At 67.8% G+C, this 57,460-nt stretch carries 43 protein-coding genes and 3 pseudogenes (2 of these 46 running past the window's edge); 19 read left to right on the top strand and 27 right to left on the bottom strand.

What is annotated here, in order from left to right; all coding sequences use genetic code 11:
* The 5 genes from ACW4E8_RS04745 to ACW4E8_RS04765 form a co-directional block, all read left to right on the top strand.
* Positions 1-1,781: the 3' portion of an Hsp70 family protein gene (locus tag ACW4E8_RS04745; protein ID WP_456803456.1), read on the top strand. It extends 67 nt beyond the left edge of the window; the window shows 1,781 of its 1,848 coding nt (coding positions 68-1,848); the start codon falls outside the window, past its left edge; the stop codon is at positions 1,779-1,781.
* Complete coding sequence (locus tag ACW4E8_RS04750) at positions 1,774-4,584, top strand: Hsp70 family protein (RefSeq protein WP_456803457.1); 2,811 nt, start codon at positions 1,774-1,776, stop codon at positions 4,582-4,584. The genes ACW4E8_RS04745 and ACW4E8_RS04750 overlap by 8 nt, the downstream gene beginning before the upstream one ends.
* A 99-nt stretch (positions 4,585-4,683) precedes the next feature.
* On the top strand, positions 4,684-5,463 hold the full coding sequence (locus ACW4E8_RS04755) for a protein-L-isoaspartate(D-aspartate) O-methyltransferase (protein ID WP_456803458.1): 780 nt from the start codon (positions 4,684-4,686) through the stop codon (positions 5,461-5,463).
* Positions 5,464-5,495: 32 nt separating this feature from the next.
* Complete coding sequence (locus tag ACW4E8_RS04760) at positions 5,496-7,946, top strand: spermidine synthase (RefSeq protein ID WP_456803459.1); 2,451 nt, start codon at positions 5,496-5,498, stop codon at positions 7,944-7,946.
* 98 nt (positions 7,947-8,044) lie between these two features.
* On the top strand, positions 8,045-8,650 hold the full coding sequence (locus ACW4E8_RS04765; protein WP_456803460.1) for a J domain-containing protein: 606 nt from the start codon (positions 8,045-8,047) through the stop codon (positions 8,648-8,650).
* 321 nt (positions 8,651-8,971) lie between these two features.
* Here ACW4E8_RS04765 and ACW4E8_RS04770 read toward each other — a convergent pair whose 3' ends face one another.
* The 3 genes from ACW4E8_RS04770 to ACW4E8_RS04780 form a co-directional block, all read right to left on the bottom strand.
* Positions 8,972-9,274, bottom strand: a complete 303-nt coding sequence (locus ACW4E8_RS04770) for a hypothetical protein (RefSeq protein WP_456803461.1) — start codon at positions 9,272-9,274, stop codon at positions 8,972-8,974.
* 62 nt (positions 9,275-9,336) lie between these two features.
* Entirely contained in the window at positions 9,337-9,789 is a 453-nt protein-coding gene (locus ACW4E8_RS04775) for a PA2169 family four-helix-bundle protein (protein ID WP_456803462.1), read from the bottom strand.
* 209 nt (positions 9,790-9,998) lie between these two features.
* The gene (locus ACW4E8_RS04780; protein WP_456803463.1) at positions 9,999-10,427 is read right to left on the bottom strand and encodes an ACT domain-containing protein; all 429 of its coding nucleotides are present in this window, start codon (positions 10,425-10,427) and stop codon (positions 9,999-10,001) included.
* Between the two features lie 206 nt (positions 10,428-10,633).
* Here ACW4E8_RS04780 and acs point away from each other — a divergent pair, with 206 nt between their 5' ends.
* The gene (gene acs, locus ACW4E8_RS04785; RefSeq protein ID WP_456803464.1) at positions 10,634-12,691 is read left to right on the top strand and encodes an acetate--CoA ligase; all 2,058 of its coding nucleotides are present in this window, start codon (positions 10,634-10,636) and stop codon (positions 12,689-12,691) included.
* Positions 12,692-12,726: 35 nt separating this feature from the next.
* Here acs and ACW4E8_RS04790 read toward each other — a convergent pair whose 3' ends face one another.
* Positions 12,727-15,456, bottom strand: a complete 2,730-nt coding sequence (locus ACW4E8_RS04790; protein WP_456803465.1) for a UPF0182 family membrane protein — start codon at positions 15,454-15,456, stop codon at positions 12,727-12,729.
* 305 nt (positions 15,457-15,761) lie between these two features.
* On the opposite strand from ACW4E8_RS04790, the gene ACW4E8_RS04795 reads away from it, so the two are divergent.
* From ACW4E8_RS04795 to ACW4E8_RS04810, 4 genes are all read left to right on the top strand, one after another.
* Complete coding sequence (locus ACW4E8_RS04795) at positions 15,762-19,178, top strand: AAA family ATPase (RefSeq protein ID WP_456803466.1); 3,417 nt, start codon at positions 15,762-15,764, stop codon at positions 19,176-19,178.
* Positions 19,179-19,365: 187 nt separating this feature from the next.
* The gene (locus ACW4E8_RS04800; RefSeq protein WP_456803467.1) at positions 19,366-19,941 is read left to right on the top strand and encodes a cysteine dioxygenase; all 576 of its coding nucleotides are present in this window, start codon (positions 19,366-19,368) and stop codon (positions 19,939-19,941) included.
* Positions 19,942-20,007: 66 nt separating this feature from the next.
* The gene (locus ACW4E8_RS04805; protein WP_456803468.1) at positions 20,008-20,466 is read left to right on the top strand and encodes an Lrp/AsnC family transcriptional regulator; all 459 of its coding nucleotides are present in this window, start codon (positions 20,008-20,010) and stop codon (positions 20,464-20,466) included.
* Between the two features lie 31 nt (positions 20,467-20,497).
* Complete coding sequence (locus tag ACW4E8_RS04810) at positions 20,498-21,052, top strand: ankyrin repeat domain-containing protein (RefSeq protein WP_456803469.1); 555 nt, start codon at positions 20,498-20,500, stop codon at positions 21,050-21,052.
* Here ACW4E8_RS04810 and ACW4E8_RS04815 read toward each other — a convergent pair.
* The 14 genes and pseudogenes from ACW4E8_RS04815 to ACW4E8_RS04880 all read right to left on the bottom strand — a co-directional run.
* Positions 21,049-21,254 (bottom strand): annotated as a pseudogene (locus ACW4E8_RS04815) (hypothetical protein); the annotation flags it as partial. The gene ACW4E8_RS04810 and the pseudogene ACW4E8_RS04815 overlap by 4 nt on opposite strands.
* A 99-nt stretch (positions 21,255-21,353) precedes the next feature.
* Positions 21,354-22,742 carry a BatD family protein gene (locus tag ACW4E8_RS04820; protein ID WP_456803470.1) on the bottom strand — a complete coding sequence of 463 codons (1,389 nt, stop codon included), beginning with the start codon at positions 22,740-22,742 and terminating at the stop codon, positions 21,354-21,356.
* Positions 22,739-24,394 carry a VWA domain-containing protein gene (locus ACW4E8_RS04825; RefSeq protein WP_456803471.1) on the bottom strand — a complete coding sequence of 552 codons (1,656 nt, stop codon included), beginning with the start codon at positions 24,392-24,394 and terminating at the stop codon, positions 22,739-22,741. The genes ACW4E8_RS04820 and ACW4E8_RS04825 overlap by 4 nt, the downstream gene beginning before the upstream one ends.
* Positions 24,394-25,431 (bottom strand): vWA domain-containing protein, encoded by a 1,038-nt coding sequence (locus ACW4E8_RS04830; protein WP_456803472.1) that lies wholly within the window; start codon positions 25,429-25,431, stop codon positions 24,394-24,396. The genes ACW4E8_RS04825 and ACW4E8_RS04830 overlap by 1 nt, the downstream gene beginning before the upstream one ends.
* Entirely contained in the window at positions 25,418-25,957 is a 540-nt protein-coding gene (locus ACW4E8_RS04835) for a DUF4381 domain-containing protein (protein WP_456803473.1), read from the bottom strand. Before ACW4E8_RS04835 ends, ACW4E8_RS04830 begins: the two co-directional genes overlap by 14 nt.
* Positions 25,954-26,976: a DUF58 domain-containing protein gene (locus ACW4E8_RS04840; protein ID WP_456803474.1), complete on the bottom strand. Its 1,023-nt coding sequence runs from the start codon at positions 26,974-26,976 to the stop codon at positions 25,954-25,956. Before ACW4E8_RS04840 ends, ACW4E8_RS04835 begins: the two co-directional genes overlap by 4 nt.
* A 20-nt stretch (positions 26,977-26,996) precedes the next feature.
* Positions 26,997-27,968, bottom strand: a complete 972-nt coding sequence (locus ACW4E8_RS04845) for an AAA family ATPase (protein ID WP_456803475.1) — start codon at positions 27,966-27,968, stop codon at positions 26,997-26,999.
* On the bottom strand, positions 27,965-30,619 hold the full coding sequence (locus ACW4E8_RS04850; protein ID WP_456803476.1) for a fused MFS/spermidine synthase: 2,655 nt from the start codon (positions 30,617-30,619) through the stop codon (positions 27,965-27,967). The genes ACW4E8_RS04845 and ACW4E8_RS04850 overlap by 4 nt, the downstream gene beginning before the upstream one ends.
* A gap of 93 nt (positions 30,620-30,712) precedes the next feature.
* Positions 30,713-32,464: an arylsulfatase gene (locus ACW4E8_RS04855; RefSeq protein WP_456803477.1), complete on the bottom strand. Its 1,752-nt coding sequence runs from the start codon at positions 32,462-32,464 to the stop codon at positions 30,713-30,715.
* A gap of 79 nt (positions 32,465-32,543) precedes the next feature.
* Positions 32,544-33,620 carry an HAD family hydrolase gene (locus ACW4E8_RS04860; RefSeq protein WP_456803478.1) on the bottom strand — a complete coding sequence of 359 codons (1,077 nt, stop codon included), beginning with the start codon at positions 33,618-33,620 and terminating at the stop codon, positions 32,544-32,546.
* A 64-nt stretch (positions 33,621-33,684) separates the two neighbouring features.
* Complete coding sequence (locus ACW4E8_RS04865) at positions 33,685-34,929, bottom strand: formylglycine-generating enzyme family protein (protein WP_456803479.1); 1,245 nt, start codon at positions 34,927-34,929, stop codon at positions 33,685-33,687.
* A 147-nt stretch (positions 34,930-35,076) separates the two neighbouring features.
* On the bottom strand, positions 35,077-35,475 hold the full coding sequence (locus tag ACW4E8_RS04870) for a hypothetical protein (RefSeq protein ID WP_456803480.1): 399 nt from the start codon (positions 35,473-35,475) through the stop codon (positions 35,077-35,079).
* 69 nt (positions 35,476-35,544) lie between these two features.
* Positions 35,545-36,708 carry a BamA/TamA family outer membrane protein gene (locus ACW4E8_RS04875; RefSeq protein WP_456803481.1) on the bottom strand — a complete coding sequence of 388 codons (1,164 nt, stop codon included), beginning with the start codon at positions 36,706-36,708 and terminating at the stop codon, positions 35,545-35,547.
* A 30-nt stretch (positions 36,709-36,738) separates the two neighbouring features.
* Entirely contained in the window at positions 36,739-37,536 is a 798-nt protein-coding gene (locus tag ACW4E8_RS04880; protein ID WP_456803482.1) for a hypothetical protein, read from the bottom strand.
* A gap of 298 nt (positions 37,537-37,834) precedes the next feature.
* Here ACW4E8_RS04880 and ACW4E8_RS04885 point away from each other — a divergent pair, with 298 nt between their 5' ends.
* Together ACW4E8_RS04885 and ACW4E8_RS04890 are read left to right on the top strand one after the other, a co-directional pair.
* On the top strand, positions 37,835-38,791 hold the full coding sequence (locus ACW4E8_RS04885; RefSeq protein WP_456803483.1) for a SphA family protein: 957 nt from the start codon (positions 37,835-37,837) through the stop codon (positions 38,789-38,791).
* Positions 38,792-38,926: 135 nt separating this feature from the next.
* Positions 38,927-39,925, top strand: coding sequence for an acyltransferase (locus ACW4E8_RS04890; protein ID WP_456803484.1), 999 nt, complete (start codon positions 38,927-38,929; stop codon positions 39,923-39,925).
* A gap of 7 nt (positions 39,926-39,932) precedes the next feature.
* On the opposite strand, the gene ACW4E8_RS04895 is transcribed toward ACW4E8_RS04890, so the two are convergent.
* Genes ACW4E8_RS04895 through ACW4E8_RS04905 form a run of 3 tightly spaced genes read right to left on the bottom strand, consistent with a single transcriptional unit; the run spans position 39,933 to position 43,318 of the window.
* Entirely contained in the window at positions 39,933-41,777 is a 1,845-nt protein-coding gene (locus ACW4E8_RS04895) for an NAD(P)-binding protein (protein ID WP_456803485.1), read from the bottom strand.
* 7 nt (positions 41,778-41,784) lie between these two features.
* A complete protein-coding gene (locus ACW4E8_RS04900) occupies positions 41,785-43,119 on the bottom strand; it encodes a c-type cytochrome (RefSeq protein WP_456803486.1) in 1,335 nt (444 codons plus the stop codon).
* A 13-nt stretch (positions 43,120-43,132) separates the two neighbouring features.
* Entirely contained in the window at positions 43,133-43,318 is a 186-nt protein-coding gene (locus tag ACW4E8_RS04905) for a DUF2970 domain-containing protein (RefSeq protein WP_010811552.1), read from the bottom strand.
* Between the two features lie 151 nt (positions 43,319-43,469).
* Here ACW4E8_RS04905 and ACW4E8_RS04910 point away from each other — a divergent pair, with 151 nt between their 5' ends.
* Positions 43,470-44,882 carry an aminotransferase-like domain-containing protein gene (locus ACW4E8_RS04910; protein ID WP_456803487.1) on the top strand — a complete coding sequence of 471 codons (1,413 nt, stop codon included), beginning with the start codon at positions 43,470-43,472 and terminating at the stop codon, positions 44,880-44,882.
* Between the two features lie 6 nt (positions 44,883-44,888).
* On the opposite strand, the gene ACW4E8_RS04915 is transcribed toward ACW4E8_RS04910, so the two are convergent.
* Positions 44,889-46,343 (bottom strand): glycine betaine ABC transporter substrate-binding protein, encoded by a 1,455-nt coding sequence (locus ACW4E8_RS04915; protein ID WP_456803778.1) that lies wholly within the window; start codon positions 46,341-46,343, stop codon positions 44,889-44,891.
* A 244-nt stretch (positions 46,344-46,587) separates the two neighbouring features.
* Here ACW4E8_RS04915 and ACW4E8_RS04920 point away from each other — a divergent pair, with 244 nt between their 5' ends.
* The 5 genes and pseudogenes from ACW4E8_RS04920 to ACW4E8_RS04940 form a co-directional block, all read left to right on the top strand.
* The gene (locus ACW4E8_RS04920) at positions 46,588-47,598 is read left to right on the top strand and encodes a LysR family transcriptional regulator (protein ID WP_456803488.1); all 1,011 of its coding nucleotides are present in this window, start codon (positions 46,588-46,590) and stop codon (positions 47,596-47,598) included.
* Positions 47,591-49,066 (top strand): FAD-dependent oxidoreductase, encoded by a 1,476-nt coding sequence (locus tag ACW4E8_RS04925; RefSeq protein ID WP_456803489.1) that lies wholly within the window; start codon positions 47,591-47,593, stop codon positions 49,064-49,066. The genes ACW4E8_RS04920 and ACW4E8_RS04925 overlap by 8 nt, the downstream gene beginning before the upstream one ends.
* Positions 49,067-49,097: 31 nt before the next feature.
* On the top strand, positions 49,098-49,634 hold the full coding sequence (locus ACW4E8_RS04930; protein WP_456803490.1) for a CMD domain protein: 537 nt from the start codon (positions 49,098-49,100) through the stop codon (positions 49,632-49,634).
* The gene (locus tag ACW4E8_RS04935; protein ID WP_456803491.1) at positions 49,631-50,227 is read left to right on the top strand and encodes a peroxidase-related enzyme; all 597 of its coding nucleotides are present in this window, start codon (positions 49,631-49,633) and stop codon (positions 50,225-50,227) included. Before ACW4E8_RS04930 ends, ACW4E8_RS04935 begins: the two co-directional genes overlap by 4 nt.
* Positions 50,228-50,229: 2 nt before the next feature.
* A pseudogene (locus tag ACW4E8_RS04940) lies at positions 50,230-50,493 on the top strand (type VI secretion system baseplate subunit TssE); the annotation flags it as partial.
* Positions 50,494-50,526: 33 nt separating this feature from the next.
* Here ACW4E8_RS04940 and ACW4E8_RS04945 read toward each other — a convergent pair.
* Positions 50,527-50,862: a cupin domain-containing protein gene (locus ACW4E8_RS04945; protein WP_456803492.1), complete on the bottom strand. Its 336-nt coding sequence runs from the start codon at positions 50,860-50,862 to the stop codon at positions 50,527-50,529.
* A gap of 33 nt (positions 50,863-50,895) precedes the next feature.
* Positions 50,896-54,284: pseudogene (locus ACW4E8_RS04950) on the bottom strand (DNA translocase FtsK 4TM domain-containing protein).
* A gap of 255 nt (positions 54,285-54,539) precedes the next feature.
* On the opposite strand from ACW4E8_RS04950, the gene ACW4E8_RS04955 reads away from it, so the two are divergent.
* Positions 54,540-55,766 (top strand): EAL domain-containing response regulator, encoded by a 1,227-nt coding sequence (locus ACW4E8_RS04955; protein ID WP_456803493.1) that lies wholly within the window; start codon positions 54,540-54,542, stop codon positions 55,764-55,766.
* Positions 55,767-55,784: 18 nt separating this feature from the next.
* Here the strand turns inward: ACW4E8_RS04955 and ACW4E8_RS04960 are convergent, their stop codons facing one another.
* The 3 genes from ACW4E8_RS04960 to ACW4E8_RS04970 form a co-directional block, all read right to left on the bottom strand.
* Positions 55,785-56,351 (bottom strand): DUF4136 domain-containing protein, encoded by a 567-nt coding sequence (locus ACW4E8_RS04960; RefSeq protein WP_456803494.1) that lies wholly within the window; start codon positions 56,349-56,351, stop codon positions 55,785-55,787.
* Positions 56,352-56,622: 271 nt separating this feature from the next.
* A complete protein-coding gene (locus tag ACW4E8_RS04965) occupies positions 56,623-57,042 on the bottom strand; it encodes a DoxX family protein (RefSeq protein ID WP_456803495.1) in 420 nt (139 codons plus the stop codon).
* A 198-nt stretch (positions 57,043-57,240) separates the two neighbouring features.
* A protein-coding gene (locus ACW4E8_RS04970; RefSeq protein WP_456803496.1) for a LysR family transcriptional regulator crosses the window boundary here: on the bottom strand, positions 57,241-57,460 show its 3' end. The gene runs 728 nt beyond the window's last position; only the last 220 of its 948 coding nucleotides appear in the window; the start codon falls outside the window, past its right edge; its stop codon occupies positions 57,241-57,243.

Genomic DNA, 57,460 nt, shown 5'->3' on the forward strand with positions numbered 1-57,460 from the left:
ACCTGGCCGCCAGCGATGGCGAGAAGACCAGCCAGCGCGTCCTGCCCATCACGCAGCTGACCGCGCCGGGGGCCATCGAAGACCTGGACCTGCTGCCCTCCTTCCTGTACCTGCCGCACGCCAGCGAACTCGCCCCGGGCGACCTGGCGCTGCCGTGGAACGCCGAGCGCGACTTCGCCGTGGGCGAGCTGGCGCGCAGCCGCGGCGCGGCCACGCCGATCCGCCTGGTATCGAGCGCGAAGAGCTGGCTTTGCCATCCCGGCGTCGATCGCCGCTCGCCGGTCCTGCCCAACGACGCACCGCCCGAGGTGACGCGCGTGTCGCCGCTGGAGGCTTCCGTGCGCTATCTCACGCATCTGCGTGAAGCCTGGGACCAGGCCCACCCCGAAGCGCCGTTTGGCGAGCAGGACGTCACCGTGACGATTCCCGCATCGTTCGACCCCGCCGCTCGGGAGCTGACGGCCGAGGCGGCCGCCGCGGCCGGGTATGCCCGCATGACCCTGCTCGAGGAACCCCAGGCCGCGCTCTATAGCTGGATCCAGAAAAGCGGCGGCCAATGGCGCAAGCAGGTAAAGGTCGGGGACATCATCCTCGTCGTCGATGTGGGTGGCGGCACCACCGACCTTTCGCTGATCGCCGTGATCGAGCGCGAAGGCAACCTTGAGCTGCATCGTATTGCGGTCGGCGACCATATCCTGCTCGGCGGCGACAATATGGACCTGGCGCTGGCCCATGTGGTGGCGCGCAAGCTGGCGGCCCAGGGCACGCAGGCCGATCCGTGGCAACTGCGCGCGCTGACCTATGCCTGCCGCGCGGCCAAGGAAACGCTGCTCACCGATCCGGATACCGATACCGTGCCGCTGGTCGTGCCTAGCCGTGGCTCCAAGCTGATCGGCGGCTCGATCCGCACGGACCTGACCCGCGCTGAGCTGACCCAGACCATCCTGGAAGGCTTCTTCCCGCAAGTCGAGGCCTCGGCCCGCCCGGTGAGCCGGGCACGCGCCGGCCTGACGCAGCTTGGCCTGCCCTATGCGCAGGATGCAGCCATCACCCGGCACCTGGCCGCATTCCTGGGCCGGCAGGTGGCGGCGCTGGCCGAAATCGAAGGCTTGCAAGGCGCACAGCCGGAAGGCGCGACCTTCCTCCACCCGACCGCCGTCCTGTTCAATGGCGGCGTGTTCAAGTCCGGCCTGCTGGCGGACCGCATCCTGCAGACGCTCAACGGCTGGCTCGCCGCGGAAGGCGCGGCCCCTGCCCGCCTGCTTGACGGCGCGGAGCTGGACCTGGCCGTGGCACGCGGCGCCGCCTATTACGGCTACGTGCGGCGCGGCAAGGGGGTGCGGATTCGTGGCGGCACCGCGCGCGCCTACTATATCGCCGTGGAATCGTCGATGCCCGCCGTGCCTGGCTTCGAACCGCCGATCCAGGCCCTGTGCGTGGCGCCGTTCGGCATGGAGGAAGGCACCGAGGCCGCGCTGCCGCCGCAGGAATTCGGCCTGGTGGTGGGCGAACCCGTGCACTTCCGCTTCTTTGGCTCGTCGGTGCGCCGCCAGGACCAGGTCGGCACCCTGCTGGACTACTGGGGGCCGGAGGAACTGCAGGAGCTGGAAGAAATCCAGGCGACCCTGCCAGCCGAAGGCCGCACCGCAGGCGAAGTGGTACCGGTCAGGCTGCATGCGCGCGTGACCGAAGCCGGCACCCTGGAACTCGAAGCCGTGCCCAGCGGCAGCGGCGAGCGCTGGAAGGTCGAGTTCGACGTGCGCGGCAGCGCCGATGCCTGAGCAAGCGGCCGGGCCGACGACGAAGCAGTACGTCGTCGGCATCGACCTCGGCACCAGCAACACCGTCGTCGCCTACGCGAAGGCCGGATCCGACGATATCCGCGTCTTCGATATCGACCAGCTGGTCAGCCCGGGCGAGGTCGCGGCCCGTCCCTTGCTGCCCTCGGTGCGCTACCATGCGGCACCGGGCGAGCTCAGCGGCGACGACCTGCAATTGCCCTGGCAATCCGCCGCCAGCGCCGCCGCGCGCCGGACCGTGTTCGGCCGCCTGGCGGCCACGCTCGGCGCGCAAGTGCCCGGCAGGCTCGTAGCCAGCGCAAAAAGCTGGCTGTCGCATGCTTCGGTCGACCGCACCGCGGCCATCCTGCCATGGGGCGGGGATGACGATCTCGACAAGATCTCGCCGGTGGTCGCCAGCGCCAGCTACCTGGGCTACGTGTGCGCGGCGTGGAACCACCGTTTTCCCGATGCCCGGCTCGAGGACCAGGACGTGGTCCTCACCGTGCCCGCCTCGTTCGACGAAGGCGCGCGTGCGCTGACGCTGGAGGCGGCGCGCCTGGCCGGGCTGCCCGCGCTGCGCCTGCTCGAAGAGCCCCAAGCCGCGCTCTACGACTGGCTGTTCCATCATCGCCAGAGCCTGGACACCGACCTGGCGCAAACCCGCCTGGTGCTGATCTGCGACGTGGGCGGCGGCACCACTGATCTCACCCTGATCCGGGTGGACATGCAGGACGGGCAGCCGCAGCTGACCCGCATCGGCGTGGGCAACCACCTGATGCTCGGCGGCGACAACATGGATCTTGGGCTGGCGCATCTGGTCGAGGCGCGCCTCGGGGCCGGAGGGGCCGCGCAGTCGCGGCTGTCGGCGGCAGGCCTGTCGCAGCTGGTCGCGCGCTGCCGCGCCGCCAAGGAACAGCTGCTCGGCGCGCAGGCGCCGGACTCGGTCGCGGTGACGCTGCTGGGCGCGGGCGCCAGGCTGATCGGCGGCGCACGCTCGGTGGAAGTGACGCGGCAGGAGGTCGAACAGCTTGTCGTCGACGGCTTCTTCCCCAAGGTGCCGGCCAGCGAAAGGCCGGGGCGCGCACGGGGCGCGATTGTCGAGTTCGGCCTGCCGTATGCGTCCGACCCGGCCGTTACCCGGCACGTTGCGGCGTTCCTGAGCCAGCACGCTGCGCAGTCGCGGGCGGCACTGGACGCACCACGGGCGCCGGCCGATGCCTTGCCCATGCCCGACACCCTGCTCCTCAACGGCGGCGTATTCCGGGCGCAGGCGCTGGCCGGCCGCATCGCCGACACGCTGGGCACGTGGCGCGGCGCGCCGCTGCAGGTCCTGCACAACGACAATCCCGACGTAGCCGTGGCTCGGGGCGCGGTCGCGTATGCCCGGGCACGTGCCGGGCAGGCCCCGCGCATCGGCGGTGGCTCGCCGCGCAGCTACTTTCTGGTTCTCGATGATGGCGCGTCGGGGCAGCAAGGGATCTGTCTGCTGCAGCGCGGCACTGAGGAAGGCCACGAGATCCACCTCAGCGACCGTACCTTCGCCTTGCGGCTCGGCCATCCGGTGCAATTCCACCTGGTGTCCTCCGTCGCCGACACGGCCTATCAGCCCGGTCAACTGACCGATCTGTCGACGGGCGACTTCGTCCGCCTGCCGCCGATCGCCACCGTCGTGCCGCCGCGCGGCGCCAGCGGCCCGCGGGAAACGCCGGTGCAGATCACCACCTCGCTGACCGAGGTCGGCACGCTCGAGGTCCACTGCATCAACATTGCGGATGCCTCGCAGCGTTGGCGCCTTGAATTCCAGTTGCGTGGCAACGACACCCGGTCGGCGGCACCGGCGCCCGATACGGCACACCCGTTCCTGCCCCAGGCCCTGGAGGCGATCGACCGCACCTTTGGCGCGCGCTCGCAGGACGTTGGCCCCAAGGAAGTCAAGCGGCTGCGTGCGCAACTGGAACAGCTGCTGGGTGCGCGCGAGCAATGGGACAGCGCCCTGCTGCGCGAGCTGTTCGGCGCATTCTGGGAGCGCGCCCGGCGCAGGCGGCGCACTGCCGACCATGAACGCCTGTGGCTGAACCTGGCCGGCTATTGCGTGCGCCCGGGGTTCGGCTACCCGCTCGACGAATGGCGCGTGGAGCAACTCTGGTCGCAGTACGACCAGGGCATCCAGTACGTCAACGAAAGCCAGAACTGGTCGGAGTGGTGGACGCTGTGGCGGCGCGCGGCAGGCGGGCTGGATGAAAGCGCGCAACTGCGCCTGCTGGAAGACATGGCCTTTTACCTGCAGCCACCCGGCAGCACCCGCTACAGGAAGCCCGCCGGGCCAGCCAGGGCCGGCTATGCCGATATGGTGCGCCTTGCCGGTTCGCTGGAGCGCATTCCCGCCGACGCCAAGATCGAACTGGCCGAATGGCTGCTGGCCCGGCTGCGCAAGCCATCCGAAAACAGCCAGGGCTGGTGGGCCGTGGGCCGCATCGGCGCGCGCCGGCCGTTCTATGGCAGCGCGCACAGCGTCGTGCCGGCCGGGACCGCCGCCCAATGGGTGGACGCGATCCTGGCCCTCGACTGGAAAAAGGTCGAGCCGGCCGCGTTCGCCGCCGTGCAGATCGCGCGCATGACCGGCGATCGCAGCCGGGACCTGCCTGACGAGATCCGGGCAACCGTGGTGCGCCGGCTGGAAGCCGCCAACGCGCCGCCAAGCTGGATTGCCATGGTGCGCGAAGTGGTGGAACTCAATACCGCAGACGAGGGACGGGTGTTTGGGGAGGCGCTGCCCCCCGGCCTCAAGCTGATTGCGGGGTAGGAGACCCAATCGGGTTGGGGCCGGGGCGCTCTGATCGCGAAGAGATTGGCAGGCGCCTCTCTTATCACTTACCTGCGCCAGCCAGACCGATGATCTACGATGACGGTAGGCTCCTTGCCTGTCCCACTCGTGAAGCCCTCAGCGCCCCGCCCATCCATTCCAATCTCGATTGCCACCATCGCGCTGGCCTTGTTCTGCTCGACCACCGCCGCCGACGACGCCCTTGCCCCACAGCGCGCCGACATGGTCAAGGAGATCGCCGAGGTCGCGGCAGAGGCCGCCGCCCAGAGCGGCAGGCATGCCATCGACGCGCGCGTCATGGCCGTGATGGGGCAAGTGCCTCGCCACGAGTTTGTGCCGGACGAGCAGAAGCCGCACGCCTATGAGAACCGGCCGCTGCCGATTGGCCATGGCCAGACCATTTCGCAGCCGTATATCGTCGCCCTGATGACCGACCTGATGATGGTCAAGCCTGGCGACACGGTGCTTGAGATCGGCACCGGCTCCGGCTACCAGGCCGCGGTGCTGACCGGGCTGGCTCGTGCGGTTTATACCATCGAGATCATCGAGCCACTGGGGCGGCAGGCCTGCGACCGCCTGAAGCGGCTGGCCTACCGGCAGGTGGCGTGCAAGGTGGGCGACGGCTACTACGGCTGGGACGAGCACGCGCCCTATGACGCCATCGTCGTCACCGCGGCGGCTAGCCACGTGCCACCGCCGCTGATCCGGCAACTGAAGCCAGGCGGCCGCATGGTGATCCCGGTGGGCGCCCAGTTCCTGACGCAGTATCTGCTGCTGGTCGAAAAGTCCGCGGACGGCGCCGTGTCCACCAGGCAGATCCTGCCGGTCAGGTTCGTGCCGCTGGTTGGCAAGCACTGAGGCGCGGCACATCAGCCCTGCCAGCTGACGCCATGCCACGCCCCCCGCTATTCGCCCTGGCCTTGCTCTCTGCCGCCGCGCTGGGCTACGAGATCCTGCTGATGCGGCTGCTTTCCATCATCCAGTGGCATCACTTCGCCTACATGATGATCAGCGTGGCACTGCTGGGCTATGGCGCGGCGGGTGCGCTGGTGGCACTGGCGCAGCGAACGCTGGTCCGCCATTTTGTCCCCGTCTTCGCGGGCGGGGCCCTGCTGTTCGGCGTCAGCGCGATGGCCTGCTTCGCCCTGGCCCAGCACGTGGCGTTCAATCCCCTGGAGATCCTGTGGGAGCCATCGCAGCCGCTGCGCCTGTTGCTGATCTACCTGCTGCTGTTCGTGCCGTTCTTTTGCGCCGCCACCAGTATCTGCCTGAGCTTTTCCCGCTTCACCGAGCAGGTTCCCCGCATCTACAGCTTCGACATCCTTGGCGCCGGGCTGGGCTGCCTGGGCATCATCGTGGCGCTGTTCGTGCTGCATCCGGTCGATGCCCTGCGGCTGGTCGGTACGGCAGGCATGGCAGCGGCGGCCCTGGCATGCGTGGAATGCCGCTGGCATCGGCCCTGGCTGCCGGCGCTGCTGCTGTTGGCGGCAATCGTGCCGGCCGGCGTGCCAGGTGACTGGATTGCGCTGCGGCCGTCCGAGTACAAGGAGCTGAGCCAGGCCCTGCGCATCGGCAATGCGCGCGTGGTGGCGCAGCGCTCCAGTCCCCTCGGCCTGGTCACGGTGGTCGAGAGCCCTTCGATCCCGTTGCGGCACGCGCCCGGGCTGAGCCTGAATGCCAGCCAGGAGCCGCCAGCACAACTGGCCGTATTTACCGATGGCGACGGGCTCAGTGCGCTCAACCGCTATGACGGCCGGCGCGAACCGCTTGCCTACCTGGGCGACCTCACCTCTGCCCTGCCTTACCACCTGTTGCGGGATCCGAAGGTGCTGGTGCTGGGCAGCGGTGCGGGGGCGGACGTCTTGCAGGCGGTCTATCACCAGGCCAGCGCGGTCGATGCCGTGGAACTGAATCCGCAGGTGATCGACCTGGTGCAGGGCCGCTTCGCTGCGTTTTCCGGCAAGCCGTACAGTGCGGCCGGCGTCCGTGTCTTTGCCGGCGAGGCGCGCGGATTCCTGGCGGCCAGCACGGCACGCTACGACCTCATCCAGGTGGCCCTGCTGGATTCATTCAGCACGTCATCGGCCGGACTGTACGCGCTCTCCGAGAGTTATCTCTATACCGTGGAGGCCTTCCAGGGCTACCTGCGCCATCTTAGGCCCGGCGGCCTGCTTGCGATCACGCGCTGGGTCACGCTGCCGCCCCGTGACATACCCAAACTCTTCGCCACCGCCGTGGCCGCCATGGAAGGCGCGGGCGTGCCCGAGCCATCCCGGCGGCTGGCGCTGGTCCGTGGCTGGAAGACGGCCACGCTGGTCGTCAAGAACGGGGAATTCAGTGCAGCGGACCTTGCCGCCCTCGCCGACTTCTGCCGCGCCCGTTCCTTCGACGTCGAATACTATCCCGGCATCCAGCCCGGCCAGGCGAATCGCTACAACGTGCTGGACCAGCCCTACTTCTTCGACGCCGCGCAGGCCCTGCTCGGCCCCGAACGCGACCGCTTCCTGTCCCGCTACAAATTCGACGTGCGGCCCGCCACCGACGACAGGCCGTACTTCTTCCATTTCTTCAAATGGCGCACGCTGCCTGAACTGCTGTCGCTCAAGGCGCAGGGCGGCCTGCCCTTGCTGGAATGGGGCTATCCGGTGCTGGTGGCCACGCTGCTGCAGGCCACCGCCCTGGCATTGCTGCTGATCGTGGTCCCGCTCTGGATCCTGCGGCGGCGCCCCCGGCCGCAGCCCGCCGCGGGGCTTGGCGGCAATGGCGCAGCCGTGCGGCGGTTGCCCGAATGGCGAGCCGGCTTCTACTTCCTGGCGGTCGGCCTCGGCTTCATGTTCGTGGAGATCGCCTTTATCCAGAAATTCATCCTGTTCCTGAGCCACCCGCTCTATGCAGTCGCGGTGGTGCTGTGCGCCTTTCTTTGCTTTGCGGGACTGGGTAGCCGATACGCCCAGCGCATGCCCGCGCGCGCTGGCGATGACCGCGGCAGGCGGCAGGCGGCGCTGGCCGTCAGCGGCATCTGCGTGGCCGCGCTGGTCTACCTGGTGGCGCTGCCGACAGTCTTCAGGCTGCTGATCGGGTTACCGGATCCGGCCAGGATAGGCGTCTCCGTGCTGCTGATCGCGCCGCTGGCGTTCCTGATGGGAATGCCATTCCCGCTCGGCCTGGCCCGGGTCGCGGCCCGCGACGAAACGCTGGTGCCCTGGGCATGGGGCATCAACGCCTGCGCCTCGGTGGTGGCGGCGGTCCTTGCCACGCTGGTCGCGATCCACGTCGGATTCACCGCGGTGGTGCTGGTGGCGCTACTCCTGTACGCTGCCGCCGCGCTTGCGTGCCCATGAACCGGGGCCGGGATCGATCTCGCATGCCATGGCTGCGGGTCACCCCGTGCTAGGATGAATGCCCGCCCAGCAGCGCCCAGCAGACGCCCAATCGGCCCATGACCACCCTCTACACGACCCTCGGCGTGCAACCGGACGCCACCCTGGACGAGATCAAGCGCGCCTACCGCCGCGCCGCGATGAAGTGGCACCCCGACCGCAACCTTGGCCGCGAGACTGAGGCGCATGCGGCATTCCAGGAAATCCGCGACGCCTACACCATTCTTTCGGATGCCGGTCAGCGCCAGATCTACGACGAGGTATTCGCGCGGGAGATGCAGCGCTGGCAGGCGGAGCGCGAGGCCCAGGAAGAGCAGGAGCGCGAGGCGCAACGCGAGAGCCAGCGCATCGCGCAGGAACACTACGAGAAAATGCTCGGTATCGCGATGCGCTTTGCCGACGACGGCCACAACCGCGACGTCATCTTCGGCGTGCTGCTTGGCCGGGACTGCGACGCGGAACTGGCGGCACGCATCGCGGACAGCATATGGGCCCTGCAGGAGTCGCGGCGGGCAAGTGCGCGGGCCGCGCACACGCCGGACACCGAGGCCGCCCAGGCGCCCGCCGGGGCGGAAGCATCAAACCCCGACGAGGCGACGCGGCCCAGGCGTCACGCCGGCGCCTTCGATTCGTTCTGGCACGGCTTGTTCGGCATCCGCTCGTAGCGGGGGAGTCTTCAAGACTGCACCCTCTGGCGCGCAAGCCGATAACAAGACCCTAGGGTCTGTTCCCATATGGAACGTGCGCGCGCAAGGGGGATACGCGGCGCAGGGCTAGGCGCCAGTCGCGCCGCTTGGTCATTCCAAGCAAGCGGCTGGCAACGACGCCATGCGCCGCGTATCCCCCTTGCCCTCCGGGTTGGCCCGAGCCGGGGCCATCTACTTTGTCGGGCGCCTTGCAAAGGGAATGACCCTTCGCGGCGACGCCCTTCGCGTAGCTGACCCCGGCTCGGGCCAACGCGCGTACGTTCCATATGGGAACAGACCCTAGATGTCGGGGGCGACCAGGAGCCCGCTTTTCACCGTGTGGATCAGCGCAAGGCGGTCTTCAACTGCCTTGCGCAGGACTTCGCGTCCCCTGAACGGATCCGTCAGGTAACTGGCGTACTGGCTTGTCCGAATCTGCACCTTGAGACGCATCGTCGTCGGTCCGCTCTCCGGCCATGTCACCAGGAACGCCGGATGGCTGTCTGCGCACTCAACGAAAGCAGCGTCAGGGGACGGGAAACAGGAGTCAGCGCCCTGGGCAAGGAACTGGAGATCCTTGTCCTTGAACTCGTAGGTTGCCATTTCTTTCTCCCATCGCGCGCAAGATCGTGGCGTGAAAGTCATCATTGCGAGCGGCCAAGCCCTCAGTGGATCTGCATACCGCGCATGGCATGAATCCGGCCATGATGCTGCATCAACGCCTCATACTGGCGCTGAAGCGCCGCGCTGGCCTCTGGTGGCAGCGGCTTCATCATGACGGACTGATACTCGCGCCTGGCGGCATCTTCCTCGTGCTCGCACATTCCCAGCACGGCGTCGTCGTTGTTCGGCGACAGCATGTGGCGGAATGCCATCCAGCGGCGGAACAGCATGCCATTCATGCTGCCCCGGTCAGTTGGCGCGCCGCCCATGGCGCTGACCAGCGACTGCAACTCCTTCACCGACGCCCGGCACGAATCCGCGGTGCTGGTCAGAATGTCGCGAATCTGCGCATCGTGCACTTCGCTGGCGCCGCTCATGCAGGCCAGTTCGCTGTCCTTGCCAGCCTCGATCAGCTGGTTCAGCGCTAAGACAGTTTGTTGCTGGTTGTTGCCCATGGAATTCTCCCAACTTGCATGCCAGCGACGCGCAGCTTCGGCGCAAATCGCCAGGACTCGCCAACGGACGGACCGCCACGGCGCAACCGGCCGTGAGGGGATCGTCGGAGACGCCATCAACATGAATCAGCCGGTTCGCGCCGGGCCCATCTGCCTGCCCGTTCAGAGGCAAGGCGTGATTCCATGATAGGAGATGGCCGAACCCCGTTTCAGCCCTTGCCCAGGATTGCCATTGCCTTGTTCGCATCGTCGAGCGAGTCCAACGACACGTACGCGACAAACTGTACCCCGATGACGGAGGCAGAGAATCCGCGCAGGTTGATTCCGCCTTCCGCAAGCTTTCGGGTCAGTTCCGCCACGATGCCGGGCCGGTCCCCGCCCATGATTCGCACCGAATGCAGGCTGTGCGTGACATTGAAGCCGACCTGGGCAGCTGCACGGATTTCCCTGTCATTCTGCAGCGGTGTCACGAACACGACACCCTTGCCGGGGTCCTCCGGCGTGCGGCGCGCAATCGCGAATTGCAGGTCCGCGCCGGCATCGCGCAAGGTCTCCAGTACCTCCGCGAGGCCGCCGGGCCGGTCCGGTATGGTTGCCGCCCACACGTCCACGCGTTCCACAAGAAGATCGTTGGTCATTGCTCATTCTCCAATGCCCCCCACTACGAATCTAGCGTATGGCGGCCGGCAGGCAAGCTCTGGGCTCGGCGGACAGCGGCAGGCCGATTTCCTGGCAACTCCCCGTGCCCGGACTTAATATGGACTAGTCGTTTCCGGCAGCTATCGCAGGATAGTGGCACCGACACTACCTGGATGGATGCCATGGAAAGTGAAGGGGAATCGTCATGTCTGAAGGCAAATCGCCACGCCATGCTGCACAGCAGGAATTGGCCGATGTGTCCGAGGCCGAAATCGCGGTCCATTGGCCCGAGGAGGACTATGTCCCGCCGGCCGGCCAGTTCATTGCGCAGGCCAATCTGACCGATCCGCACATTTTCGAGCGCTTCTCCCTCGATCGTTTCCCCGAGTGCTTCAAGGAGTTCGCAGACCTGCTGGATTGGTACAAATACTGGGAAACGACGGCGGATACCAGCAACCCGCCTTTCTGGCGCTGGTTCGTCGGCGGCAAGATCAACGCCTGCCACAATTGCGTGGATCGCCACCTCGCCGCGTACAGGAACAAGACCGCGATTCATTTCGTGCCCGAGCCGGAACATGAGGCGGTGCATCACCTCACCTACCAGGAGCTCTTTGTTCGCGTCAATGAGTTGGCCGCCCTGCTGCGCGAGTTCTGCGGCCTGAAGGCCGGCGACCGCGTCACGCTGCATATGCCGATGGTGGCCGAACTGCCCATCACCATGCTCGCATGCGCGCGCATCGGCGTGATTCATTCCCAGGTATTCAGCGGCTTCAGCGGCAAGGCCTGCGGTGAGCGCATCGCGGACTCCGAGAGCCGGCTGCTGATCACCATGGACGCCTATTACCGCGGCGGTGAATTGCTCGATCACAAGGAAAAGGCCGACATCGCCGTGGCAGAAGCCGCCAGCGCCGGTCAGCAGGTCGAGAAGGTCCTGATCTGGCAGCGCTACCCGGGCAAGTATTCCAGTGCCGCCAAACTGGTGAAGGGCCGCGATGTCATTCTCAATGACGTGCTAGCCGGGTTCCGCGGCAGGCGTGTCGAGCCCGAGCCGATGCCGGCGGAGGCGCCGCTGTTCCTGATGTACACGAGCGGCACCACGGGCCGGCCCAAGGGCTGCCAGCATTCCACCGGCGGCTATCTGTCCTACGTGGCGTGGACCTCGAAGTACATCCAGGATATCCACCCCGAGGACGTCTACTGGTGCATGGCCGATATTGGCTGGATCACCGGGCATTCCTACATCGTCTATGGCCCGCTCGCGCTTGCCGCTTCGTCTGTCGTCTATGAAGGCGTGCCGACCTGGCCCGACGCCGGCCGGCCCTGGCGTATTGCGGAAAGCCTTGGTGTCAATATCTTCCACACCTCGCCCACTGCAATCCGCGCGCTGCGGCGCAACGGGCCCGACGAGCCTGCGAAGTACAACTGCCATTTCAAGCACATGACCACGGTGGGCGAGCCGATCGAGCCCGAAGTCTGGAAGTGGTACCACCGTGAAGTCGGCAAGGGCGAGGCGGTCATCGTGGACACCTGGTGGCAAACCGAGAATGGCGGCTTCCTCTGCAGCACGCTGCCGGGCATCCACCCGATGAAGCCCGGCAGCACTGGCCCGGGGATTCCGGGCATTCATCCGGTGATCTTTGACGAGGAAGGCAAGGAGGTCCCGGCCGGCTCGGGCAAGGCGGGCAACATCTGCATCCGCAATCCCTGGCCGGGCATATTCCAGACCGTCTGGAAGGATCCGGACCGCTACGTGCGCCAGTACTATGCGCGCTATTGCAAGAATCCCGACAGCAAGGACTGGCGCGACTGGCCATATATGGCGGGCGATGGCGCAATGCAGGCCGCGGACGGCTACTTTCGCATCCTTGGCCGCATCGACGATGTGATCAACGTTTCCGGCCATCGCCTTGGCACCAAGGAGATCGAATCGGCCGCACTGCTGGTGCCAGACGTCGCCGAGGCGGCGGTGGTGCCGGTGGCCGACGAGGTCAAGGGCAAGGTGCCTGATCTCTATGTGTCGCTCAAGCCGGGACTGTCGCCTTCCACCAAGATCGCGAACAAGGTCTCGGCCGCGGTGGTGTCCCAGATTGGCGCGATTGCGCGTCCGCATCGGGTCGTGATTGTTCCCGACATGCCCAAGACACGCTCGGGCAAGATCATGCGCCGCGTGCTGGCGGCGATCTCCAACCACCAGGAGCCTGGCGACGTGTCCACGCTTGCCAATCCGGAGGTCGTCGAGAAGATCAAGGAGCTGGCGACATAGGACGGCACTCCTCCCGGCGGCTCCCGGCAGGCCGCTCACTTCCGCTCATCGGCACCCCCGGCCCCGAGCGCCTCAAGCAGCGGCCGCAAGGCATCGAGTTCCGCGCCGAAGCCGCTCCAGTCCCCCGCCTTCAAGCGCTCGACGGCGCGGTCATAGTGTGCGAGTGCCTCGCGGGCGCGGGCGTTCGCTGCGCCCTGCGCCGGTATCGCCGCCGGGGCGGATTCCTTGAAGAGGGCCGCAAGGGCTGCGCCCAGGGTGTCCTCCATGACCACGCGATCGCCATAGGCGGCGATCACCCGCTTGAGTTCGGGCAACTGGCCGGACTCCGCACGCAGGTAGAGCGGCGAGACATAGAGGATGGAGTTCTCGATGGGCACGACCTGCAGATGGCCGCGGATGACGCGTGAGCCCATCTGGTTCCACAGGGAAATCTGCTGCGAGATCTCGGTATTCTGCTGGATGCGCGCCTCGATCTGGAACGGCCCGTAGACCAGTTTTTCCTTGGGAAAGGTGTAGGCGACGAGCTTGCCGTAGTTGGGGGGATCGGAGCGCGCCGCCAGCCAGGCGATCATGTTCTCGCGCTGGCTGGGCACCATCGGCAGCATGAGGACGAACTCGGCGCGCGGTTCCCCTGGCAGCCGCAGGATCATGTAGTAGGGCATCATCCGCGCGGCGGGCATGTTTCCTGCGCTCATGCCAGACAGCTGGCGTGGGAACTCCCAGAGATCCTCGCGGTTATAGAAGACTTCCGCCGCTTCCATGTGGTAGGCGCGGTAGATCTGCGCCTGGATCAGGAAAAGGTCTTCAGGGTAGCGGATATGCCGCTGCAGGTCCTGCGGCATGGCTCCCAGCGGCCTGAACATGCCCGGGAAGATGCGCTGGTACACCTGCAGGATCGGATCGGCCGGGTCGCTGATGTAGAAGTCGACCGTGCCGTTGTACGCATCGATCACGACCTTGACTGCGTTGCGGATGTAGTTGTGGCCGCCGCCGGTGCCGGGCTGCGAATAAGGGAACCAGCGGCTGGTGGTGTAGGCGTCCTGGATCCAGTAAAGGCGCCCGTCGCTCACGACCACATAGGGGTCATGGTCGAGGCTGAGGAACGGGGCGATCGTGCGCACGCGGTCCCGGATGTTGCGATGGAGCAGGATGCGGCTTTGCTGCGTGATGTAGCCGCTCAGCAGGATATTGGGATCGCCGAGCTGCCAGGCGAACAGGGCCCGGCGCCCCATGCCGCCGATTTCGATACCGTCGCGCCCGCTGTAGGCCGCATAGACGTTGTCCTTGCCCTTGGGGTAGTCGAACTCGGGCACGCTGCCTTTGACGATGACATAGCCTTTGCCGCCTTCACCGAAGTAGAGGCGCGGCTCCTGGATGACCGGGCCGCCGTTGGAGAGCGGGGGAATGCCATGCAGATAGAGCGAGGGCAGGCCTTCGGCGGATTTCTCGGTGACCGGCGACATCACGACGCCATTGCCATGGGTGAACAAGAGATGCAGGTTCACCCAGGTCTGGGCATTGGCCGGGATCAGCGCCGGCTCCAGCTCCCGCGCCGACAGCATGACCTGCTGGTAGCCTGCGCTGAGCTGGTAGCGGTCGATGTCCGTCGCGAGGAACTTGTAATAGGTCCTGATCTCCTGCAACTGCGCATAGGTATCGCGCAGCGGCTGCAGGTCCCACAGGCGGATGTTGTCGATGGTCGGGCGATTGGCCTGGAGCGAGGCGAGATTCAGGCTCTGTTCGACCGGAAACGGCTTTACCTCGATCTGCGTCACGCCATAGGCCTCGCGCGTCAGCGCAATATTGTGTTCCAGATACGGCGTCTCCAGCTGCAGCTCGTTTGGCTTGACGTAGAAACGCTGGAACAGTGCCGGCCAGATCGTGCCGAGCAGGATTGCGCTGCCGACCACCAGGAGTACCGCGGCCGCAGGCACCCGATAGTCCCGCCAGCGCATATTGGCCCATGAAGCGGCGGCAGCCGCGGCAGCCAGGCCGAATTGCAGCCACAGGACCGGCAGCCCGACATGGACATCGGTATAGCTCGCGCCGACCACGACGCCGTTGTCGCCGTAGAGCAGCATGAAGCGGTCGAGCCAGTAGGACCACGCCTGCAGCGCGAAGAACAAGCCGAGCAATGCCGATCCATGTGTAGCGGCCGCCGGTGAAAGCCCGCGCGGCGGCCGGATCAGCGCGATGTCGCCGCGCAAGCCGTAGACCACGCCGGCAACCACTGCGCAGCAGCACAGCAGCAGGAGCAGCCAGTTCCTGAGTGCAAGATACGCCGGCAGCGAGAATACGTAGAAACCGATGTCCTTGCCGAAGATCGGATCGGTCTTGCCGAAAGGCACCTGATGGATATAGCGCAGCGCAATGGCCCAGCTCGACAGTTCACCGACGGCCATGAGCAGCCCCACGAGGACGGCGGCGCCGGCAATGGCGGCCCGCCAGGGGAGGCGCGTCCCAATCTCGCCGACCGGGTTGCCCAGGACCTCCGGCGTCCAGGCCTGCGCCTGCCTCGCGTAGTGGTGCGCCAGCCAGCCCGATGCCCAGAGCGCGCCTGCCGAAACGGCGAATACGGCAAGGAACAGAAGCGCCTGGGTGAAGAAGATCGTGCGGAAAACCCCGGCGTAGCCAACCGAGGCAAACCACAGCCAGTCAACAATGAGACCGGTGACGCGGCCGACAGCGATCAGCGCGACGATGACGGCCACAACCCAGGTCGCAAGGCGTCTCACGCGCGTGGCGTCCCTCGCTGGCGAGCGCATCGATCATGCTCCTTTGCCGCACCGTCGTCCGAGCTGCTGCGCAGCCATGCATGGATCCAGGGCAAATTGTGCAGCCTGAATCATTGTAGGCGAGGCAATCAGGAGTGCGTGCGGCTGCTCGCGCGGTGGCACAGTCGGATTCGGGTTGACCTGGTCGTCGGCTGCCCTATACAAGTGCTGATTGAGACACGTTGCAGCACAGCGAAGGGCTCAGCCTTCGGGTCGTCATCGGGCCATAGGAGGCCGCATCGTTTGATAAGATTTAATCGTTGAGTCTTGCAAGCCCCGGAAGGGGGACAAGCCCTATGCGCTGCGCAAGCTGCGGGTTCGAGAATCCGGCAGGCGCCAAGTTCTGCGAGGAATGTGGCGGCAAGCTTGTGCGTGTCTGCCCGGCCTGCGGGCAAGAGGCGAGCGCGAGCGCCAAGTTCTGCAGCGAATGCGGCGCGCCGCTGACCCCGTTAAGCGCGACGCCCCCGATCACGACACTTGCGCCCAGCGCCCCCGTCGACTACACACCTTCCTATCTGGCCGAGCGCATCCGGGCGGCGCAGGCGGACATGGAAGCCCGCGGCGCGGCGGACGGCGAGCGCAAGACGGTTACCGCGCTGTTCGCCGACATGGCCGGCTCGACCGCGCTGATCCACGACCTCGATCCCGAAGACGCGCGCCGCCTGATCGACCCGGTGCTGGCGCTGATGATGGAGGCCGTGCATCACTATGAAGGTTATGTGGCCAGGTCGATGGGCGATGGCATCCTGGCGCTGTTCGGCGCGCCGATCGCGAACGAAGACCATCCGCAGCGGGCCTTGCTGGCGGCGCTGCGCATGCAGGAGGCCATGCGCCGTTACGCCGACGGGGTGCGTCTGGCCCAGGGGATCGCGCTGCAGATCCGCGTTGGCATCAACTCCGGCGAAGTGGTGGTGCGCGCGATCCGCACCGAGGATTTGCACACCGACTACGACCCGGTGGGCAACTCGATCCACATTGCTTCGCGCATGGAGGGCATCGCGGTGCCCGGCTCGATCGTCGCGAGCGAACACACTCACAACCTGACCGAAGGCTATTTCGCGTTCAAGGCGCTCGGCGCGACGCCGATCAGGGGGCTGCCCGAGCCGCTCGCGGTCTTCGAAGTCCTCGGCCTCGGCCCGCTGCGCACCCGGCTGCAGGTGTCGGCCAGCCGCGGGCTGGCGCGCTTTGTCGGCCGCGCTCGCGAGCTCGAGCAGCTGCGCGAAGCGCGGGCGCGGGCGCAAGCCGGACACGGCCAGATCGTCGGCGTGGTCGGCGAGCCGGGGGTCGGCAAGTCGCGGCTATGCCTCGAGTTCAAGCAGCTCGCGCCGCGTGATTGCCTGGTGCTGGAAACCTTCTCGGTTTCACACGGCAAGGCCTATCCGTATCTGCCGCTGATCGAGCTGCTGCGGAACTACTGCGAGATCACGGCGCAGGACGATGAGCGCCGGCGGCGCGAGAAGCTCACCGGCAAGGTCCTGACCCTGGATCGCGCGCTGGAAGACGCCCTGCCTTACCTGTTCCACCTGCTTGGGGCCGCCGAGCCGAACTCGGTGCTGGCGCAGATGGACGCCCAGGTCCGCCGGCAGCGTACTTTCGAGACGATCAAGCGGCTGCTGGTGCGCGAGAGTCTGGCCCAGCCGCTGGAGCTGATCGTCGAGGATCTGCAGTGGCTCGACAGTGAGACCGAGGCCTTCCTTGGTTTTCTCGGCGAGAGCGTGGCCAGCGCCCGCATCCTGCTGCTGGTCAATTACCGGCCCGAGTACCGGCACGACTGGGGTCGCAAGAGCTACTACACGCAGCTGCGGCTGGATCCTCTGGACGAAGCCGACGCCCGGGAACTGCTGCGAACCTTGCTGGGCGACACCGCCGGACTCGCACCGCTCGAGCACCTGATCCTGGGACAGACCGAAGGCAACCCCTTCTTCATCGAGGAAGTGGTGCAGACGCTGATCGAGGAGCACGTGCTGCGCGGCGAGCGCGGTCATTACCGTCTCGAGCAGATCCCGACCATGCTGCACATCCCGACCACCGTGCAGGGGGTGCTCGCCGCCCGCATCGACCGCCTGCAGCCGGCCGAGAAAGCGCTGCTGCAGACCCTGGCGGTGATCGGCAAGGTATTTCCCTGGAGCCTGCTCGCGCGCGTCGTCGAGCAGCCCGAGGACACAACTAAAAACCTGCTGACGCGGCTGCAAGCCGGGGAATTCATCTACGAGCAGCCGGCGTTTCCGGAGGTGGAGTACAGCTTCAAGCATGCGCTGACCCAGGAAGTGACCTACGGCTCACTGCTGAGCGAGCGGCGCCGTGCGCTGCATGAGCGCACCGCCCAGGCGATCGAGGCCCTGTTTGACGCCCGGCTCGAGGAGCACTGCAGCGAGCTGGCGCATCATTTCAGCCGCAGCGGCAACGCGCCGAAGGCGGTGGAATACCTGCATTGCGCCGGGCGGCAGGCGGCGCAGCGCTCTGCCAATGCCGAAGCGATCGCCCACCTGACCAAGGCCCTCGCTTTGCTCAAGACTTTGCCTGATGGTCCCGAACGCGCACGGCAGGAACTCGCACTGCAGATCACGCTCGGTCCGGCCTGGATGGCCACCCATGGACTCGCTGCCCCGGAAGTCGAGGCGATTTACACCCGAGCGCTGGCGCTGTGTCGACAACTCGGAGAAGCGATTCAGCTCTTCCCCGCCTTGATGGGGCTGCGCACGTCCCTCATAGTCCGCGGGGAGCTGTCAACCGCACACGAGTTGGGGAAGCAACTCCTGACGCTGGCCCAAAAGGCGCAGGACCCTGCGTTGCTGGTACAAGCCCATCGGGCGGTGGGAGTCAGCTTGCTCGCTCTCGGCGAACTGGGCGCTGCCCGCACGCAGCTGGAGCAGGCCCTAGTCCTCTATGACTCTGGGCAGTGCCAGTCGCCGGCCTTCTTCCTGGAGCCTGGTGTGCTGGCGCTGGCCTGCTTGGCCCTGGACCTGTGGCTGCTCGGCTATCCGGATCAAGCCCTCGCGCGCAGCCAGGAGATGCTCGCGCTGGCTCAGACCTTGTCCCACCCTCCTGACTCGGCCAATGCCTTGACCTTCGCCGCCATGCTTCGCCTGTACCGCGGCGAGACGCAGCCGATGCATGAACTGGTTGAAGCACTTCTCGCCCTCGCGACCGAGCACGGCTTCCCGTTCTGGCTAACTTCCGGAACCATCCTCTCGGGCTGGGCGCTGGTCGCGCAGGGACGCACAGTGGAAGGCATCGAGAAAATGCAGCAGGGCTTGAGCGCCTACCGAGCCACCGGGGCAGGGATTTGGCAGACACATTTCCTGGCGCTGCTGGCCGAAGCCTATGGGAAAGCGGGACAGGCCGAGGCAGGGCTGCAGATGCTGGCCGAGGCGCTGGCCGTGGCAGACCGAACGCACGAGCGCCTGTATGAGGCGGAGCTGTATCGGCTCAAGGGGGAACTGACGCTGCTGCAGCCAAGCTGCGCGGGCGCGGCGGGCGCCGGCCGGGACGAGGCCGAGGCCTGCTTCCAGCAGGCGATTGCGATCGCGCGCCGCCAGGGCGCCCGATCGCTGGAGCTGCGCGCGGTGATGTCCTTAAGCCGGCTGTGGAGGCAGCAGGGCAAGGGGGCCGAGGCCCGCGAGATGCTGGCCGAGAGTTATGGCCGGTTCAACGAAGGCTTCGACACCGTGGCCCTGCAGGAGGCCAAGGCGCTGCTCGCCGAGCTCGACTGAAGTGTGCACCATGGGGGAGCCCCCCAACCACCTGCCCCGGCCCGATTCGAGCATATGATTCTCATGATCAGCTCATTACTAGAATAGAATTACAATCCCCGGCGACATTGAACGACAATTCGCATGCCTGTGCTCCGGCCCGCAAATATCATGGACATGTACCCAGAACAAGACCAAGGTGCCCGCCATGCCGACCGGATCCCCCCTGACTGCCGCAGCTCCGGCAGCGTTTCCGCATACCGCCCCGCCAGCCGCGCTGCTCGACCAGCTGGCGTTCGACCTCGAGGCCACCTTCGCCCACAGCGCGCGCATGGTGGCCGGCCACATCGCCGTGCACCTGCCAGACACCGACACGCTGCTTGCAACACTGCCGCCAGGTGCCCTGCTCGGCAAGCCGGATACCTATGCCCGCCACCTGGTCCATGCCGACCCGCTGGAGCGCTTCTCGGCGATGGTGCTGGTCTGGCGCCCGGGCCAGACCAGCCCCGTGCACGGCCATCGCACCTGGTGTGCCTACCGCGTGCTGCGCGGCACGCTGAGCGAGCAGCACTACCGGTGGGATCCCGCCAGCCGGCAGGCGCGCCATGCCAACTCCGTCTTGCGCACGGCCGGCGATACCTTCAGCGTGCCGGCCGGGCTGCAGCATATCCATGCGCTGGGCAATGCCAGCGACGATATCGCCGTGTCCCTGCACCTCTACGGCGTGCACCGCGACCACATTGCCACCGGCGTGAACCTGCTGGTGCCGACCGCCGACGTCTAGCATCGGCCGCGCGTAGCCGCGCTGCGTGCGGGCGCCGGTCCACCCTCACCTGACCCGCTACGCGCCATGGACCGCTACGACAAACAGATTCTCGCCATCCTGCAGGAAGACGCCACCGTGCCGGTGGCAGAGATCGGCGAACGCGTCGGCCTGACCTCGACGCCATGCTGGCGCCGGATCCAGCGGCTGGAAGAGGCCGGCCTGATCCGCAAACGCGTGGCACTGCTCGACGCCGACAAGCTCAATGCCGGGGTCACGGTCTTTGTCTCGGTCCGCACCAGCCAGCACAACGTGAAATGGCTGGTGCAGTTCCACGGGCTGGTGGCATCGATCCCGGAAGTGACCGAGTTCTACCGCATGGCCGGCGATACCGACTACCTGCTGCGCGTGGTAGTGCCGGATATTGCCGCCTACGACCGCGTCTACAAGAAGCTGATCCAGGGCGCCGAGCTGGCCGACGTCAGTTCCAGCTTTGCGATGGAGCAGATCAAGTACACCACGGCGCTGCCGCTCGATTATGCGTAGGCCGGCACCGGCCCTTCATCCGGGCAAGCCCATGAACCCAGACATCGAGCGCTGCGAGGCGTACCGGCAGTTCGAAAAGATCCATGCCGCCTTCCGTGCCGGCGATATCGAAGCGCTGCGAGCAGCGGTTGATGATCCGGCCTGCATTCCCAACGGGCCCATGCCCCCAGGGATTGGCGCTTGCCTGGAATACGCGATCTACCATAGTCCGCTGCCGCTGATCCGCGCCTTGCTCGAAAGCGGGGCAGATCCCCGGCCGGAGGATCACGCTGGCTTTCCGCCGCTGATTGCGGCGCTGTCATGCAGTCTCGCCCGGCCTGGCGCCACTACGCGAACGGATGTGATCGAGGTGCTCCGGCTGCTGCTGGACTTTGGTGCCGATCCCGGGCAGCGCGGCATCAACGACTACACCGCGCTGCACATGGCGGTGAGCATACGCAACCTGCCTGCGGTGGAGTTGCTGCTTGCGGCTGGTGCGGATGCGGCTTCCCGGACGCGCATCGACGAATGCGAAACCCCGCGCGAGATGGCCGAAGCAATGGGACTATCCGCGATTGCACGGCTGCTCGCCGCACATGGCAACTAAGTGAACTTGAACGCCAGCGAAACAATGATCGACCCCAGCACCGGCAGCAGCACGTTGGCAATGGCATACGTAATGATGTAGCCAGCAATGGCACGGAGCTCTGGCTGGCGGCCAGGATGGCGCTGATCGCCGGGGTGCTCACGTGTTGCCCGGCAATCGCGCCAACCAGCAGCGGGCCCACGCGTGCCTTGCCGATGAAATAGCCCAGGCCCACGGTGATGACGAGCACCATCAACGGGTTGCCTGCAAACAGATCAACGGAGCATTTCATAGGGGGCGTCGCTTGCGGGGGGCATGATTGTCAGGGATTGAGCGGAGGCAGTGCGGGCATGGCTTGCCGGTGCCGGCGCACCGGTGCCTTGGCGGCATGGCGGCGCAGGGCCTGGGCCAACGGCGTGCCATTCCAGGCGGCCTGGGCAGGCATCGCGCCGTAGAGGTGGCGTTGCAGGTCGGTCACGGCATCGGCAAGGGCTGCATCGCCGACTGATTCTGCCCACGCTGCGGGGGTGGTGCCGTGGGCGGCGCGCGTCCACGCGCCCAGCGCCTGGCTGGCCGCGGCGGCATTGCCCGCCTGGCAGGCTTGCAGCGTTGCCGCCAGCTGTGCGTCGGCACCTTCGGCGCGGGCGCACTTGTGCTCGGCCAGCCGCTGGCGCAGCCGGGCCAGCGCCGGCCGCATACGCCACCACAACAGCCCGGCTGCCAGTACAGCCAGCAGCCCCACTGCGCCCCACAGCAACGTCCGCCATGGCAAGCCGCCCTCGCCCGGCAGTGCGCCGGCAGACGGACCGCCCGGGGCCAGCGCGCTGCCTGCGCGCGCGGCAGCCACTATCACCCTGACCGCGGGCGCTTCGGACTGTGCCGGCTTGCGTGTGGCCGGATCGACCCAATCCACGGTCACCGCCGGCAGCGTGTAGGTGCCGGTCCGCTCGAACACATAGGTGATGGCGTCCACGCGCGTGCCGCCCGGCCCGGGCGCGCCCTGGGCGTGGTCGGACAGCCGCGGATCGGCGCTGAAGACACGCACCCCGCGCGGCGCCGCGGCGTGCGGCGGGTGGATCATCATGGCCTGTGTCTGCGGCGCAAAGGTGGTGACGGTGCGCACCAGTGCATCGCCCGCGTGCAGCCGCACCGTGCCTTTGTCGGAGGCGTGGTCCAGTGCCTGCGTCACGGCAAGCCGAGCCACCGGCAGCAAGGGCCGCCCTGCCCCGGCGCCGGCCTTGACCGTGCCGCCGGCGCCCGCGCGGATCCGCGTGGGCGGCAAGGTGACACTGCCTTCGCGCGGTGCGCCGTCGTCGCCCGCATAAGTGAAGCGCACGGTCGCGGATGGCAGCTCGAAGTCGCCGTCCTGCTCGGCGGTAAAGGCATAGGTCTTGCGGATACCGGCGTAGGCAACGCCATCGATGGTTTCGATCGAGTTCAGCGCACGTTGGTCAGGCAGGGTGACGACGGCGCCCGGCACCTGGAGCACCGGGAAGGCCGGCGCCGACATGAAGAAGTTGGGCGCCAGGATGGTGACATCGATGCTGACCTGCTGGCCGACCAGCACCGGTTGCTTGGCGCCCACTTCCACGCGCACGATGGGCCCGGCGGCGGCGCGCGCCAGCAAGGGCAGCAGCAGCGCCGCCATCAGCAAGACCAGCGGCGCAAGCTGCCGCAGCCACGCGCGCTGACACACGGCGCGGCCGCTCATCGCTGCCCCTGCTGCGGCGCGGCCTGCCCACGCTGCAGCGCGAACTTGCGCTGCAGCAGGTCGGTCGGCGTGGTCTGGATCGCGCGCATCCACATCTCGGCGTCCTGCGTCAGGCCGATATGCATGGACTGGCCGCCCTGCTCCGGCGGCTTCGCGGCGTCGTACTTGATTTCATCCGGCGGCACGTCGGGAGGCTCTTCCTGGTCGTCGGGGTCTGGCTTGTCTTTCGGCTTCTGCTGCGCCAGCAGCTTTTCCATCAGCGCCAGGTTGGCCGTGGCGGCGGGCCATTGCGGCTGGCGCCTGAGCGCCTGGCGGTAGCGCGCGGCGGCCTGCTGGTACTGGCCCTGCCGCGCCAGCGCATTGCCCTGGTTGTAGTCGGCCTGCGGTGAATCGACCAGCGCAAAGCTCTGCACCGCCTGCGCGTACTGGCCGGCGCGATATTGAGCGATGCCACGCCACATCGCATCGTCGAAGAGCGTCGCGGCGCGCGCGAAGTCACCCTGCTCGAAGGCGCGGCGGCCTTGCTGGTCATGCGTCAGCCACAGGTCGGCAAAGCGCCACGGCCGTGCAGCATCGGCCTGCTGCGCACGCAAGCCCGGCTGCGGCGCGGCGAGCGCAAGCGCCAGCAGCAAGCCGGCGGTCCAGCGCACGGTCCAGCCCTTGCGGAACCACAGCATGGCCAGAAGCGTGATCGGCAGCACCAGCCACCAGCCTTCATCCTTCCAGCGCGTGCGGTCGCCGGCCTGCATCTGTTCGAGGTGCGACTGCACATGGCGCTGCACCCATGCCACGTCATCGTCGCTGCCGGGCGTGAAGGTGGCGACCGGCACGCCGCTGTCGTCGCCGAAGCGCTTGAACGCCGCCACATCCAGCCGCGCGAATACGCGTGCGCCGTCCTGCTCGACAAAGCCGCCCCCGGCACCCTCGGCATTACGCAGCGGCCCGCCCTGCTCCGTGCCGATGGCCAGCACCACCGGCTGGCTGCGGCCGCTGTCCGCCTGCGCGCGGAAGGCCCTGGCGGCGGCGGGGTCCACGCCGTCGGTCAGGAACAGGATGGTGCCGGGCACCGGCTCATGCGCCAGGTCGGCGTCGATGGTGCGCAGCGCCTGTGCCATGTCACGCCCCGGCACCGGCATGATGCGGGTCTGCAGCGCATCGACAAAGGTCTGCAGCAGGTTGGTGTCGTCCGTCAGCGGCAGCACCAGGTGGGTGGAGCCGGCATAGGCATAGATCGCCGTGCGGCCGCCGTCGCGGCGCGCCAGCAGGGCCTTGATCTTGAGCTTGACGCGCTCCAGCCGCGTGGGGGTGACGTCTACCGCGTCCATGGTGCGCGACAGGTCCACGGCGATCGCCAGCGGCGCCTTGTCGTCAAGGAACGGCGGCCGCTCCTGCCGCCAGCTCGGCCCTGCCAGGGCGATGGCGCCGAGTGCCAGCAGCAGCGCGGTCAGGTGCACCGGGCGCAGCGCCACGCGGCGGCGTTCGCCAATCACCAGCGCGTCGAGCAGGTGCGGCGCGATGGTCTGGCGCCAGCGCCGCCGCACGTCGCCGCGGCGCCGCACCGCCCACACCAGCAGCGCGGCCGGCACCAGCACCAGCAGCCACCACGGGCGCAGGAAATGGAAGTGCGCAAGCGTATCGAGCAGGGCCTGCATCAGCGCCCCTCCCCGCCGGCATTCGCCATCTCGTCAGCCCCTTCAGCCGTGCGACGCGGGCGCGACAGCCACGCCGAGTAGCTGAACATCAGCAACTGGTACACCAGCACCAGCGCCAGCGCTGCCCCCAGCGGCCACATGAACAGCTCGCGCCGCGGCCGCCATGACAACGTCTTCTGGTTGTGCGGCGTGATCCGGTCCAGCGTCGCGTAGATGGTCTCCAGCCCGGCCTGGTCGGTACCGAAGAAGTAGCGCCCGCCGGTCTGCGCGGCCAGCCGCTGCAGCACGCCGAGATCGACCTTCTCTTCGCCCGACGCGTTGGGGTCGCCGATGCCGATGGCATGCACCACCACCTTGCGCTCCCTAGCGATCCCCCCTGCGCGCTCGGGCGGCATCCGGCTGGCAGTGTCGTTGCCGTCGGTCAGCACGATCAGCACTTTCTCGGACGCTTCGCTGTGCTCGAACATCTTGATGCCGAGCCCGATGGCATCGCCCAGCGCCGTGCTCGGCCCGGCCATGCCCGGCAGCAGGCCGGTGATCAGTGTCTGCACCAGCTGGTGATCCAGCGTGAACGGTGCCAGCGGGTACGGCGCGTCGCCAAACACGATCAGGCCGATGCGGTCGCCGGGGCGCCTGGCGACAAAACCGCTCACCACCTGCCGCACCGCCTGCACGCGCGGGATCAGCGTGCCGGACGGGTCGCGGAAGTCGCGCGTGTCCATCGACTGCGACAGGTCCAGCGCGATCAGCAGGTCGCGCGCCGGCTGCACCTTCTGGATCGGCGCTTCCAGGAACTGCGGCCGGGCCAGCGCCGTCACCACCAGCGCCCACGCCAGCGGCGCCAGCACCCATTGCAGGCGGTTGCGGCGCGGCACCACGGCCCCGGTAGCCGGTGTCAGGCCAGCGGCGCTGGCCACCTCGCCAAAGAACGGCAGGCGCACCGACGGGCTTTCCTCGCGGTACGGCGGCAGCCACCACCACAGCAGCAACGGCAGCGGCAGCAGCACGAAGAGCCAGGGGTATTCAAACTGGTACATGGTGCTCCGCAATCCAGCGCCGGCACGCGCCTGCCACCGCCTGCACCTGCGTCTCGGGCCATTGCGCCAGCACCGCGTCGTCGCGGTACGCGGCATCCTGCACCAGCGCCGCCAGCAGCGGCGCGGCATCCTGTGCGCGCCCGGCATGTGCCTGCAGGAATTCGGCCCAGCCGGCGCCGGCCAGGCTGGCAACCTGGGCGCGCGGCCACGCGGCCAGCGCCGTGCGCTTGAGCAGCGCCGCCATCTGCCGCAGCGCGGCGACGCGGTGCGCGGGGTCAACGCTCAGCGGCAGTCCTGCCAGTTCGGCCAGCGCCTCGCGCCGGTAGCGGTTGGCGCGGTAGCGCCGCCACGCGCGCCAGCCGGCCCACGCCAGGGCCAGCAGCAGCAAGGCGCCCGCGATCGGCCAGCCAATGGTCTGCGGCGCCCAGGATGGTGGCGGCGGCACGGCCACGTCCGCCAGCTTCGCCAGCGTCGTGACGTCCGTGCTGTCTGCAAGGCCCGGTGCGGTGCTGTGCGTGAGGCTCATCGCGCCGCGCCTGCGCGTTGCCGCACCGGCGTCTGCTGCAGCGGGCGGCCCAGCAGCCGGCGCAGTTGCAGCGCCGTTTCCTCGGCCGCCGACAGCGGCAGCAGCGGCACGCCGATGGCGTGGTGCCAGTCCAGCAGCGCCTTGCCGTGCGTATCGACAAACTCCGCAATGCTGCGTCGCGTGGCCGCGTGGCCGAAGCCCAGTTCCACCTGCAGTTCGCCGTCGCTGACCACCAGCTGGCCGGACTCCGGCAACTCGCTCAGGAAGGGATCGTGGACCAGGATGGTCAGCACGTCGTTGCGCGCGGCCATTTCCAGCATCAGGTCGCGGGTGCGGTCATCATGGCCGTCGAAATCGCTGATGACGATGACCAGGCAGTCGTGGCGCGCCATGCGCGCGGCGCGCTCCAGCGCCGCGTTCAGCTGCCCCGCGGCACGCCGCGCCGGCGCATCGGCGCGCAAGGCCTGGTTGAAGCGCGCGATGCCGCCCAGCAGCTGTTGCACGGCTTCGCGGCTGCGGCGCGGGGTGAACTCCTCGGTCTTCGCATCGCCGAACACTACGCCGCCGACGCGGTCGCCTTCGGCCAGCACGCGCCAGGCCGCCAGCGCTGCCGCCTCAGCCGCGCTGACCGACTTCATCGCGCGCCGGCTGCCGAAGAACATATTGATGCGCTGGTCCACCACCAGCAGCACGGGACGGTCCTTTTCCTCGGTGTAGACGCGCACGTGCGGCTTGCCGGTGCGCGCGGTCACGCGCCAGTCCATGCTGCGGATATCGTCGCCGGGCAGGTACAGGCGCAGTTCCTCGAACGTCAGCCCGCGCCCGCGCACCTTGGAGGCGTGGCGGCCGGCCAGCACGCTGTGCACCGGCTGGCGCGGCAGGAAGTGGAAGTCGCGCGCGGCCACTTCCAGCGCGGCCAGCGCCGCCGCGTCCACGCTGACGCCGGCGACGGCTCCGGAAGTCGGCGCCTGCGCCGCTGACGGCGCGGCGCGGGCCATGGCGCGGAACGGCAGACGCATCGGCTAGCCCTCGCCCGCCGTCAAGCCACCGCCACCCGCTGCACCAGGCGGTCGATCGCGGCATCGGCACCGATGCCGGCCGCATGCGCCTCGTACGACAGGATCAGCCGGTGGCGGAAGACGTCGTGCACCACGGCCTGCACATCATCGGGCGTGACGAAATCGCGCCCGTGCAGCCAGGCGTGCGCGCGTGCCACCTTGTCCAGCCCGATCGAGCCGCGCGGGCTCACGCCGATCTGGATCCACTTGTCGAGGTCGTCGTCCACAGGCTTGGGGGCGCGCGTGGCTTGCACCAGCGTCACGATGTAGCGCTCCACCGCATCGCTGACATGGATGCCATGGATCTCCGCCCGCGCGGTGAAGATCGCTTCGGGCGCCAGCTGCACCGGCTGCGCGCCGCCGCCGGCGCCGCCAGCCTCTTCCTCACGGGCCAGCTTGACGATGTCGGCCTCGGCATCCGCCTCCGGATAGCCCACGCTGACATGCATCAGGAAGCGGTCCATCTGGGCCTCAGGGAGCGGATAGGTGCCCTCCTGTTCGATCGGGTTCTGCGTCGCCATCACCAGGAACAGCGGCTCCAGCTTGTGCGTGGTGCCGCCGACGGTGACCTGGCGCTCTTCCATCGCTTCAAGCAACGCCGCCTGCACCTTGGCCGGCGAGCGGTTGACCTCGTCCGCCAGCACCAGGTTGGCGAACACCGGGCCGGCCTGGAAGCGGAACTCGCCCTTGCCGCCTTCGGTGAAGTACACCTCTGAACCCGTGATGTCAGCGGGCAGCAGGTCCGGCGTGAACTGGATCCGCGACAGCCGCGCATCCAGGTTGCGCGCCAGCATCTTGATGGCCCGCGTCTTAGCCAGCCCGGGCAGCCCTTCCACCAGCAGGTGGCCATCGGCCAGCAGGCCCAGCAGCAGGCGTTCGATCATGCGCTGCTGCCCCACAATCGACTCGCCCATGCGCTGCTGCAGGGCCAGGACGTCGTCGCGTGCGCTCATGGCGTGTTCCTTGGTTCAGCTGGTGCGCGGCGGGCCGGGCGAGCTGACTGGCCGCCGACGAACCAGGCGTAGTACGGATTGTCGGGATCGGCGCGCATGGCCTGCGTGATATGGCTGGCCCAGGCTTCGCGGTCGCCGCGGTAGGCATCGAGCCCGGCGCGGTAGAAGGTGTGGAGCACTTCCCGCTCGCGGCGCAGGTCGCGCCAGAACGCTTCATCGGCGCCGGCCAGCGGCGGCTCGCTTTGCAGCGACAGCAGCTTGGACAGGGTTTCCGGGAAGGCGTCGCGGCGGACCCAGCCGGCGTACTCGATGCGCGGGCGGTCGTCGGTCACGGCCGGCGCATCTGCCGCATACCAGTCCAGGCCGGCGCGGTCGGTGACCCAGGTCGCCATCAGCGCCGCCGGCGAGCGCACGCCCACGGCCTGCAGGGCGGCAGCAACCTCCGGCTGTTCAAAGCGCGTGCGGATGCGCGCGGCATCCAGCGCCAGCGGCGACAGCGAACCCACCAGCATCATCTCGTGCAGCTCGGTGGTCCACAGCATGGCGTGGGGGAACACGTCCAGGAAGCTGCGCACCAGCATGCGGGTGTCTTCGTCGTTCTGCGTCGGCAGCGGCAGCCACTGCGCCACCAGCCCGCCGGGTTGCAGCCGCGCGGCCGCGAGGCGGTAGAAATCGGTCGAATACAGGTTCACCACGCCGGCCGCCGACGGAGGCGGCGGTTCCAGGGTGATCAGGTCGTACTGCTGCGTGCTTTGCAGCAGTTCACGGCGGCCATCGCGCAGGCGGATGTCCATGCGCTTGTCGGTAGCCACGCCGAAATTGCCGTCGAACTTGGGTACGGCGCGCGCCACCGGCGGCAGCAGCTCCGCCACCACGCGGTGTTCCAGCCCAGGCCAGGCCAGCGTGGCGCCTGCCGTGATGCCGGTGCCAAGACCGATCACCAGGGTGGACTTCGGCGTGCCGTTATGGACGATCAGGGGCAGCAGCGCCTGCAGCCGCATATAGCGCTGCGAGGTCATGGCATCGCCTGAATTGGAGACGCCCTGGATATAGAGGCGCCGGAAGCGGTTGCTGGACGAGGTCTGCTCCACCACCGCCACGGTCGCGCCACGGCCCTCCTCATAGAACACCAGTTCTCCGCCGCGCGCCCGCGCCAGCAGCGTGGCGAGCCGGTCCGCGGGGGCCAGCGCGGCGGCAATCACCGCCAGCACGCCGACCATCGGCACCGCCCAGCGCGCTACGCGGCCCACGCCGCTACCCAGCGCCACTGCCACCACGCCGACCACGGCGGCCGTCACTGCCAGCAGCGACAGCGTCTGCACCAGCCCCAGGTACGGCACCAGCACAAAGCCGGCCAGCGCCGTGCCGGCGATGCCACCCAGCGTATTGAGTGCCACCACGCTGCCCACGCCGGCGCCGACGTGTCGGCTATCGACGCTCACGCGCAGCACGAAGGGGAACGCCGCGCCCAGCAGCAGCGTGGGCACGAACACGACCGACAGCGCCGCCAGCGCAAAGCTGGCACAGGCCGCCACCAGCGGGCTGGACGTCAGCCCCTGCACCCATGCAGACAGGCTGCCCTGCGCACGCAGCAGCCATTCGCCCAGCAGCACGAATTCAAGCAATGCCACCAGCCCCGCCCCCGCCACCAGCAGGCCGAAGGCGCCCCAGGGGTCGCGCACCCGGTCGGCATGGCGCGCGGCCAGCGCGCTGCCGATTGCCAGCCCCGCCAGATAGGTCGCCAGCACCACGGTAAAGGCGAAGGTGCGCGTGCTGAGGAACTGCACGATGGCCTGCGACCAGACCACCTCGTAGCCGAGGGCAATGCCGCCGGCTGCGGCATACAGCACCAGCGCCAGCCAGCCGTTAGCCGCATCACCGCCGATAACGGCGCCTTGCCCGGCAGTGGCGGCAACCGGTTCGGCCTCAACTCGCGTACGTGCCGCCAGAAGCCAGGCCACCAGCGCCGCGGCGCCATTGAGCACGCCCGCCGCCACCGCACTGCCCAGGATGCCCAGCAGCGGCACCAGCACGAATCCGGCCAGCAGCGTGCCGGCGATTGCGCCGGCGGTATTGGCGGCATACAGCCGCCCGCCATGCACGCCCACCCGGCCGGCGCCAGGCGTCAACACGCGCATCAGCACCGGCAACGTGCCGCCCATGGCGGCTGCAGGCAGGATCACCAGCACAAAGGGCAATGCCCACGCCAGCCATCCGGTGCGCTGCTCCAGCCAGGCGAACGGCGCTGCCGCATGCGCCAGCGCCACGGTGGCGCCGATGCCAAGCACCAGGACGCCGATTTCGAGCCACGCGTACAAGCGCAGCGGATTGCCGTGGCGGTCGGCCACGCGGCCGAACAGCCAGCCGCCCAGGGCCAGCCCGGCAAAGAAGGCGCTCACCGCGGTGGTGACCGCGTGCACATCGACGCCCACCACCAGCGACAGCTGGCGGATCCAGACGATTTGGTAAACCAGTCCGGCCGTACCGGACACAAACAGTAAAACGGCCGCCCAGAGCCACGTCTGGTCGGCCGCATCGCCCCGCTGCGCCACGGCGGATGCGGAATATTCGGTCTTCGCGGAGCGCACCCGGCGCCCGCCTTTGCCACCATTACCGCCATTGCCGCCCGGGGCGGCATGAGATTCGATCATGAACTGGACCGTTGGCGCGAAGGCCCGCGCGTACGCGGGCCTTCGCCGGTTTCAACTGCCGTCACAGGCGGACGGCGCTGATGACTGCCTGCCTTACTTCTTCTTCATCGCTTCTTCAATCTTCTTGTCGACCTGCTTGCGCACCTGGTCGATGCTGAAGCTCGCCGGATGCTGGCTCGGCGGATAGTTGACAAAGGTCTCCAGGAAGACGGTGGCCTTCAGGGTTGCGATGCCGGTCAGGTAGACATTCTTGGCCATCCAGTCGTCGTATTGATCGGACACAATATCGGCTCGCTCATACGGGTCCATGCGCAAGTTGTAGATCTTTGGCACGCGCAGGCAGGTGAATGGCTCGCGCCAGACCTGGAAGCCGCCTGGCTTGCGCTGCTCGCAGAATACGGCCTTCCAGTCGCCGAAACGCATGGCCACCAAGTCGCCGTCGTCATTGAAGTAGTAGAACTCGTCGCGCGCGCCCTTGTTGGCCTGGCCGGTCAGGTACCCCAGCTGGTTGTAGCCGTCGAGGTGCACCTTGGCGCTCTTGCTGCCAAGCGATGCGCCCTTGAGCAGCCGGCCCTTGACATCGCTATCGCCGGCAGCGGCCAGCAGCGTCGGGAACCAGTCCAGACCGGAGAACATCTCGTTGCTGACGGTGCCGGGCTTGATCTTGCCCGGCCAGCGGATCATTGCCGGAACGCGGAACGCGCCTTCCCAGTTGGTGTCCTTCTCGCTGCGGAACGGCGTGGTTGCCGCGTCGGGCCAGGACCACTGGTTGGGGCCGTTATCGGTGGTGTAGATCACGATGGTGTTATCCGCGACCTTCAGGTCATCGAGCGTCTTGAGCAGCTTGCCGACGTCGCCGTCGTGCTCGAGCATGCCATCGGCGTACTCGTTGCCGGGCATCCCGCTCTGGCCTTGCATCGACGGACGCACGTGGGTGTAGGCGTGCATGCGCGTCGTGTTCATCCACACGAAGAACGGCTTGTCGGCCTGGACCTGCTTGGTGATGAACTTCTGTGCCGCGTCGGTGGTCTCGTCGTCGATGGTCTCCATGCGCTTGGTGGTCAGCGGGCCGGTGTCCTCGATCTTGCCGTCGGCCGTCGAGTGCAGCACGCCGCGCGGCGAGAAGTTCTTCACATACGGGTCGTTCTTGTCCTTCGGCCAGTACGGGCGCTGCGGCTCTTCCTCGGCGTTCAGGTGGTAGAGGTTGCCGAAGAACTCGTCGAAGCCGTGCTTGGTCGGCAGGTACTCGTCGCGGTCGCCCAGGTGGTTCTTGCCGAACTGGCCGGTGGCATAGCCAAGCGGCTTGAGGGCTTCGGCGATGGTCACGTCACGAGCCTGCAGGCCGACAGGCGCGCCCGGTGCGCCCACCTTGGAAAGACCGGTGCGCAGCGGCGTCTGGCCAGTGATGAACGACGAGCGGCCCGCCGTGCAGCTGTTCTCGGCGTAATAGTCGGTAAACATCATCCCTTCGCGGGCGATGCGGTCGATGTTCGGCGTGCGGTAGCCCATCACGCCCATGCTATAGGCGCTGATGTTGGTCTGGCCGATGTCATCGCCGAAGATCACCAGGATGTTGGGCTTCTTACCCGACGTGCTGACGGCCGCGGGTGCAGGAGCGGCCCCGGGCGCGACCGGCAGATTGGACTGCGCCGGCGGCTGTGCCGGCGTCGCGGACGTGTCCGGCGCCGCTGCCGGGGCCGGGGCCGGGGTCGCCGGCTGTTGCGCGGCAGGCGCCTGTTGCTTGGGCTCGTCTGCCTTCTTGCAGCCGGCGATCGCCGCAATGGCAATCGCCATCGCAGCCATGGCAAAGCGCGCGCCGCGCCTTGCCTGGGTGGACTCTGTCATTCGTTGCATTGCTGCTCCCGGTAGTCAAACTGCTTCAACCTGCGTCCGGCACGCGTGGCATGCCGGCTTCCTTTTCTGCCTACTTCGCACCAGCCGTGGGGTAAACCTGCTGCCAGTCCTGCTTCATGCTGACCACCGTCCAGCCCTTGGCGCGGGCAGCGTCCAGTGCCTTGTCGAGCTTGCCCACCTTCGACTGGCGGTCATAGGCGAACTCGCGCTCGGCATCGTCGTGATGCACCAGCACGCCCATGCGCGGACCGTCGTCGCCGGTGGTGTACTCCAGCATCTGCAGGTCGCCGTCGGAGTTGCCCACGGCAAGGATCGGCCGGCGGCCGATATGGCGGTAGATGCCGACCGGCTTGCCCGGTCCGTCATCCACGAATTCCAGCTTGGGGTCGCGCACCAGCACCGGCTTGCCGTCGCGCACCAGGTAGCGCACGGTCTGCGAGGAGCCGATCACCTGCTCGGGCGGAATGCCGTAGACGGCCTGGCTCCACGGCCGCATGAACTCGATGGTGCCGCCGGAGACGATGTAGGTCTTGAAGCCGTTGGCGCGCAGGTAGGACAGCAGTTCCAGCTGCGGTTGATAGACCAGCTCGGTATAGGGCCGGTTGAACTTGGGATGCCGCGATTTCGCCAGCCAGTCGCGGATGGTGCGGTCGTACTCGTCCGTGGTCATGCCGCTGTTGGCCGTGACAACCAGCGCGCCCAGCTGCTTCTCGTTGCGCATCAGGCCCTGCATGTCGTTGGCCATCAGCGCCTTGAAGGCGGGGTTGTTGCGCCACTCCGGGTGTTGCGGCGCCGCGGCGCGGATCTGGTCGAGCAGGAAGAAGAACTGGAAGTACAGCGGCTGCTCGCTCCATAGCGTGCCGTCGTTGTCGAACACTGCGACGCGCTCCTCCGGCGGCACGAACGTCGGCGAGCCCTTGCGTGTCACGTCGGCAACGAACTTCAGCAGTGCCTGCCGTGCCGCACCGTCGCGCCACGACGCCAAAGCCTGCGCGGACGGCTGCGCCGCCTGCGTGGCAGTGGCCTGAGACTCGGGCCCCGTGGCGGGCGTCGAACAGCCCGCAAGCGCAAGGCCGGCCAGCACCAGCGCGGCGATGGCCTTGCGCGAGGGGCCGGCGAGGAATCCGCGGGTGGCAGCCATGTCCATATTGCTCACTCCTGTCGCGTGTTGTCGTAGTCGTTGCTGTGCTTTGGGTCGCGCGGGCGCAGCGCTATCGAGCCGCCGGCCCGGGCTGGCCAGCCAAGGCCACCGGCGCCTGCCGTTGCCGCTCCGCCCAGCGGCCCTCGTCCATCACCAGCCGGAAACCGAGGTGCGACATGCTGTTGTACGGATCAGTCCCGCGCCGCGCGCTGGGGCGGTAACTGAGGCAGAAATCCTCGTTGCAGAGGAAGGAGCCGCCCCGCGTGACGCGCTTGGGCGCGTTCACCGGGACGCCGGGCTCGGCCGGATCCCATGAGGCCATGGGGCCGACCGGGTTTTCGATCGGCTGCGCCTTGCCGGCCTCGCGCCGGAACTGGTCGGCCCGATACCAGTCCGCCACCCACTGCCAGGCATTGCCGGTCATGTCGGCCAGGCCATAGCCGTTGGGCGGGAAAGTGCCGACCGGGCTGGTGCCCAGCGCACCGCCCGCCTTGGGGCTGACCACCGGGAACGGCTGGTTCTGCTGGCCCTGCCAGACATTGGCCATCTGCTTGCCATCGGGGGCGAACTGCTCGCCCCAGGCGTAGGTGGCCTGCTCCAGCCCGCCGCGCGCGGCAAACTCCCATTCCGCCTCGGAGGGCAACCGCTTACCGGCCCACTTGGCGTAGGCCTGCGCGTCTTCATACGAGACCTGGACCACGGGGTGGTTGTCCTTGCCTTCGATCGAGCTGCCGGGGCCGGTCGGATGGCGCCAGTCCGCACCGGGCACATAGCGCCACCAGCGCGAGTAATCCTGCAGCGGCACCGGCCGCGGCGTGCCCACGAATACCATGCCGCCGGCGACCATGGCGCTGTCGGGCGGGCGCGGCGTGCCGGGCGGCAGCTGGACCCGCAGGGTTTCCCAGTCGGGCGCGCGCTCCGCGGTGGACACGTAGCCGGTGGTTTCGACAAACTTGCGGAATTCGGCGTTGGTGACGTGGTGCTGATCCATCCAGAAGGCGTGCACATGCACTTTGTGTGCCGGCTTCTCATTGGCCTGGGCCATCTTGCTGTCGCTGCCCATCAGGAATTCGCCGCCGGGCACGCGCACCATGCCTGCCGGCCCGCTCTTGCCATCGCCAACGACGATGGCGGGCGCGGTTGGCGTCCGCCCCTTCATGTACCAGTAGCTGGCGCCGAGGCCTGCTGCGACCCCGAGACCCAGCAGCACCAGGATCAGTGCCTTCTGCCCGCTGCGCCGTCCCGCGGCAAGCGCAACGGAGCCAGAACGCCCCGCGCCCGCGCCGGGATTGCTGCCTTCACGTCGTCCGCTCATTCACTCCGCCTCTTTGTATACAAAAATCATGCTGATTCAGCGCAAACCATGATCTCAGATGGCTACGGCTATCAGAAGTCAGCTTTTTCTCCTTCCGGTGCCAAGTGAATTAAGTTTTTCTTTCGCGCACTGCCGCTGGCGCCCTGCTCATCGCTGGATATCTGCCCCTGGCACCATCATCGTCAGGGGCGCCGCCGGATCTTCCGCACCCTCATTGAGGATGCCGTAGTCCGCCGGAAACAGCGCCGCCAGCGGTGGCGGATATTGAAAGGCGTGCAGCGGCTCCAGGTTTTCGCCAGCGTCGATCACGAACACCTCGATCAAGCGGCTGCGGCCGCCGTTCTCCTGGCCTGCCACATAGTAGTGAATGCGGTTTCGCCAGACGAAGTGCCCGCCGAAGTAAGGCTTGGCGACATCCGGCAACCCGGCCAGATGCGTTTCGCAGAGCAGAACTGCTTCGCGCAGATAGTTCCGGCTTACCGCTTCATCGGGGGCGGACAGCCTGGCCATCATGCCCCGCCTGTCCTTGATCTTCTTGGCTGCCATAGCGTAGCGAGCAGGTTGAGCGCGTGGGCGCCAGGACAGCCTACCGGCACATGGAGCGGTTCCGGCAACTCAGTGCCATGCGCTCCCCACCTGGATATAGAAGGCGTTCTGGCCTTTGCTGTGGGCCACGTCCAGACCGATCGAGACACCAAGCTTGCGCGCAATCATGTAGCGAAAGCCCGCACCGACGCTGTAGATGGTCGAGGCATCCGAAAAGTCATGCCAGCGCCCGTAAGCCTTGCCGACACCGGTGAAACCCAGCAGCGACCAGCGCGGCGTCACGTCCCAGCGCAGCTCCATTTCGGCGGCCAGCGCATTGCGGTCCTGGTAGCGCCCCTTCTGCACGCCGCGCAAGTCCACGAACGGCTGCGCGTAGAACGGCACGTCGCCGCTGGAGAATTGCGTATCGGCGCGCAGCCCCAGGATCACGGTGCGGGCCACCGGCAACCAGGTGAAACCGCGCGCGTTGTACATATTGAATGACTGCGTGCTGCCGAAGCCGCCGCGCGCGAACTGCGCCTCCAGCTCGGCATAGCTGCCGCGGCTGGGGTAGAAGATGTTGTCGCGCGAGTCGTAGTCGACCACCAGCCCGGCCTTGCCGATGCGCTGGGTCTTGTCGAAGCTGCCGAGTTCGCCCGCATCGCCAAACTTGAAGGTTGCGGTCGAATCGAAATACACGTAGCGCGGCCCCACGTACCAACGCGTATCGGCAACCCGCACGAGCAGCTGCTGCACCAAAGCCACGCCTCTCAGTTCGTAGGCACGGGGCTTGTTCAGCAAGCCGAAGTAGTCCAGGTTCGCATCGACCTTGGCGATGGCCCCAAGATAACGGTAGCGGTCGCCGTCCCAGGTGTGGAAGTGCGCCACGCCGGCGCCCCAGGTGCCGTTTTCGGTATACGCACCGCCGATGGCGGAAATGTTCGGCGGTGCGGGCCCTTTCCCACTGGCCTTGGCACTGGCCGCCGCATCCGCCATGGATTCCGAGAAGAACATCAGCCCCAGCCCGCCGCCGTAGCCAACGGCCGGTTCCGTGATAACGACCGGCACCGGCAGCGCGCCCTTGTGATTGAGCAGGAAGTCGCTCATGTCCAGCTTGCCGTCCTCAGGATCGAAGAACGACAGCGGTTTCTTTTCAGCCGGCGCTTCGGCCTGGCCGAAGGCGGCGCCGCACCAGAGCGAGGCCAGTGCACCGAGCAGCGATGCAATGCGCTGGCTTGCCTGGGAGCGGGTCATCAGCAAGTTATGAAAGGTCCTTTCTAATGGCTACAGCGGGAACTGGATATTCAACCCCATGAACACCTGGAATTTGGGCACGCCGACTCCCTCGTGCCCCACCGTCCATTGCGGCTCGGCAAACACGTTGTAGGTTTCCTTGCCGATTTTCCAGATCTTGCCCGCGCCGATACCGAGGGGGATGTAATAATTCCCACGCTTCAGGTCGAAATTCCAGGTTGCGGTGCTGCGCAGGTACCAGCCTTCCGGCAGGTTATAGATCACGAACGGCTGCGCGGTCAGGTTGTCCTGGGTCGGACGATCGCTTTCCCCGGCAAAGGAATGCTGCCAGGTCACGAGCCCGCCGATCATGCCCCATTTCTGCGGGGAGATGGCCACGCCGGCCAGGCCGGCTTGCCATTTCCCGGTGCCGGTCTGGTCGCGCGATGCCGTTGGGATGGTCAACTGGGGCCCGATGCCCCATTCCATCCCCATCCCCTTGAGCAGGACCAGGTTGAACAGGTTCAGGTCGCCCAGCCCGGTCTTGCTTCCATCCGGCGCCACGTTCGGCGTGGTGACGACGGGCATCGTAAACCGGACGATCTGCGGCAACCCGAACAGCTTGTGTGGAATGGTGCCGCGCAACAAGACGCTGTTTCCGTCCTCGTCGCCGAGTCCGTAATATCGCCCCACATACTGGTCCTGCAGATTCAGGGTAATGGTCGGGCTCAGCGGATTGTTTGACGAATTCATGTCATCTGTCGATGGCCCGGCCGCACTGGCAAGCACCGGCAATATTGCCGCCACGCTGCCCGCAGCAAGCCTTAATCCCTGCATGACTGAATTCATTTGAAATCGTTGTCCTGAAGAAATTGGTAACACCCGCCATTGAATATGGCGTTTCCATCATCGCCGACCGCCTCAGGGCTTGTGAAGTAAATATTTGCGATGCCGTGATGAAGATTTTCGTCTGTTTGCGCACTGGCAGTGACGGGGGTCTTTGCTGGTAGTATGCAATGTCGCAAAAATATGAGGGTGAGGCATTACCTCACCGTGTCATTTACTGCAGCTGGCGCGGTCAGGCATGCGCCAGAGGCCGGCATTCCGGCAAGCGCCTGGCCGGCCTTGCACTTCATGTTCCGTGAATATGTCAAAGACCATCGCAAACCGGCTGGCCATTGCTGCTCCCTTCCTCTTTGCCTGTGCAGGTGCCCACGCGACTGAAGGCGCCCTGGGGCGACCCGTGACCGGCACCAGCGTGCTCCCCAATGTGGGGATCGTGTCGCCGGAACCCGCGCTCATCGTGAACGTCGGCGAGATCTACCTGGATGGCTCGATCAGCGGCAGCCGCAGCGTGCCCATCGCCGGCAAGGCAGCGCTGGGCGTGGACGGCAAGGTCGCGTTCACCCTGGCGACAGTGATGAAGGTCTGGGACACCGACACCGGCGCCTGGAACTTTGCCTCCAGCTTCACGCTGCCCTATGTCTGGACCAAGGTGACCGCCAACGTCAGCGTGGGCGGGCTGGGGGGCAAGACGCAGGACACCGCGTCGAACCTGTTCGACATTACCTTCGCGCCGATCATCGCGGGCTACCATTTCTCGAAGACCGAGCATGTGGCGCTGAGCCTGAACGTGTGGGCGCCGACCGGCAAGTACGATCCCAACGCACTGGCCAACCCCAGCCTGAACAACTGGACGTTTATTCCGCAGGTGGCCTACACCAAGCTGTTTCCCGAACACGGGCTTGAGTTCGATGCCGTGGCCGGGATCCAGTTCTACACCCGCAACAACGCCACCGATTACCAGAACGCGCCGCTGTTCACGCTCGACACCATGCTGCTCAAGCGCTTTTCCAACGGCGCCGGCATCGGGCTGATCGCCGGCACGACGCAGCAGTTGGGCGACGACAGCGGCCCGCTGGCCGACCGCCTGAACGGCTTCCGCGGCCATGACTGGGCGGTGGGTCCGATCGTCACCTACGATACCAAGATCGGCGCCAAGAGCCTGCTGTCGCTGGGCCTGCGCTGGGTGCCGACCGTCTCCAGCAAGAACCGCCTGAAGAGCACGAACACGTTCATGGGGACGGCGACCGTCGTGTTCTGAGGGCTGCGCGTTCCCTGGCGGCAAGGCAGAATGCGTCCCATGCACCCCTTCGGGCAAGTTGAAGTACGCACGCTATAGTGCCTGCCTTGATCACGCGCAAGCCCTCAACCTTTGCAAGCCTGCAAACTCGCATCCATGACCTCAGTTCCCTCCCCTTCAACCGGTGCCACCGGCACCAATGCCTCAACCAGCCAGCCCCCCCCACCTCTGTCTCGCCGCCGTCCGGCTCCGGTGCCGCGGGGCCGCTTTGGCTGGCTGACCGGCATTCTCAGCTGGACACTGCTGATTGCCAGCACGCTGTTCTGGTGCGCGCTGCTGTTTCCGCTGGCGCTGCTGAAGCTAGTGCTGCCGTTTGCCGCCGTCAGGCGGCGCATCGATCCGATGCTCAACGGCATCGCCACGGCCTGGATCTCCGGCAACGCCGGCTGGTTCGCGTGGATCCAGCGTGAGCCGTGGGACATCCAGGGCAATGAAGGACTGCGCTATGCCGACTGGTACCTGGTGAACTGCAACCACCAGTCGTGGGCAGATATCTTCGTGCTGCAGCGCTCGCTGAACCGGCGCATCCCGCTGCTGAAGTTTTTCCTGAAGCATCAGCTGATCTATGTGCCGGTGATCGGGCTGGCGTGGTGGGCGCTGGACTTTCCGTTCATGAAGCGCCACGGCAAGGCGCAGTTGCGGCGCAATCCGGCATTGCGGCGCCAGGACCAGGAAACGGCCAAGCGCGCCTGCGCGAAGTTTTCGCTGGTGCCGACCAGCGTGATGGTGTTTGCCGAAGGTACCCGCTTTACCGAGGCCAAGCGCGCGGCCCAGGACTCACCGTACCGCCATCTGCTCAAGCCCAAGGCCGGCGGGCTGGCGGTGGCGCTGAATGCCATGGGCACCAGGTTCCGATCGATGATCGATGTCACCATCGTGTATCCGGAAGGTGCGCCCGGCTTCTGGGACCTGGCCTGCGGGCGCGCGGGCCCGGTGCTGGTGCGCATGCGGCAGCTGCCGGTGCCGCCGGCCTTCTGCGAGGCCGACTACGGCAGCGACAAGGCGTTCCGGACGGAATTCCACCATTGGCTGGCACGCCAGTGGGAAGCCAAGGACGCGGAGATCGATGCGCTGACGCCGCCGCGCGAAGGCTGAAGCTCTGCTACCCGGGCAGCCGCTCGACTGCCCGCTTCCCCTGTCCCACCGCCGCGGTCAGCGAAGGGCTGCCGGCATTGTCGCTGTTCGCGATGCTGATACTGCCCACGCCGGCCAGCCCGGGCCACACCGCGTCGGGCGCCACGTTTTCACCCGCCAGGCTGTCGGGCATATAGCTGTAGCCGTGTGCCCAGCGGTTGACGGTGATGCCGCGGATCACGTCCTTCGAAGCAAACCCCTTGTGCCCGAGCATGCGGTCGAGCTGCGCGCGGATGTCGCGTTCCAGCGTGTCGAACGGCGTGCCCAGCAGCAAGGCGCGTCCCGCGCGGAAGCGGTCGCGCGCCTGCATGCCGCTGTCAGGCACGGTCGGCACATAGAGCATATGCAGCACAGCCGGATCGGAGGGCTGCCTGCCCGCCGGCGGCTCCAGCCACAGGTCGGTATAGGCCATGGCCGGCGCGTGGATGCGGCGCGTGCGCAGCGCGGCAAACGCCTGCCAGTGGTCGAGCGCCACCTTGGTGTAGACCAGCGGCGCCTTGGCCTCGTTGTGCAGCACCTCTTTCTGCTTCGCCGGCAGCGACGGCAGCAGGTACGGGATCATCATGTTGTAGCCGGCCAGCACCACATGGCGTGCCTCAACGCGATGCAGGTTGCCACTGAACCCGTAGGTCACGCGCGTGATATTGCCGTCGGGCTCGACCGCGATCGCGGTGCTGTTCAGGCGCAGGCGCACCGGCTGCCCGTCGCGGTCCAGGCGGCTGTAGTCGAACGCGGCCGATACCACATCGGCCGGCCGGGCGATCGACGCCACGCCCGGGATCAGGCTCTGCACCAGCAGCCGGGCCAGCGAGGCATTGCCATCCGGAAACCACAGGCGCGAAGCCGGCGACTTGCCAAGCCGCGCATTGGCCGCCGGCGCGGGCATGTTGGCGCCGGCCGGCAGGCCGATGGCAATGGCGTCGGCAACGCAAATCCCATCGGCGTCCAGCGCATAGGCATCATTGCTGCGGCTGCGCAGGAAACGCTGCCCGGCCAGGCCGATGCCGGCCTTGTCACGCAGAAAGGTGGCGTAACGCATGGAGCGCAGCGCTGCCGTGCGCTCGGCGCCCGACAGCGCCGGCAGGTAATCGGTGGTGCCGGCGGCCAGCCGCGCCAGCGCGGCGCGGTCCGCCGCAGGCAAAGGCGTGTTGTCCAGGAAGCGCGACAGGGCAGCCGCATCCGGGCCACCGGCCTGCTGCCCGCTGCGAACATCGATCAACTCGCCGAACGGATCGCCCGCCACCCATTGGTCGCGCCCGAAATGCTCGGCATCGAAGAACACGGCGCGGCCCATGCCGAGCGCGGCATAGGGATCCGCAGGCACAGTGCCAGGCGGGCGCGTGGCATCGAGCCCGATCCCTGCCAGCAGTTCGCGCACCGCGGCGTCGCTGCCAGCGCCTGCCGGCATCTCTGCACTGCCGCCATAGGTCACCAGCCGCTTGCCGCGCACCGTGAACTCATTGCGCTTGGCATGGCCGCCGAAGTCGTCGTGATTGTCCAGGATCAGGATGCGGCGGTTGGCGCCGAAGCGCCGCCGGTAGAACCAGGCCGCCGCCAGCCCGCTGAGGCCGCCGCCGACCACCACCAGGTCGAACGCCTCGCGTGCCAGCACCACGGGATATTTCGCGCCCTCGCGCGCTAGGCTGTGCGCCAGCGTGTAGGTGCCGGCATGGTTGCCGCGCAGGCCGGTCAGCGCGGGCGGGTACGCCACGCCTGCCCCACCCTGCTGCGCGTGCAGCAACTGCACGGGCGCAAGCCCGGCGGCAATGGTCAGGGCGGTGCCGTTGAGGAAGTCTCTGCGCGTAATCGTCATCGGGTGCTCATCGGGATGCGTCGCCTGCCGCGGCCGGGCGCTGCGCGGCCAGCGCCTTGCGCCGTGCCGCCACGGCGGCTTCCGGCACCGGCGCGGCGCGGTTGCCCCAGCTGCCGCGGATAAAGGTCAGCACATTGGCCAGTTCCTGGTCGTCCAGCGTCCAGCCATAGCCGGGCATGTGGTAGTCCGCCGGCGCGGTGCCCACGCGCGCGGTCACGGCGCCGTCGAGCAACAGGCTCACCAGCGAGGCCGGATCGGGATCAGCCACGGTCGGGTTGCCGGCCAGCGGCGGGAACACGCGGGCAAAGCCCTTGCCGTCAGCGCCATGGCAAGGCATGCAGAACACCGCGTACTGGCGCGCACCGGGCACATCGAAGCGGCCCTGCCGCAGTTGCTGCGCGGTGGCGGCATCGTGCCGGAACGGCTTGTCCTCGCCGCGCGCACCGGGCAGGGATTTCAGGTAGGCGGCCACGGCATCGAGGTCGGGCGCGCTCATGTACTGGGTGGCGGTGGAGATCACCGTGGACATCGGCCCGAACGAGGTCGCGTGCCCGTTGCGCCCTGTGCGCAGGAACTCGGCAATATCCGCGCGCGACCACGCGCCCAGGCCGGTGACCTGGTCGCCGGTCAGGTTGGTAGCGGACCAGCCCTCCACGCTCGCCCCAGACAGGAAATGGCGGCTGCGCTCGTCCAGCCCCTTCTCGGCGAACAGGTTGCCGCGCGGCGTATGGCAGGCGCCGCAGTGCGCCACCGCCTGCACCAGGTAGGCACCGCGGTTCCAGGCTGCGCCGCGCGCGGGGTCGGTGCGGACCGGGTCGTCATCGACGAACAGGACGTTCCACGCGGCCAGCAGGCTGCGCATGCTGAACGGCCAACGCATCTGCGGCGCGGGGTTGCGCTGGGTGACCGGTGCCACCTCGGCACGCAGGTAGGCGTACAGCGCCGCCACGTCCTCGGCGCGCATGCGCGCGTACGAGGGATATGGCATCGCCGGATAGAGCCGTTTGCCGTCGCGCGCCACGCCATGCCGCAAGGCGCGGTCGAACTCGGCCAGCGTATAGGCGCCGATGCCGCTGCCGGCGTCGGGCGTGATATTGGTCGAATGGATCGTGCCGACCGCCGTGCGAATCGGCAGGCCGCCGGCGAATGGCTTGCCGCCTTCGCTGGTATGGCAGGCGGCGCAGTTGGCGATGCGCGCCAGGTAGCGGCCGCGTTCGATCTGTTGCGTGTCGGTGGCGGCCAGCGCCATGCCCACGGGCAACAGCACCGCCAGCGTCAGGCAGGCCAGCTTGCGCAGCGCGCGGGATGTGGCGATACCAAGTCCTTGGGGCAGGAGAAGCATGGGAGCAGTCAGGTCAGGCAGCCGATACAGCCCAGTTTGCCGCCAGCACCAGGCACACCACCAGCCCGGCGGCCACGGCCACGCCGGTCAGGATCAGCGGCACCGGGCGCAAGGTGTCCAGGTCGCGCTGGTGCTCCTGCCCCTGGCGCAGGCCAAAGAAGCCCCACAGCACGGTCCGCAACAGCCTCAACGGGTTCATGGCATCTCCTTGCACAACGCCTTTGTGTACGAGAGCCGATTATGGGCCGTCCGCGCCAGCCATAACAGCATCAGATAACAGGAAAATTTACGTATCAGTTTGCCTGCCCGGGAGATAATGCGCTCACCCGCCCCGCCCCCGCCAACCCGCCATGAAACGCTACGAAGCCCTCGCCGAGACCCTGGCCGCCGATATCCGCAACGGCAGCCTGCCGCCGGGCACGCGCCTGCCGTCGATCCGCAAGACCGTAGCCCAGTATGGTGTCAGCCCCTCGACCGCCTTCCAGGCCTACTACCGGCTGGAAGAGCGCGGGCTGGTGCGGGCGCGCGAGCGCTCCGGCTACTACGTGGCGGGACCGGCGCGGCGCGAGCTGCCCCAGCCGCAGGCGCGGCCGTCGCGCCAGGTGTCGACGCAGGTCGACATCTCCAAGCTGGTCTTCGCCGTGCTGGAAGGCGCGCGTGACCGCGAGCTGGTGCAGTTCGGCTCGGCCTTTCCCTCGCCCGAGCTGTTTCCGTGGGAGCGGCTGGGCAAGTCGCTGGCGCGCGCCGGCCGCGCGCTCGACCCGTGGTACTCGGTCAACGACCTGCCGCCGGGCAATACCGCGCTGCGCCGCCAGATCGCGCTGCGCTACCTGGGCGCCGGCGCCCCGCAGCCGGCCGAGGACCTGATCGTCACCAACGGCGCGCTCGAGGCGCTCAACCTGTGCCTGATGGCGGTGACGCAGCCGGGCGACGTGGTGGCGATCGAATCGCCCGGCTTCTATGCCTCGCTGCAGGCGCTGGAGCGGCTGCGGCTCAAGGCCGTGGAGATCCCGGTCGACCCCGCCGAAGGCATCGACCTGGGCGCGCTCGACACCGCACTGTCACGGCACCCGGTCAAGGCGTGCTGGTTCATGACGCAGTTCCAGAATCCGCTCGGCGCCAGCATGTCGGAGGACAAGAAGAAAGCGCTGGTGGCCTTGCTGGCGCGCCACCAGGTGCCGCTGATCGAGGACGATGTCTATGGCGAGCTCTACTTCGGCAACCGCTGCCCGCTGCCGGCCAAGGCCTTCGATACGCAGGGGCTGGTGATGCACTGCAGTTCGTTCTCGAAGACGCTGGCGCCGGGCTTCCGCATCGGCTGGGTGGCGCCGGGCCGCTTTGGCGAGGCCATCCAGCGGCTCAAGCTGATGACCACGCTGTCGGCCGGCGTGCCCACGCAGGTGGCGTTGGCCGAATACCTGCAGCACGGTGGCTACGACAAGCACCTGCGCAAGCTGCGCCACATGCTGGAGACGCAGCAGGGCCGCATGATCGATGCCATCGGCCAGCATTTTCCGGAAGATGTGCGCGTGTCTCGGCCGGAGGGCGGGTATTTCCTGTGGGTCGAGTTTGCGCCCGGCTTCGATGCATTGGCATTGCACCATGCCGCACTGGAGGCAGGCATCGGCATGGCGCCGGGTCCGATCTTCTCTGCGCGGCAGGGATACCGCAACTGCATCCGGCTCAACTACGGGCACCTGTGGAGCGACGAGGCCGAGGCCGCCGTTGCGACTCTCGGCCGTCTCATCGCGCAGCAAGGCTAAAGCCACCTAGCGTGCCTCGCGATGGCGGCGCAGGGCCCACTCCAGCGTCTCGAACGCAGCCTGCACCACCAGTGCCAGCACCGCCGCCGGGATCGCGCCAGCGAGCAGCAGCGCGGTGTCGTTGAGCGCCAGCCCGGTGGCAATGCGCTCGCCAAAGCCACCCGCCCCGACAAAGGCTGCGATGGTCGCCGTGCCCACGCTGATGATGGCCGCGGTCTTGATGCCCGCCAGCAGCACCGGCAAGGCCAGCGGCAGCTCCACGTAGCGCAGCACCTGGCCACCGCGCAGCCCGAGCGCCCGCGCCGCGTCGCGCATACCCTGCGGCACCTGCTCAAGCCCGGTCGCGGTATTGCGCACGATCGGCAGCAAGGCATAGAGAAACAGCGCCACCATGGCCGGCCAGACGCCGATGCGGCCCAGCAGCGGGATCAGCATCGCCAGCAAGGCCAGCGACGGCACCGTCTGCAGCACGTTGACCACGCCCAGCACAGCCTGTCCGGTGCGGCGCCGCCGCGCCGCCAGCATCCCGAGTGGCACGCCGACCAGCGTGGCCGCACCGACTGCCCCCGCCACCAGGCCGACATGGCGCCGCGCCAGGCGAGTGGTGTCGGGCCCGAACAGTGCAGCAGCCAGCCGGCCACGCGGTTCGGCACCGTCATTTGTTGCCTTTTGCCCTGCAGTGCCGGCCAGGAACGCGCGCGCGATCGCGTCGAATGACTGGCCATCGATCTCCGCCGCGGCATTCATGGCGATCATGTCGTCGGCGCTGACGCGCCCGGCCAGCCGCTCCAACGCTTGCCAGGCCTGCGGGAAGCGCTGCGGCACGTCGAGGCGGTAGACCACCACCGCGTCGTAACGCGGGAAGTAATGGCGGTCGTCCTCCAGCACGTGCAGCTTGTACTTGCGGATCTTGGCGTCGGTGGAATAGATGTCGATGGCATCGACCTGCCCCGCGGCCAATGCCTCGTAGGCAACGCCATGGTCCAGCCCGACCGGGCGCTGCGGCAGCCCATAGCGGCTGGCCAGCCCCGGCCAGCCGTCGGCGCGCCCCAGGAACTCGTGGGACAGGCCGAGCCTGAGCTGCGGCTGCGCGGCGAGGTCACTCAACCGGCGCAACGCGCCGGCGCGGGCATCGGACACAGCCAGCGCATAGGTGTTCTCGAAACCAAACGGAATTGCCGCGCCCAGCCCCATCGGCGCCAGCGCCCGCTGGATGGCATCGAGGCCGGCTCCGGGGGGCAGTTTCAGGATCTCGGCGGCGAGCGTGCCGGTGTAGTCGGGATAGAGGTCGATGCTGCCGGCCTTCAGCGCCTCGAAGACGATCGCGGTATTGCCCAGCCCTGGCTGGTGTTGCGCGGCGCCGGGCGGCCCCGCGGCCTGGGTCAGCAGTTCGCCAAGGATGTACGACTCGGTGAAGCGCTTGGAGCCGACGCGCAGCGGATCTGCCGCGCGCGCCGGCATGGCACCCGCGAGTGCAGCAGCCAGCACCCACGCCACTGCCTGCCACAGCGTGCGCCCTGTTCTCCCGATCTCCCGACTGCCACGGATCCAAGCCAAAACGTCTGTCCCGATATGGGGCCGGTGTGCGCCCGGCATCGCTACATCATAGCTGCCGCATGTCCTTATCCCGAAATAGTATTTGCTATTTGCATGATGAAGGCATCAGAATCCGGATTACACATACACCCTCCGAGATCCCGCCCCGATGGAAATCCGGCAACTCGAAGCCTTCGCCGCAGTCGTCACCACCGGCAGCGTCACCGCCGCCGGTCGTCTGCTCGGCCGCTCGCAGCCGGCCATCACGCGGCTGATCCAGGAGCTGGAGGCCGAGCTGGGCTTTGCCCTGTTCACCCGCAGCGGCCCGCGCGTCAGCCCGACCGAGCAAGGCTTCCTGCTCTATGACGAAGTCGAGCAGACGCTGGCCGGCATGCAGCAGATCCGCACACGCGCCGCGGCGCTGGCGCGCGGCGATGGCCGGCCCTTGCGCATTGCCGCGACCCCGGCGCTGGCTGCCGGCCTGCTGCCGCCCGCGCTGGCGCTGGCCTTTGAGCGCGGGCTGTGCGCGCCGGAACGCGTGGCGGTGCAGAGTGTGTCGCCCGAACAGGTGGTGCACGCGGTGCTGACCGGCGCCGCCGACATCGGCCTGAACAGCCTGCCGCTCGAACACCGCGGTGTGACCGTGCACTGGATCGGCCAGTCCGCGTGCGTCGCAGCCGTGCGTGCCGACGACGCACTGGCCGCGCAGCCTGCCATCGCGCTGCAGGACTGCCGCGGGCGCCGCATCGTCACCATGCAGAACCCGTACCGGCTGCGCCGCCGCGTCGACCGGGCACTGGCTGGCGCCGGCGTGCCCGCAGCGGGCGTGATCGACACCAATACCTCGATCAGCGCGCTGACCCTGGTGCGCGCCGGGCTGGGCATCGCCGTGCTGGAACCGGTGACCGCCCGCGGCCTGCCGCTGGCCGATATCGCCGTGCGACCCATCGATGCCGATATTCCTTTCTACTTCGGCGTGATCACGCCACAGGCCCGCCCGGCCAGCACGGCGGTGCTGGGGCTGGTGCAGGCCGTGGCCGACGCCGCCGCCGGGCTGCTGCCCGACCTGGTGCGGCGCGATCCCGCCGAACACGGCGCGCTGCTGCAATCGCTCTATGGCGATGCCAGCGACGACGCTGACACGCTCACACAAGATGCCGGACTTCCAAGCCATGACTGACCTATCCGCCCCCGCCCTTACCCCCGCCGCCGGCCTGGCCGCGCTTGAAGCGCGCCTGCGCCAGGACCTGTCCTGGCTGGAACTGCCCGCCAAGGCCTGGACCATGCCGCGCAGCCACGATGGCCAGGACGTGCTCGATGTCGCTGTCATCGGCGGCGGGATGGCGGGACTCGCGGCCTGCGCCACGCTGACGCACCTGGGCATCCGCGTGCGCGCCTTTGACCGCGCCCCGGTGGGCTTCGAAGGCCCGTGGGCCACCACCGCGCGCATGGAGACGCTGCGCTCGCCCAAACAGCTGACCGGTCCCGCGCTGGGCCTGCCGGCCCTGACCTTCCGCGCCTGGTTCGAGGCGCAGTTCGGCGAGGCTGCCTGGCAGGCGCTGGACAAGATTCCGCGCCTGCAATGGATGGACTACCTGCGCTGGTACCGCCAGGTGCTGGCGCTGGATATCCGCAACGAGCACCAGGTCGATGCCATCGTGCCGCGCCCGGACGGACTGGTGGCGCTGTCGATGCAGACCCCGGACGGCCCGCAGACCGTGCTGGCGCGCCGCGTGGTGCTGGCCACCGGCCGTGACGGCCTGGGCGGTGCCTACGTGCCGCCGGTCGCGGACACGCTGCCGCGCCACCTGTGGGCGCATTCGTCGGACGAGATGGACTACGCCGCGCTGCGCGGCAAGCGCGTGGGCGTGGTCGGCGCAGGCGCCTCGGGCATGGACAGCGCCGCGACCGCGCTGGAGGCGGGCGCCGCCAGCGTCGAAATGCTGATCCGCCGCCCGGACATTCCGCGCGTCAACAAGAGCAAGGGCGCCGGCAATCCGGGCCTGGCCTTCGGCCACTACGGGCTGTCCGATGCCTGGAAATGGCGGCTGCGCCATTACATCAACACCCAGCAGGTGCCGCCGCCGCGCGGCAGCACGCTGCGCGTGTCGCGCCATGCCAATGCGTACTTCAACCTGGGGGCCGCGCTGGAATCGATCGACGCGCAGGGCGACGTGCTGCATCTGCAAACACCGCAAGGCAAGTTCGAACTGGACTTCCTGCTCTTCTCCACAGGCTTCCGCATCGCGCTGGAAACACGGCCGGAGTTCGCCGCCTTCGCCCCGCATATCCGCTTCTGGCGCGACCGCCATGCGCCACCCGCAGGCCAGGAAGACCGCGAGCTGTCCGACTCGCCCGATCTTGGCGACGGCTTCGAATTCCAGGAGAAGACGCCCGGCGCCTGCCCCGGCGTAACGCGCATCCACTGCTTCTGCTATCCGGCGGCGCTGTCGCACGGCACCGTGTCCGGCGACATCCCGGCGATCAGCGACGGCGCACGCCGGCTTGGCCAGGGCATTGCCGCGCTGCTGTACCAGGAAGACGTTGAGTTGCACTACGCCGCGCTGCAGGCCTATGCCGAGCCTGAAGTCTTCGGCGACGAATGGGTGCCGGCCCCGCCGCCGGCACTACGCACCGCCAAGGCCTGAATCCCACCCCGACCTGAACCAAGAGAGTCCGATGACCCAGCCCCCGACTGCCACGGTCGACCTGATCGACCAGCTCACCGGCCTCGCGCCGGGTAGCGCCACGCACGCGCTGCGCCACCAGCGCGGCAAGGTCGTGGCCGCCACGCAAGGCAGCTACGACGCCCTGTTCGACCCCGCCCTGCCTGGCCTGTCGCTGGAAGAGCGCCTGCTGGTTGCGCTGTACGCGGCACGCCTGACGCCGTCGACTGCGCTGGCGGCACACTATCGCGCGCGCCTTGAGCAAGCCGGCGCAGATGCCAGCCATGTCCGCGCCGCGGCTGAAGGCCAGCCGGAAGATATTGCCGACACGCGCCTGCGCGCCATGCTGGACTTCACCCGCAAGCTGATCAAAAAGCCCGTCGAAGGCGACAAGGCCGCGCTGCAGGCCCTGCCCGCAGCCGGCCTGAGCACCCCGGCAGTGGTCACGCTGGCGCAACTGATCGCCTTCCTGTCGTACCAGGTCCGGCTGGTGGCCGGCCTGGATGCTCTGAAAGCACTGAACGACAACGCCGCAGGAGCCCAGGCATGAGCGAGATCATCAAATCCCACGGCTTCACCAATGAAGTCCTCGACTGGAAGGCGTGGCTGGACGTGGTCGAACTCGACCAGGCCACGCCCGAGCAGGTCGCCGTACTCGAAGAGAGCCACCCCAAGGCCAAGGTCCAGGATTACTACCGCCTCCTGGTACACCAGCCCGAAATCCTGCGCCAGCGCTCCACCGCCTTCAACGCCATCATGTATGCCCCCGGCGGCATGCCCCGCGCGGAACGCGAGCTGTCCACCACGGTGGTGTCGCGCATCAATGGCTGCGTCTACTGCGCATCGGTCCATGCGCAGCGCTTCGAACAACTGGCCAAGCGCAACGATGTGATCCGCCAGGTGTTCGACAATCCCCATACCGCCGGCACGACTCCCCGCGAGCAGGCAATCGCGAAGTTCTCGATCGAACTGACTGAGCGGCCCGCCGAAGTCACTGCTGAGCAGCTCAAGCCGTTGCGGGAAGCGGGCATCACGGATGCGGAAATCCTGGACCTGATCCACTCGGTCGCCATCTTTGCGTGGGCGAACCGGCTGATGCTGAACCTGGGCGAGCCGGTGTTTCCGGAGCATTCCGAGGAGTAAGCCTGGGCGATCTGTCGAGGATCTACCGCCACCTGCCAGCGTCAGCGCATACGCTCAAGCGCGAGATCGAGACCACGCTGCTGCGCTTTGAGCCCCGGCTGCGCGCCATCGACCTGACCATCGAAGAAACCGAGCCCGGCATGCTGCTCAGCTTTACCATGAGCTGCCAGCTGCATCGGGCCGGGCTGGTGCGGTTCGGCACCCACTTCACGCCGGATGGCAGGACCCGGCTCAAGCTGCTGAAGGCTGAACGCGACCGGGATTGAGCACCAGGCGCCAGCCGCAAGCCGCGCGGGCGCTCAGCCAGCGCTGTGATGCACCGCCAGCCAGACACTGGGCTGGGTAGCATCAGTCCAGGCCACCCGGTGGCGGCAGTGGGCGGGAAGGTGCAGCCAGTCACCCGGCTTCATGGGATGCTGGCCGGACTGCCCTTCGATCTCGATGGCCGCGCTGCCGCTTAGCAGTAGCACCCATTCCGCCTCTGCACTGTCATACCAGAAGCCGTCGGGACTGGCCTGCCCGTTCGAGACGATGCGCTCGATCCGCAACCCGGGCCGTTCCAGCAGCGGCTGGAAGCGTTCCTGCGCCGCGCCGGCCGGCACATCCGCCAGCAGGTTTCCGTGTTCAGGCTGCATGCTGCCTCCGGGAAGTCGTGGTTGCGGGGCCTGTCAGTTGCCCGGCCCCGGCGCCAGTACGTCGCGCGCGCCGTTGCGGCCCATCGGCGACACCAGTCCGGCCACCTCCATCTGCTCGATCAGGCGTGCCGCGCGGTTATAGCCGATGCGCAACTGGCGCTGCACGGCGGAGATCGAGGCGCGGCGGCTGGTCAGCACAAAGCTGGCGGCTTCGTCGTAGAGCGGGTCGGCCTCGCCGTCGCCGCCGCTGTCGCCGAACAGGTCGGTGCTACCGGCCTCGGCCGGGTCGCCGGCAAGGACGGCTTCATCGTAGTCCGGCTCGCCGAATTGCTTCCAGTGTTCCACCACGCGGTGCACTTCGTCGTCAGCAACAAAGGCGCCATGGACCCGCTGCGGATAGCCGGTGCCAGGCGGCAGGAACAGCATGTCGCCCTGGCCGAGCAGGCTCTCGGCGCCCATCTGGTCGAGGATGGTGCGCGAATCGATCTTGGACGAGACCTGGAACGCCACGCGCGTCGGGATATTGGCCTTGATCAGGCCGGTGATCACGTCCACCGAGGGGCGCTGCGTGGCCAGGATCAGGTGGATGCCGGCGGCGCGCGCCTTCTGTGCCAGGCGCGCGATCAGTTCTTCGATCTTCTTGCCGGCGACCATCATCAGGTCGGCCAGTTCGTCGATCACCACCACGATCATCGGCAGGCGCGACAGCGGCTCGGGCGCGTCCGGCGTCAGCGAGAACGGGTTCGGCACTTTCCGCTCGGCGGCCTCCGCGGCGCGGATCTTCTGGTTGTAGCCGGCCAGGTTGCGCACGCCCAGCGCGGACATCAGCTTGTAGCGCTTTTCCATCTCGCCGACGCACCAGTTGAGCGCGTGCGCGGCCTGCTTCATGTCGGTGACCACCGGCGCCAGCAGGTGCGGGATGCCCTCGTAGACTGACAGTTCCAGCATCTTGGGGTCGATCATGATCAGGCGCACGTCTTCGGGCGTGGCCTTGTACAGCATCGACAGGATCATGGCATTGACCGCCACCGACTTGCCCGAGCCGGTGGTGCCGGCCACCAGCAGGTGCGGCGCGCGGGCCAGGTCGGTCACCACCGGATTGCCGGTGATGTCCTTGCCCATGGCCAGCACCAGCCGCGAATGATGCGCCTGGAACGAGGCCGCGTTGACGATCTCCGACAGCCGGATCATCTGCCGGCGCGCATTGGGCAGCTCCAGCCCCATGCAGGTCTTGCCGGGAATGGTCTCGACCACGCGGATCGAGGTCACGCCCAGCGCGCGCGCCAGATCCTTCATCAGCCCGACCACCTGGGCGCCGCGCACGCCCATGGCGGGCTCGACCTCGAAGCGGGTGATCACCGGGCCGGCACCGGCGCCGACCACGGCGACTGGCACCTTGAACTCGGCCAGCCGCTGGGCGATCAGCTCGCCGGTTTCACGCAGGCGTTCTTCCGACACCTGTTCGGCGCTGTCGACCCCGGTCTCCAGCAGTTCGGCCGGTGGCAGGCGGTAGTCGACGACGGGGCGCGGAGGCGGCGGCGCAACCGGCACCGGCACGGGCGCCGGCTGGGCGGCAGCCAGCGGCACGGTGCGGCCGACCACGGCGGGCAGCACGATACGCGGCTTGGCGGCCGGGACCGGAGCTTGATTCAGTTCAGGCGCCTCAGCGGGCTCAGGGACTTCCGGGGTTTCAATTGCTTCAGGCGGTTCTGCTGCCTCAGCAGGCTCGGCCGCATCCGGTTCCGCCTCCTCGGCGATCAGGCCGTTGCCGTCCATCAACCCGTCCGTTTCGTTGTCCTCCGCGGGTGCCCGGGCGCTGGCATCAAGAGCGCTGCCCTCTTCCATCGCGGAGCTTGCCACGGCCTGGGCTACGGCCTCGGCACCGGTGACATCCAATTCGGGCGCGGCTGCTGCCAGCGCTTCGGGTTCCCCAATGACAACGACGTGATCTCCGCTCTCGGCTTCGGCTTCGGCTTCGGCTTCGGCTTCGGCTTCGGCTTCGGCTTCGGCTTCGGCTTCGGCTTCGGCTTCGGCTTCGGCTTCGGCTTCGGCTTCGGCTTNGCTTCGGCTTCGGCTTCGGCTTCGGCTTCGGCTTCGGCTTCGGCTTCGGCTTCGGCTTCGGCTTCGGCTTCGGCTTCGGCTTCGGCTTCGGCTTCGGCTGGCAGGGTGACGGTAGCCAGTGCGTGCGGTTCTGCGTCGACGGCCATGTCCGGCGCCGAATCCGGCACAGCCGCGTCCAATTGTTGCAGTTCCGGCGCAGCCGCTTGCGGTACCACTGACTTGCCTGCCAGCGCCTGCAACTCGGCCAGCAGGTCAAGGGCTTCCTGCCGGATCGCGGCAAGCGTGGTTTCGTCGGCTTCGGCCGGCACGGATTCCGGCGCGATGTCGCCAACGATATCGGTGTCTGCAGACACCGGTTCCATGGCAGGTGCGTCGGGCGGTGCCACGACTTCAGGTTCCGGGCTGGCAACCGGCTGCGCGGGAGCGGCCACGGCTTGCGTGGCACCAGTGGGCGCCAGCGCTACGGCGGCGGCTTCGGCCGGCGCTGATACGGCGGCAGGTACCGCGACGGAAACAGCGGCCGAGGCGGCGCCCTTGCGGGAAGCCTCAGGCAGCGTCGTAATCGCCGAACGCACCAGGGGCTGCGGTTGGCGGAACGGGCTGCTGACCACCGTGCCACGCAGAGGCTGTGCCGGCCGCGGCGCTGGAGCCGGTGAAGGGGCTGCCGTCGTGGCCGGCCTGCGTGCCGCCGGCTGGGCAGGACGCGGTGCCGGTGCCGGTGCGGCGGGTGCGGGCGGCGCGGTGCGCGCCGGCTTGACCGCGCCCGGCGACTCGGCATGGTGCAGCCAGATCTCGCCAGGCTGCGGCGGGGATTCACGCGTACGGCGCGGCGGTTGCCAGGCGGGCTGGCGGCGCGCCGAGACCGCTTCAAAGCTGCGATGGCGCGTGGCGGGCGCAGTCCAGCCGGGGTTGCCTGCCGCCGGCGCATCCCGGCGCTCCGCCTCGCGCATCGGCTGGGTGGCCGCAAAGGAAACCGGCGGCTCTTCCGGCGCCGCGTCAGGCGCGGCGGCGCGTCGCGGCTTGCGCGAGAACAGGCTGCGCCAGGTTTCGCCGAACACCATCGGCGCGGCCAGCGCCAGCACGCCCAGCATCAACAGCAAGGCACCGGTCCAGCCGAACAGGTTGCCCATCATGCCGGCCAGCGCGCGGCCGGCCGAACCGCCGGCGCTCGATTCCGGATCAGTGCCACTGGTCAGCGCTTCCAGGCAGGCGCTCGCGCACAGCACGGCGAGCGTGCCGAGCCAGACGCGCAATGAGCCCGGGCCTGCCAGCCGGCGCTCGCCGGCGAGCCAGCGCGTCACCAGCCGCCAGACCAGCGGCACTATCCAGAAAGTCGAGAATCCGAACCAGCCAAAACCCATTATCGAAATGCCATGTTCAAAACTACGGGCAGCGATTGTAGCGGTTATGGCAGGCGGCGATTGAATCGGAAAGCGCAAATATTCGTAACGCAGCGCGTTTCCGGGGCGATTGCGCAACGATCCCTGTGCGATTCCGCATGCCAGCGACGCCAGACTTTGCACCATCCGGTGGTTGGCGCAGCGGCGCCGCGCTACCATGCGGCAACCCCCCGATCGAATTGCACTCCAGGCGGCCCGCCGCCTCCCCCCTCCCCCATGCCGATCCGCTACGCCAGCCTGCGCGTTCTTGTCGTTGAAGACCATCCGTTCCAGCGGGTCGCGGCCGAGGGGCTGCTGCGGCATCTGGGGGTGCAGACCCTGGTTTCCGCTGAAAGCGGCACGCAGGCGGCCGAGATCCTTGCACGCGAACCGTTCGACATCGTGCTCTGCGACATCGAAATGCCTGGCGGCAACGGCCCCGAGCTGATTGCCGAGCTGCACCGGCGCGGGCAGCGTGCCTTTGCCGGGGCGGCACCGGTGTGGGTCTGGGTGACGGCGCTGGCGGAGGACATCCTGGATTCAAACCGTGGCCTGGCGCACGCCGCCGGCATCCCGCGCGTGCACGCGCTGCGCAAGCCGCTGTCGCGCGATGCGGTGGAAGAGATCCTGGCCGATGCGCTGGTGCGCCAGCCTGCCGGCGAATCCGCCCCGCCGGCGTGGTCACCCGACGACGCAGAACTGATCGCCGCCACCCAGTCGGGCACAGACCTGCTGGTCATGCTGCAGCCCCAGCACGACATTGCCAGCGGCCGGCTGGCCGGCGCCGAGGCCCTGGTGCGCTGGCGCCATCCCGAACACGGCCTGGTACAGCCCGACATCTTTATCCCACGGCTCGAAGCGCTGGGTGCGGCCGACCCGGTGTTCTTCTTTGTGTCCCGCCAGTGCCTGGCAGCGCAGCAGCGGCTGCGCGCGGCGGGCATCCACATTGCGCTGGGCATCAATGCGTCGGCGCAAACCCTGTGCCGGCCCCGCGTGCTGGAGGCGTTTGATGCCATGGTGGCCGCCAGCGGCGTGCCGCGGCAGGCGCTGACGGTGGAGTTGACCGAAGGCTATCCGGTGCCCGATACGCTGGCCCTGTCGGTCGCGATGAACCGCTTGCGGCTGCTGGGCTACGGCGTGGCGATCGACGATTTCGGCGTTGGCATCGCCACGCTCAAGCTGCTGGCGGACCTGCCTTTCACGCAGCTGAAGCTCGACCGGTCGTTCGTTGTCGATGTCGACGGGCATGGCCAGCGTGGCGCGATCTGCCGCAACATGATCAACCTGGCGCGCGAGCTGGGCCTGGAGTGTGTGGCCGAAGGCGTCGAGACTGACGCGCAGCGGGCAGCGCTGCTGGCGCTGCACTGCCCGCTGGGCCAGGGCTACCTGTGGTCCGCGCCCAAGCCGGCCGAGGTCTTCGTCGCGGATGCCATCGACCGGGCGGCGGCAACGCCGCCGGCGTGACATGGCCCGGAGCCGGCGCTACTGCCCGGCCCGGTACGGATACTTGGCAAAGATCTGCGTCACGGTCTTGTCGATGCGCTGCTGGGCGCTGGCCTTGTCCCTGGTGTCCACGCTGCCCACCGCCACGCCTTCCCAGACCAGCTTCATCTGGCGCCGGTCGACCAGGTCGATGTTGACCGTGCCTTCGGTGTAGGTATAGACGTCGTTATAGAAGCCGTAGCCCGGCCACGGCGCATACAGCCCGCCGCGATAACCGTAATAGCCCATCATCGGCGTCGGCCCCGGGCTGACCTGGACCTTCTCCTGCAACCGGGCGTTGAAGTTGACCAGCAAGTCCGGCGACTGCGCAGCATAGCGGTAGCCGCGTGCGGTCAGTTCCCGCTGCACGGCGGACTTGAAGTACTGGGTGGTCAGGCTTTCATAGCCCTGGCGGTCGGTGCCAAGATGCTCGACGAAGCCGAAGCTGCGATAGACGCTGAAATCCGTGCTGCGGTTGTAGTCGGTCTTGATGTCGGGCACGCTGGCGCAGCCTGACAGGACCAGCGCCGCGGCCACGACCGGAAAGAGCTGCCGGAAGGGTTTCACGATACATCTCCATGAGTCCACGGCAGCGCGCACATGCACTCATGCAGCCACGCGCAAGCGCCACCGGCGCCGGAACGCCGGCGCACCGTACGCCATCTGACCCGATGGGCTAGTGCCCTGTTCCGCAAATACCTTGCCATGAAATCGCCCAGTTGGCCGCCATGCGTCGTTGCTCGTCGTTGCCATAGCTACGGCTATGGCGCCTCCTCGCGCCTAGCCTGACGACCAACTGGACGATTTCATTTTGGCAAGCCATCTGCGGAACAGGACACTAGTTCATCTTGCCATTGATGCCGCCCACGCTGAACCGGCCCGCCCCCAGCAGGGCCACCGCTAGCGCCGCGCCCAGGAACATCCCCTGCAACTCAAGCGCCCAGCCGCCGGTATCGGCCAGCATGCCGAGCTGCTTGGTATGCACCAGCGCCACCGCAAACAGCATGTTGATCGCAGCGAGCAGCGCCGCCAGGCGGCTCCACAGGCCGATGATCAGCAGGATCGGGGCTATGACTTCCCCAATGTAGACGCCGTAGGTCAGCCATGCCGGCAACCCGGCGTCGGCGACCACCTTCGCCACAAAGCCCATGCCGGACGCACCGGTCAGCTTGGCGATGCCGTGCATCAGGATCAGCACGCCAAGCACGATGCGCAGCAGCGCCTTGCCCAAGTCCTGGGAACCCTGAGAGCCACCCATGGCCGTTCTCCTTGCCGTTGTCTGTCGAGTTGGTTGTCGAAGCCAAGCGCCTTTACCCTCACGCGCGAGGTTCGCCCCCTGTACCTTAGTGCGAGGCGGCGTGAAGGTAAAGCCGCAAATACGAGACTGCCTTCTGGCCGGGATGCGACCGGCACACCACCTCGCCGATCCCGCCACGCCGCATCCGGGAGGCTTGCGCTACACCACCCGGTGCATCGCCGGCTGCCGCGGCTCAAGCATGCCGGCCTTGTATGCGCATTCGGGCAGGACCTCGCCAAGGAAGTCGAGAAAGCGCCGGGTGGCAGGCGTCACGCCCTTGCGCGAGGGGAAAACCGCATGCAGCGTGCCGACCGGCATGTCGTACTGCGGCAACACCAGTTCCAGCTCGCCGCTTTCCAGCGCATCGCGGCAATACATC

The organism is Cupriavidus sp. CP313 (genome assembly GCF_054072015.1).

What these genes read in the sequence shown, in the direction of transcription:
- ACW4E8_RS04820 (WP_456803470.1), bottom strand. Translation starts at nt 22,742, where the DNA reads ATGAGCGGCCGCGCCGTGTGTCAGCGCGCGTGGCTGCGGCAGCTTGCG.
- ACW4E8_RS04805 (WP_456803468.1), top strand. Translation starts at nt 20,008, where the DNA reads ATGGACCGCTACGACAAACAGATTCTCGCCATCCTGCAGGAAGACGCC.
- ACW4E8_RS04830 (WP_456803472.1), bottom strand. Translation starts at nt 25,431, where the DNA reads ATGTACCAGTTTGAATACCCCTGGCTCTTCGTGCTGCTGCCGCTGCCG.
- ACW4E8_RS04750 (WP_456803457.1), top strand. Translation starts at nt 1,774, where the DNA reads ATGCCTGAGCAAGCGGCCGGGCCGACGACGAAGCAGTACGTCGTCGGC.
- ACW4E8_RS04825 (WP_456803471.1), bottom strand. Translation starts at nt 24,394, where the DNA reads ATGCAGGCCCTGCTCGATACGCTTGCGCACTTCCATTTCCTGCGCCCG.
- ACW4E8_RS04845 (WP_456803475.1), bottom strand. Translation starts at nt 27,968, where the DNA reads ATGAGCGCACGCGACGACGTCCTGGCCCTGCAGCAGCGCATGGGCGAG.
- ACW4E8_RS04775 (WP_456803462.1), bottom strand. Translation starts at nt 9,789, where the DNA reads ATGGGCAACAACCAGCAACAAACTGTCTTAGCGCTGAACCAGCTGATC.
- ACW4E8_RS04900 (WP_456803486.1), bottom strand. Translation starts at nt 43,119, where the DNA reads ATGCTTCTCCTGCCCCAAGGACTTGGTATCGCCACATCCCGCGCGCTG.
- ACW4E8_RS04910 (WP_456803487.1), top strand. Translation starts at nt 43,470, where the DNA reads ATGAAACGCTACGAAGCCCTCGCCGAGACCCTGGCCGCCGATATCCGC.
- ACW4E8_RS04905 (WP_010811552.1), bottom strand. Translation starts at nt 43,318, where the DNA reads ATGAACCCGTTGAGGCTGTTGCGGACCGTGCTGTGGGGCTTCTTTGGC.
- ACW4E8_RS04855 (WP_456803477.1), bottom strand. Translation starts at nt 32,464, where the DNA reads ATGACAGAGTCCACCCAGGCAAGGCGCGGCGCGCGCTTTGCCATGGCT.
- ACW4E8_RS04755 (WP_456803458.1), top strand. Translation starts at nt 4,684, where the DNA reads ATGACGGTAGGCTCCTTGCCTGTCCCACTCGTGAAGCCCTCAGCGCCC.
- ACW4E8_RS04955 (WP_456803493.1), top strand. Translation starts at nt 54,540, where the DNA reads ATGCCGATCCGCTACGCCAGCCTGCGCGTTCTTGTCGTTGAAGACCAT.
- ACW4E8_RS04890 (WP_456803484.1), top strand. Translation starts at nt 38,927, where the DNA reads ATGACCTCAGTTCCCTCCCCTTCAACCGGTGCCACCGGCACCAATGCC.
- ACW4E8_RS04810 (WP_456803469.1), top strand. Translation starts at nt 20,498, where the DNA reads ATGAACCCAGACATCGAGCGCTGCGAGGCGTACCGGCAGTTCGAAAAG.
- ACW4E8_RS04965 (WP_456803495.1), bottom strand. Translation starts at nt 57,042, where the DNA reads ATGGGTGGCTCTCAGGGTTCCCAGGACTTGGGCAAGGCGCTGCTGCGC.
- ACW4E8_RS04840 (WP_456803474.1), bottom strand. Translation starts at nt 26,976, where the DNA reads ATGCGTCTGCCGTTCCGCGCCATGGCCCGCGCCGCGCCGTCAGCGGCG.
- ACW4E8_RS04920 (WP_456803488.1), top strand. Translation starts at nt 46,588, where the DNA reads ATGGAAATCCGGCAACTCGAAGCCTTCGCCGCAGTCGTCACCACCGGC.
- ACW4E8_RS04930 (WP_456803490.1), top strand. Translation starts at nt 49,098, where the DNA reads ATGACCCAGCCCCCGACTGCCACGGTCGACCTGATCGACCAGCTCACC.
- ACW4E8_RS04780 (WP_456803463.1), bottom strand. Translation starts at nt 10,427, where the DNA reads ATGACCAACGATCTTCTTGTGGAACGCGTGGACGTGTGGGCGGCAACC.
- ACW4E8_RS04865 (WP_456803479.1), bottom strand. Translation starts at nt 34,929, where the DNA reads ATGAGCGGACGACGTGAAGGCAGCAATCCCGGCGCGGGCGCGGGGCGT.
- ACW4E8_RS04870 (WP_456803480.1), bottom strand. Translation starts at nt 35,475, where the DNA reads ATGGCAGCCAAGAAGATCAAGGACAGGCGGGGCATGATGGCCAGGCTG.
- ACW4E8_RS04760 (WP_456803459.1), top strand. Translation starts at nt 5,496, where the DNA reads ATGCCACGCCCCCCGCTATTCGCCCTGGCCTTGCTCTCTGCCGCCGCG.
- ACW4E8_RS04860 (WP_456803478.1), bottom strand. Translation starts at nt 33,620, where the DNA reads ATGGACATGGCTGCCACCCGCGGATTCCTCGCCGGCCCCTCGCGCAAG.
- ACW4E8_RS04935 (WP_456803491.1), top strand. Translation starts at nt 49,631, where the DNA reads ATGAGCGAGATCATCAAATCCCACGGCTTCACCAATGAAGTCCTCGAC.
- ACW4E8_RS04895 (WP_456803485.1), bottom strand. Translation starts at nt 41,777, where the DNA reads ATGACGATTACGCGCAGAGACTTCCTCAACGGCACCGCCCTGACCATT.
- ACW4E8_RS04880 (WP_456803482.1), bottom strand. Translation starts at nt 37,536, where the DNA reads ATGAATTCAGTCATGCAGGGATTAAGGCTTGCTGCGGGCAGCGTGGCG.
- ACW4E8_RS04925 (WP_456803489.1), top strand. Translation starts at nt 47,591, where the DNA reads ATGACTGACCTATCCGCCCCCGCCCTTACCCCCGCCGCCGGCCTGGCC.
- ACW4E8_RS04790 (WP_456803465.1), bottom strand. Translation starts at nt 15,456, where the DNA reads ATGCGCTCGCCAGCGAGGGACGCCACGCGCGTGAGACGCCTTGCGACC.
- ACW4E8_RS04795 (WP_456803466.1), top strand. Translation starts at nt 15,762, where the DNA reads ATGCGCTGCGCAAGCTGCGGGTTCGAGAATCCGGCAGGCGCCAAGTTC.
- ACW4E8_RS04945 (WP_456803492.1), bottom strand. Translation starts at nt 50,862, where the DNA reads ATGCAGCCTGAACACGGAAACCTGCTGGCGGATGTGCCGGCCGGCGCG.
- ACW4E8_RS04885 (WP_456803483.1), top strand. Translation starts at nt 37,835, where the DNA reads ATGTCAAAGACCATCGCAAACCGGCTGGCCATTGCTGCTCCCTTCCTC.
- ACW4E8_RS04770 (WP_456803461.1), bottom strand. Translation starts at nt 9,274, where the DNA reads ATGGCAACCTACGAGTTCAAGGACAAGGATCTCCAGTTCCTTGCCCAG.
- ACW4E8_RS04765 (WP_456803460.1), top strand. Translation starts at nt 8,045, where the DNA reads ATGACCACCCTCTACACGACCCTCGGCGTGCAACCGGACGCCACCCTG.
- ACW4E8_RS04835 (WP_456803473.1), bottom strand. Translation starts at nt 25,957, where the DNA reads ATGAGCCTCACGCACAGCACCGCACCGGGCCTTGCAGACAGCACGGAC.
- ACW4E8_RS04850 (WP_456803476.1), bottom strand. Translation starts at nt 30,619, where the DNA reads ATGATCGAATCTCATGCCGCCCCGGGCGGCAATGGCGGTAATGGTGGC.
- acs (WP_456803464.1), top strand. Translation starts at nt 10,634, where the DNA reads ATGTCTGAAGGCAAATCGCCACGCCATGCTGCACAGCAGGAATTGGCC.
- ACW4E8_RS04875 (WP_456803481.1), bottom strand. Translation starts at nt 36,708, where the DNA reads ATGACCCGCTCCCAGGCAAGCCAGCGCATTGCATCGCTGCTCGGTGCA.
- ACW4E8_RS04915 (WP_456803778.1), bottom strand. Translation starts at nt 46,343, where the DNA reads ATGCCGGCGCGCGCGGCAGATCCGCTGCGCGTCGGCTCCAAGCGCTTC.
- ACW4E8_RS04800 (WP_456803467.1), top strand. Translation starts at nt 19,366, where the DNA reads ATGCCGACCGGATCCCCCCTGACTGCCGCAGCTCCGGCAGCGTTTCCG.